Consider the following 57,671-nt stretch of genomic DNA (forward strand, 5'->3'; position numbering starts at 1 on the left):
ATGATGAGCATGAACACGGTATCAACAACGATGACCCTGTAGGCCCCGTTTACACAGGGGAGAAATTCAACAGCCTGTTAGGGCGCGCTCGGGCTTCGGAAATGTCTACAGTCGATGCCATGCCTGAACCAAGGAGCATCGACATGACCCGCCTTCCCACCTATTTCATCTCGCACGGCGGCGGCCCCTGGCCCTGGATGAGGAAGGAGATGGGCGGCACCTACGACCAGCTTGCCGCCGCCCTCGCCGACATGCCGCGCCAGATCGGCCGCACGCCCGCGGCCGTGCTCATGGTGTCGGCGCATTGGGAGGCGCCGGTCTTCATGGTGCAGGGCAACCCGCGCCCGCCGATGGTCTACGACTACGGCGGCTTCCCGGCCCACACCTACCAGGTGCGCTACGACGCGCCCGGTTCGCCCGCGCTCGCCGAGCGGGTCGCAGCGCTGCTCGGTGCGGCCGGGCTGCCCGTGGCCATCGACCCCCAGCGCGGCTTCGACCACGGCATGTTCTCGCCGATGGCCGCGATGATTCCCGACGCCAGCGTGCCTGTGGTGCAGCTGTCGCTGAAGCGCGGCCTCGATGCCGCCGAGCACCTCGCGCTCGGCCGCTCGATCGCGCCGCTGCGCGACGAGAACGTGCTCATCGTCGGCAGCGGCCTGAGCTATCACAACCTGCGCAACTTCGGGCCGCAGGCGCATGGCGTCTCGAAGGACTTCGGCGACTGGCTCGATCACACGGCCGTGGATTCGGCGCCCGCCGAACGCGTGCTGCGCCTGCACCAATGGGCCTCTGCGCCGTCGGCGCGCATGGCGCATCCGCGCGAGGAGCACCTGATCCCGCTGATGGTCGCGGTGGGCGCGGCCGAGCAGGAGCCCGGCGAGCGCATTTACCACGAGGAGGACTTCATGGGCGGGCTCGTGGTGTCGAGCTATCGCTTCGGCGCTGCGGCGGGCTGAGAAGCCGCGGACGAACGGGCAGCGCGCCTTGGCAAAATCGGGCGATGCCTTCTTCCCCGATTCCCGATCCTTCCGCCGAGCGCGCGGCCCGCGCCACCATCGACCGCATCGCCGCGCTTGGCACGCGGCATGACGTAGAGCACGGCGGCGTGCGCGTCTGCTGGCGCCGCTTCGGCGATGCCGCCGAAAGCGGCAAGCCGCCGCTCGTCTTGCTGCACGGCGGCCACGGCAGCTGGATGCACTGGCTGCGCAACGTCGAGGCGCTGTCGGCCGGCCGCACGCTGTGGCTGCCCGACATGCCGGGCTTCAACGATTCCGATGCGCCGTCACCCGCGGTGCCCGGCGGCGACCCGCTCGGTCCGCTGCTCGATGCGCTCGGCGGCTCGCTCGACCAGCTGATCGGCGCGGACACGCCCATCGATCTCGGCGGTTTCTCGTTCGGCGGCCTCACCGCCGCGCGCTTTGCGGTGCGGCGTGGTGCCATCCGGCGCCTGCTGCTCGTGGGCAGCGGCGGCCACGGGACGCTCCGGCGCATGGCCGTGCAAATGATCAACTGGCGCGTCGCGGCGGGCCGCGACGCGGAACGTGCCGCGCTGCTGCACAACCTCGGCGCGCTGATGCTGCACGACAACGCGGCCATCGATGCGCTCGCCTTCGAGATCCACGACATCGCCTGCCACGGCACGCGCTTTCGCAGCAAGGACGTGTCGCAAGCCGGCGGGCTGCAGGCCGCGCTCGACGCGATCGGCGGGCCGCAGCTGCTGCTCTGGGGTGAATACGACGTGACTGCCGATCCGCGGCCGCTCGTGGCGCAGCTGGTCGCCGGGCACGCCGAGCGCGAAGGGGCGGTGATCGATGGGGCGGGGCATTGGGCGCAGTACGAGCGCGCCGATGCGTTCAACCGACGCGTGCTCGACTTCCTGCGCTGAACCTCGTCATTGCTTCGCCAACCCCAGCCGCTTGATCGTCGCCCCCCACTGCACATACGTCGCGCGCGTCAGCTCGGCCAGTTGCTGCGGCGTCGACGACTCGGCCTCGTAGGCGCCCTGGCGGAAGAAGTCGCGCGTGGCGGGCATGGCGAGCACCTGCGCGAGCGCCGCGTTGAGCCTGGCGACCACGGGCGCGGGCATGCGCGCGGGGCCGTAGAAGCCGAGCCAGCTCGGCATGTCGACGCCGCTCACGCCTTGCTCGCCCATCGTCGGCACGCCAGGCAACAGCGGGCTGGACTGGGGCGCTGCGACGGCGAGCATGCGGACCTTGCCGGTGGCGGTGTTCTGGATCGCGTTGGGCGCGGCATCGAAGTAGAAGTGCACGCGGCCCGCGAGAAAATCCTTCGCGGCGTCGGCGCCGCCCTTGTAGGGCACATGCACCACGTCGAGTCCGGCCTGCTGGGCAAAGGCCTCGCCGTAGATGTGCGACGAGGTGCCGGTGCCGAACGAGGCGTAGGCGATCTTGCCGGGGTTGGCCTTGATGTAGGCGATGAGCTCCTGCACGTTGCGTGCGGGCACGCTCGCATGCACGGTGAGCACCAGCGGCCCGCGCGCGCCGAGCGAGATCGGCGCAAGGTCCTTGAACGGGTCGTAGCGCACCTGCGCGAGCGTCTGAGGGTTCTGCGCCACCACGGAAGAGGGCGCATACATCAGGGTGTAGCCGTCGGGCGCGGCGCGATCACCTCTTCGGTGGCGAGGATGAAGCTCGCGCCGGGCCGGTTCTCGACGATGACGGGCGTCTGCAGCACCTCGGCGAGCTTGATGGCGACGAAGCGCGCCTGCGCATCGGAAGCGCCGCCGGCCGCGAGGCCGAGCACGATGCGGACGGTGCGGCCCTTGTCGGGAAAGGCGGGCGCGTCGGCTGCGCGAACCGACATCGACGGCAGCGCAGCGAGCGGCAGCAGCGCGAGCGAAGCGGCGAGTCGGCGCCGGCGCGAAGAAGAATGCATGGTGCCGTCCGTCATTGCTTGGCCAGCCCGACCTGCTGGACCATCGCGCCCCAGCGCTCGTAGGTCGAGCGCGTGATGCCGGCGAATTCCTCGGGCGTCGAGCCGCCGGCCTCGTAGCCGCCGGTGCGGTAGAACGCCTGCACCTGCGGCATGGCGAGCACCTTGGCGAGTGCGGCGTTGAGCGTGGCGACCACGGCCGGCGGCATGCGCGCCGGTCCGTAGAAGCCGAGCCAGCTCGGCAGGTCGAGGCCGGCGTAGCCCTGCTCGGTGAAGGTCGGCACCTCGGGCAGCGCGGAAATGCGCGCGTTCGCGGCCACGGCGAGGATCTTCACCTTGCCCGTGGCCGAAGTGATGATGGCCGAGGAGGCGGAGTCGAACATGTACTGCACGCGCCCGCCGATCAGGTCCTTGGCCGCGTCGGAGCCGCCCTTGTACGGGATGTGCACCGCGTCGATGCCGGTCTTCTGCACGAAGGCCTCGCCGTAGATGTGCGACGAGGTGCCCGCACCGAACGAGGCGTAGCTCACCTGGCCCGGACGGCCCTTCACCCAGGCGACGAGTTCCTTCACGTTCGAGGCCGGCACCGTGGTGCTCACCGACAGCACCAGCGGCCCGCGCCCGCCCATCGAGATGGCGGTGAAGTCCTTGAACGGGTCGTAGGGCACCTGGGCGAAGGTGTGGGGGTTCTGCGCCATGGTGGACGAGGGCGCGTAGAGCAGCGTGTGGCCATCGGGCAGGGCGCGCGCCACCTCGCTGGCGGCAAGCATGGTGCTGGCGCCGGGGCGGTTGTCGACGATCACGCCGGTGCCGAGCACTTCGCCGAGCTTCTGCGCCACGATCCGCGCCTGCGCGTCGGTGCCGCCGCCGGCCGTGAAGCCGACCACGATCCGGATCGGCTTGCCGCGTGCGGGAAAGCCCTGCGCTTCCTGCGCGAAGGCGCGCGGCGCCAACCCCAGCAGGGCCGCGGCGCCCAGCGCCGAGCTGAACGCGCGGCGGGTGCCTGGAAGTTTGTTCATCTATGTCTCCGTTGGTTTTCGGCGCGTATATTGATCTTGAAAACCATAAAAAGCCATATTCACTAGGGAATACCCCGAACATACATCAATCAAGTTGACAAAATGGAAGTTGAAATCAAAATATGACGAAACCAGCTTAGCCGAGAACGCATTCATGAAAACTGTCGTCCGCACCGACGAGCGCATCCTGTCCTCCGACATCTTCGACCGCGACAGCCGTGTCAAGCGCCCTGACCATGGCAGCTGGGCCGAGCCCGGCAAGCAGATTCCGGTCTACCACCGCTGCGGCGTGCTGGTGGTCGGCGGCGGCCCGTCGGGCACGGCCGCGGCCGCGGCGGCCGCGCGCGCCGGCGCCGACGTGGCGCTGCTCGAGCGCTACAACCACCTGGGCGGCCTTTCCACCGGCGGGCTCGTGATCTGGATCGACCGCATGACCGACTGGGAGGGCCAGCTCGTGATCCGCGGCTTTGCGGAGGAGCTGTTCGACCGCCTGCCGGCCGAGGCCATCGCCGGCCCGGCGCGCGAGGATTGGGGCTCGCAGGACCCGGCCAAGGCCGCGCACTGGTCGCAGCGCACCGCCGCCTACCACGGCGTGGTCACCTGGTCGCCCACCATCGACCCCGAGCGGCTCAAGCTGCTGTCGCAGGAGATCGTGCTCGAGCGCCAGGTCAAGCTCATCTATCACTCGTGGGCCGCGATCCCGATCGTGCAGGACGGCGCCGTGAAGGGCGTGGTGTTCGAAAGCAAGGAAGGGCGCATGGCGATCATGGCCGACGTGGTGGTCGACGCCACCGGCGACGGCGACCTGTTCGCGCGCGCCGGCGCCGCCTTCGTCAACGACATCGAGGAAGCCGACGTGCACCATTGCATGAACACCTCGTGGCTCTTCGGCGGCGTGGACATGAACCGCTGGATCGCGTTCAAGGCCGGCCAGCCCGAGGCGTTCAGCGCTTTCATGGCGCTTGGACGCGAGCAGCTCGGCCTGTTCGAGCGCCCCTTCGTCTCCTGGCGCAACGACGTGGCGTTGTTCATGGGGCCGCGCCAGTCGGGCTACTCGGCGCTCGACGTCGACGACCTCACCGCGGTCGAGGTGCGCTCGCATCGCGCGATGGCCGCGCACCTCGACTATTTCCGTGCCCATGCGCCGGGCTTCGAGGACGCCTACCTGATGCTCAGCGCGCCGCAGATCGGCGTGCGCCATGCGCGGCGCCTCACGGGCGTGGGTGCGGTGCTGCGCAGCCAGTGGCCCGACGGCGTGGCGCTGGCCGACGAGATCGGCGTGACGCCCGCGGTGTCGCCGAAATTCCCGAACATCTCCATTCCCTACGGCGCGCTGGTGCCGCAGCAGCTCGACGGCCTGCTCGCCTGCGGCCGGCACATCTCGTGCGACCGGAATTCGCACGGCTTCATGCGCGAGATCCCGCAATGCTGGATCACCGGCCAGGCCGCGGGCGTGGCCGCCGCGCTGGCCTCGCAGGGCGGCATCGCGCCGCGCGCGGTCGGCATCGGCGCCTTGCAGTCGGCGCTGCTCGCGCAGGGCGTGTACCTGCGCGCCGGTGCGGGGCAGGGCGCGCAGGCGCCGGCAGCAGCGGCCGAAGCCTGAACCTCTACATTGCATGGTCCTGGGTCTTGCAACGGGTTTTCCCATGTCCACTGAAAAGAACGAAACCTCCTCACTTTCTGCATCGCCCGACGCCGCTGAGTCGCGTGCCGACCGCTCCGACACCGTGAGCGCGCTCGAGCGCGGCATCTCGGTGCTGCGCTGCTTCAGCGAAGAGCGGCCGGTGCTGGGCCATGCCGACATCGCGCGCATGACCGGCATCCCGCGCGCCACCGTCAACCGGCTGGTCGCGACGCTGCTCTCGCTCGGCATGCTCAAGAGCGCGCCCGCGGCCGACCGGCTCATGCTCGGCCCCGGCGTGGTGTCGCTCTCGCGCGTGTTCCTCGGCAGCCTCGACGTGCGCGCCGCCGCGCGGCCCAGCATGCAGGCCATGGCCGAGGAGGTCGGCGCCTCGGTCTACCTGGCGGTGCGCGACGGCATGGAGATGGTGCTGATCGAAGCCTGCCGGCCGCGCTCGTCGATGCTGTCGGCGCGGCTCGACGTGGGCTCGCGCGCGCCGCTGCCCAACTCGGCGCTCGGCCGCGCCTACCTGTCGGCGCTGCCCGAGGCCGCGCGCAACCAGCTCGTCGATTCGCTGCGCCTGCTGCGCGGCCCCGAATGGGACGGCATTGCGGCGCCCATGGCGCGTGCCATCGGCGAGGCGAAGCGGCTCGGCTACTGCCTGTCGCTCGGGGAGTTCCACCGCGAGATCAATTCGGTGTCGGTGCCGCTCGTCGGGCCCGACGGCGAGGTGATGGCGCTCAACGGCGGCGGCGCGGCCTTCGTGTTCACCGAGGAGCGGCTGCGCAACGAACTCGCGCCGCGGCTGCACGACATCGCACTCACCATCGCGCGCGACATCGGCGGCCACGTGCCGTCGCCCACATCGGGCTAGCGACCACCAGATTCCCCCCACGACGGAAAAGAAGAACGGAGACACAGGCCATGCACCTGAGCGATGAAGAAAAAGCCATGTACGACGGCCGCGACGGACCGGCCGTGCAGAAGGCCATGGACCTGCTGATGCGCTACGGCGAAGCGCTCGGCGCCGAGCGGCTGGTCGAGACGCGCAACGTCTGCGCATCGATCACCTCGACCACGCCGTTCCAGCGCGACTTCGCGCTCGCCAAGGGCGGCGGCATGGACGCGGTGTTCTCCGAATTCAGCCTCGACAGCCAGGAGACCGTCGAGATCCCGAAGTTCAAGGTCTTCACGAGCCACCTGCAGCTGGGCTTCGACCCCGGCCAGCCCGAGCGCATGGGCGTGAGCGAGGAGATCGTGCAGTTCTACGAGCGCAGCGAGCGCCACGCGGCCGGCCTCGGCGCGCAGATCATGAACACCTGCACGCCCTACCAGGTAGGCAACATCCCCACGCGCGGCGAGCACTGCGCGTGGATGGAATCGTCGGCGGTGGTGTATTGCAACTCGGTGCTCGGCGCGCGCACCAACACCGAGGGCCGCGAGAGCACCGGCGCGGCCATGCTCACCGGCCGCATTCCCTATTGGGGCTACCACCTCGACGAGAACCGCCATGCCACGCACGTGATCGAGCTCGACGCGGGCATCGAGGTCGAGTCGGTGCAGGACTGGGGCCTGCTGGGCTACTTCATGGGCGAGCACGTGCAGGAGCGCGTGCCGGTGGTGCACAGCCGGCGCGGCATCGCCCGGGTGCCGAACCTGCCGCGGCTCAAGCACTTCGGCGCGGCCGCGTCGTCGTCGGGCGGCGTGGAGATGTACCACATCGTCGGCATCACGCCCGAGGCGCTGACGCTCGAGCAGGCGCTCGGTGGGCGCAAGCCGCAGGCGGTGCTGCACTACGGCGAGGCCGAGCGCCGCGCCACCTACGAGAAGATCAACGCCACCGGCCGCGATGCCGACGTGCAGTACGTGATGCTCGGCTGCCCGCACTACACCATCGAGCAGATCTGGGAAGCCGCGCAGCTCATCGAGGGGCGCAAGGTGCATGACGGCTGCGAGCTCTGGATCTTCACGCCGCGGGCCATCAAGTCGCTTGCCGACCGGAACGGCTACACGAAGATCATCGAGGACGCGGGCGGCATCCTCATGACCGACAGCTGCTCGGCGATGAGCCGCGCCGTGCCCAAGGGCACGAAGACCGTCGCGCTCGATTCCGCCAAGCAGGCGCACTACCTGCCGGCGATCCTCGGGGTGCAGGCGTGGTTCGGCAGCACGGCGGAATGCATCGATGCGGCCTGCACGGGGCGGTGGAATGGGGGCATGCAATGAGCGCCGCGAGCCTGAGCGAAACCATGTTGATCATCCGCGGCCGCAAGGTCGTCGGCGGCGTCGCCGAGGGCGAGGCGCTCGTCACGCGCGACCGCATCTCGGGCTGGGGCGGCATAGACCCGCGCACCGGCAGCATTGTCGAGACGCGGCACGAACTGCGCGGCCAGAGCTTCGCGGGCAAGGTGCTGGTGTTTCCCGGCGCCAAGGGATCGTCGGGCTGGTCGGCCATGTTCCACATGACGCGGCTCATGAACGTCGCGCCCGCCGCATTCCTGTTCAACGAGATGACCACCAAGATGGCGCTCGGCGCCGTGGTCACCCACGCGCCCGCCATGACCGACTTCGAACGCGATCCGCTCGAATGCATCGCGACCGGCGACTGGGTGCGCGTGGACGCCGACCGCGGCGTGATCGAGATCACCAAGAAGAAGAACCTCTCCGGAGACCGCCCATGACCCGCCCCCTGCGCAGCAACTTCCCGCGTGGCTCCTACCTCTGGTCGGTGCGCAATGCGCATTGGCGCGCGCTCGGCATCCCGGAGGAAGACTGCGAGAAGCCCAAGATCGCCATCGTCAACAGCTCGTCCGAGCTGGCCGCTTGCTTCAGCCACCTCGACCAGGTGGCGGCTGAGATCAAGACCGCGATCCGCGCCGCGGGCGGCGTGCCGTTCGAGATCCGCACCGCCGCGCCGAGCGACTTCATCACCGGCGCCGGCGCACGCGGCGCCTACATGCTCGGCGCGCGCGACCTCGTCACCAACGACATCGAAGTGGCGGTCGAGGGCGCGCAGCTCGACGGCATGGTCTGCCTCACCTCGTGCGACAAGACCGTGCCGGGCCAACTCATGGCGGCGGCGCGGCTCAACATCCCGACCCTGCTCGTGCCCTGCGGCTACCAGCCCAGCGGCGAGTACCGCGGCCGGCACATGGACATCGAGGAGGTGTTCATCGGCGCGATGCATGCGGTGACGGGCAACCTGCCGGTCGAGGAACTCGTGGCCATGAGCCGCGAGGCGATCCGCGGCCCCGGCGTGTGCTCGGGCCTGGGCACGGCCAACTCGATGCACATCGTCTGCGAGGCGCTCGGCATGGCGTTGCCCGGCAGCGCGCCGGTCGCCGCACTGAGCCCGAAGATGATGGCCGACGTGCGCGCCGCCGGCGCACGCATCGTGCAGATGGTGTGGGACGACCTGAAGCCGCGCGACATCCTCTCGCCCGGCGCCTTCGCCAACGCGGTGCGTGCGGTGCTCGCCACCGGCGCGTCGCTCAACACGGCCAAGCACCTGCAGGCCGTGTCGACCGAAGGCGAATGCGGCGTCGACGTGTATGGCCTGTTCGAGCGCCTCGGCCCCGACACCCCGGTGCTGGCCGGCGTGCGCCCGATCGGCGAGCACAGCATCGAGGCCTTCGAGGCGGCCGGCGGCTGCCGCGCGCTCATGAAGCAGTTGGCGCCGCTGCTCGACACCGACGCTTTCACCGTCACCGGCGCCACCGTGGCCGAGAACCTGCGCGATGCGGCCGTGGCCGATGCCGAGGTGATCCGCCCCATCGACCGCCCGGTGGCACCGCTGCCCGCCATCGTGCTGCTGCGCGGCAACCTCGCGCCCGAATCGGGGCTGGTCAAGGCCGGCATCGCCGAGCGCAAGGTGCGCCGCTTCACCGGCCCGGCGGTGTGCTTCTGGACGTCCGATGCCGCCATCGCGGCGCTGAAAAAGGGCGAGATCGTGCCGGGCCAAGTGGTCGTGATGCGCGGCGCCGGTGCCTGCGGCGGCCCTGCGATGGGCGGCGGTGCCTCGCGTGTGGTGTTCGCGGTCGACGGCGCGGGCCTGGGCGACCAGGTCGCGATACTGACCGACGGCCACCTCTCGGGCCTGGTCTGCAAGGGCCTCGTGGTGGCCGAGGTCTCGCCCGAGGCCGCGCTCGGCGGGCCGCTCGGCCTGGTGCGAGACGGCGACCGGATCACCATCGACCTCGATGCGCGCCGGCTCGACGTCGACCTGAGCGACGCCGAGCTGCAGACGCGCCGCGCCGACTGGCAGGCGCCGCCGCCGATGCACGACACCGGATGGCTGCAGCAGTACCGGCGCAACGTGAGCCCTCTCTCGAAAGGCGCGGTGCTCGTGCGCACCGAGCAGTAAGTTTTTCTCGCACGGCTTTCGCAACCGGCGCGGACGCAGTTCCGCCCCCGGTGGCGCAGCCCTGCGCGCACCCGAGTTGTTGTTCAACCAAGAGAAGAAGCAGGAGACAAGACAGCCATGAAAAGACTATTGATGTGTTCGGCGCTGGGGCTGGCGGGCGGCGCAGTGCATGCGCAGTCGTCCGTCACCGTGTTCGGCGTGATGGACCTCGGCGTGCAGCACACGCGCAGCGGCGGCGGGGGCTCGGTCACCGCGCTGTCGAACGGCGGGCTCTCGACCAGCCGCCTCGGCTTTCGCGGCACCGAAGACCTGGGCGGCGGCCTGCGCGCGGGCTTCTGGCTCGAAGCCAGCCTGAACCCCGACACCGGCGGCGGCCGCGCCAGCAACACCAACAACCAGCCGAGCGGCGCGGGAACGGCGGGGCCGATCGCCTTCGACCGCATGTCCTTCGTGAGCCTTTCGCACCAGCGCTTCGGCGAAGTGCGCCTCGGCCGCGACTTCATTCCCACGCACTACAACAGCATCTACTTCGATCCCTTCAATGCCAACGGCGTGGCGCGCGCGGGCAACCTCACGTTCGCGGGAGCGGGCACGGGGCCGCTGCCCACGGGCATCACCGGCAGCAACACCGTGAGCTACTGGCTGCCGGCCGGGCTCGGCGGCTTCTACGGCATGGCCATGGCCGGCACCGGCGAGAACGACTCCACGGCGCCGAACCGCGACGACGGCAACTTCGCCGGCGCGCGCTTCGGCTTCGCCTCGGGCGCCTTCGACATCGCCGCGGCCGTGACGCGCACGCATTTCGACGCCACCGCGGCCATCGGCAACTACACGCACGCCAACGTCGGCGCAAGCTGGGACGCGGGCTTCGCGAAGTTCTTCGCGCTCTACAACCGCGTGACGGTGAAGCTCGCGGCCGGCACGGTGCGCAAAGGCACCACCGAGATCGGCGCGCACATCCCGGCGTTCGAGGTCGGCCGCATCCGCCTGAGCTACGCCTACCTCGACGACCGCAGCGACGACAGCCTGCGCCATGCCGACGGCATGCCGCGCAACCGCGACAACGCGCGGCAGTTCGGCATCGGCTACGTGCACAACCTCTCGAAGCGCACCGCGCTCTACGGCACCTATGCACGGCTCATGAACAGCGGCCAGGCGCGCTACGTCGTCAGCGGCGGCGTGGCGCCGGCGGGCGGACAGCGTTCGTCGGGCTGGGAGTTCGGCGTGCGGCACCTGTTCTGAAAGGAGCGACCCCATGCAACGCAGACACCTCAATCTCGCCGCACTTGCCGCGGCCACGCTGCCCGCCACAGCGGCGTGGAGCGCCGGCGGCGCCTTCCCCGACAAGCCGCTGCGGCTGATCGTCGGCTTCGCGCCCGGCGGCGGCGCCGACGTGCTCACGCGGATCATTGCGGAAGGGCTCTCGAAGCAGCTCGGCCAGCAGGTGATTGTCGAGAACCGACCCGGCGCCGACGGCGTGCTCGCGGCGCAGGCCACGTCGTCGGCCAAGCCCGACGGCTACACGCTGCTGATGGGCACCAACACCGCCATGGTGGCCGCGCCCACGCTGCGGCCGACGCCGCCCTACGACCCGTTCAAGGCCTTCACGCCGATCAGCTCGGCCGGCCAGTTCTCGATGTTCCTGGTGGTGCCGTCGAGCCTGCCGGCCAAGAGCGTGAACGAGCTGCTCGCGCTGGTGGCGGCCAAGCCGGGCGCCTACAACTCGGCCTCGAGCAACAGCGCCTCGGAGCTCGCGATGCTGCAGCTGCTGGGCGAGCGCAAGGTGGTCAACGCGCGCTACAAGGGCGACATGCAGGCCATGACCGACCTGCTCGGCGGCCAGATCCACATGATGTTCACCACCGGCACGCTGGCGCCGGGCTTCGTGAAGGAAGGGCGCATCCGCGCGCTGGTCACGCTGCTGCCGCAGCGCAGCGGCCTGCTGCCCGACGTGCCCACGGGCGGCGAGCTCGGGCTCGGCAAGCTCACCATCACGCCGTGGGCCGGCTTCTTCGGTCCGCCCGGGCTGCCGCAGGCCATCACCGAGCGGCTGTCGCAGGAGCTGCAGAACACGCTGAAGCGGCCCGAGGTGCATGCGCAGCTGGTGCAGCAGGGCTTCGAGGGCTACGGCATGAGCCCCGCGAAGTTCACCGAATTCTTCCGCACGCAGTACGAGGCCTTCGGCGCCACCGTGCGAGAGCACAACGTGAAGTTCGAGTAGCCGGCGCGATTCAGCGCTCGATGGCGGGCGCGTTGCTGCGCCAGAACGCGGCATCGGGAACGGGCCCCGCGCCCGCGGCGGCGTTGTCGGCCATGTGCTCGGGGCGACCGGTGCCCGGGATCGCGCAGGTCACGGCCGGATGGCCCAGCACGAACTTCAGCAGCACCTGCGCCCAGCTCGTGCAGCCGATCTCGCCCGCCCATGCGGGCAGTGGCCGGCCCTGCAGCCGGCGCAGCAGCCCGCCGCCGCCGAAGGGCATGTTGACGATCACCGCCACGCCCAGGTCGGCCGCAAGCGGCAGCAGCCGGTGCTCGGCGTCGCGCGCGTCGAGCGAGTAGTTGATCTGCAGGAAGTCGAGCTGCTTCTCGGCGCGCAGCACCGCCTCGACCTCGCCGTAGGCCGAGGCCGTGTAGTGCGTGATGCCGATGTAGCGCACGCGGCCCTGCTTCTTCCAGGCGCGCAGCGTGGCGAGATGGGTCTTCCAGTCGACGAGGTTGTGCACCTGCATCAGGTCGATGCGATTGGTGCGCAGGCGTGCGAACGACTGTTCCATCTGCGCGATGCCGGCCTTCCGGCCCGAAGTCCAGACCTTGGTCGCCAGGAAGGCCCGGTCGCGCTGCCTGGCGGCGGCCAGCAGTTCGCCCGTGGTTTCTTCCGAGCGGCCGTACATCGGCGAGCTGTCGATCACCTTGCCGCCGGCCGCGAACAGCGCGTCGAGCACGCCCGGCAGGCGCTGGTATTCGTCGCTGCCCGGCCGGCGGTCGAAGCCGATCCAGGTGCCGCAGCCGATCACCGGCAGCGCTTCGCGGGTCGACGGGATGGGGCGGGTGTTCATCTTGCTCGCGGGTTGTTGCGGCGCTGTTGCTGCATTCGCCATGGCGGCGGCGCCGAGCGGCAGTGCGGCGGCCAGCCGCAGGAATGCTGCGCGGGTCAGGCGTGCGCCGGGCCAATGCGCTGGCGAGGCATCGTGCGGGCCGAGGTCTTTCATGGGAAGGGCGGCGGTGTTTCCATTGCGGCGGGGCGAAAAACCGCGCTCACGATAGCACCGGGCGCGGCCCGACGCGCAGCTTCCTGTGCCGAGGGAGGTCCTCGAGAAAACGCTGTAGCCCCGCGCGCTTGCTTTTCGGCGGGCTGGCATGAACGCGTAACCAGGCGTACGATGGGATGTGAAATCTTCACATCCGAGGTCGTGATGAATGCCCTGATTACCCTGTAGCGCCCACCGTGAGCGGGCCTGCGCGAAGTGCGTTGAGGCGATGGCGGCTCGGGCCGCCGTTTTCGATCGGGCATGATATTCACCATGGGAATGCCACTCTCGCTGCTTCGCCTGTCATCGCTCGACCTGGTGCGGGGCTTCGTCGCGGTCGGCCGGCGCATGAGCATCTCGCTCGCCGCGCAGGACCTCTGCCTCACCCAGTCGGCGGTCAGCAAGCAGGTCCATGCCCTGGAGGAGCAGCTCGGCGTGAAGCTGCTGGTGCGCGGCCACCGGTCGATCTCGTTCACGGCCGAGGGCGAGCGGCTTTTTCGCAGCGCCGACGGCGCGGTGCAGCAACTGCAGGACGTGATGGGCGCGATCGGCCGGCGCGGCGAGCAGCGCCCGGTCACGCTCAGCGCCAGCATCGGCATGACCGGCCTCTGGCTGCTGCCCAGACTCAGCCGGGTGCAGCGCCTGCATCCGGGCGTGGACGTTCGCGTGTCGGCCAACAACCGCCTGGTCGACCTGCGCACCGAAGGCATCGACCTGGCGATCCGCTACACCACGCCGGCGCTTGCGCCGGCCGGTGCATTGCGGCTCTTCGGCGAAACGGTGGCGCCGGTGGCGCATCCGTCGCTTGGGCTCACCGCCCTCGATGGCGCTGCGGCCTTCACGGACCTGTGCCTGCTCGACTTCGACGATCCGCAGCATCCGTGGCTGCAGTGGCGCGGCTGGCTGGCCTCGGCCGGCTGGGCCGATGCCCGGCCGCAGGCCGCGCTGCATTTCAACCAGTACGACCAGCTGATCCAGGCCGCGCTGGCGGGGCAGGGCGTGGCGCTCGGGCGGCTCGAACTCATCGGGCCGCTGCTTGCCGACAAGCGGCTCGTGCGCGTGGCAACGCTCGCGCCGGTGCAGCCTTCGGGCCACGCTTACTGGCTGGTCCAGGCCGACGGCACGCCGCGCGAAGAGGTGCGTCATGTGGCTGCCTGGCTTCTGGAAGAGGCCGGGCGTTCAAGCGCGGCCGGGGCCGCCAGCGCCTGAGCAGTCCGCGCCGGGTGCGATGAAGTCCATCGCATCGTCGAGCCGGTCGTTGCCCCAGAACATCTCGTTGCCTGCAAAGAAGGTGGGCGCGCCGAAGATGCCTTCCTCTGCAGCGGTTTCCGTCTGTCGCCGCAGGGCCCCTTGTTCGCATCGGAAGCCGCTTCCTCGAGGATGCGGTGCGCGGGCAGGCCGAGCGCGGCCAGCACGTCGCGCATCGCATGCGGCGAATCGATGTCGCGGTCGTCCGCAAAGTTCATCGCCATCGTGCGGCGGCAGAACGCGCCGATCCACGGCTGCGATGCGCCCACCAGCGCAATGCGCAGCGGCAGCACGGCGGCTCTCGGAAACCGCGTGGGCTGCGTCCATGGCAGGTCGTACTTGCGGCACTGGCGGGCCATGTCCTTCCACATGTAGTCGCCCTTTTCCTTCTGCAGCACGAAGGGCGACGTGGCCCAGCCGAAGGAACGGAAGATCGGTCCCAGCAGAAAGGGCTGCCAGCGAATGTCGATGCCGCGCCGGGCCGCCTCTTCCTCGATGCGCATGGTGCTGAGATAGCTGTAATTGCTGCCGAAGTCGAACCAGAAGTCGAGCGCCGGGCGGGCTTGCGGCGACGTCATTCGAACACCACCAGGCAGCGCGCCTCGATGCTCTCGCGCAGCGGCGCGTCGGCCGGCGCGTCGGGGTGGTCGAAGGCCGCATGCGGCGTGAAGCGCGAGACGCCGCCGAGTTGCGCGTCGTACTGCTTGAAGACCAGTGCCTCGTGCCGGTCCATCGCCGAGAAATACGACCAGCGATGCGCCGGCGAATGCGTGGCCAGGTAGATCTCGCCGGTGCGGCGCGGGTAGCGCACCTCGGCGCTCACCAGGTCTGCGGCCATTACCGAACGCGCGTCGCAAACGGCCAGCGGCGTGTCGAGCACGGGCCCGCGGATCGAGCGCCACACGTTCACGATGCAGTAGCGCCGCACCGAAGCCGCCTCGGCGGTATCGCCGAGCACCAGCGCGAGCCGGCGCCGGCCCGACTCTTCGGTGTAGTCGTTGTGGATGCGGCCGTTGGCCGCGGCCCGGCCGTCGGCACCGCGCCGTCCGAAGCTCAACGCGGTGCGGTCGGCCTCGCGGCGGCGCACCAGGTGGTCGAACACATGGGCGCGGCTGCCGCCAGTGACCGCGAGCGCCAGTTCGGCCACCTCGCGGTGGTACACGGCCGCGACCTCGTTGTCGTCCAGGAAGTTCGAAACGGCGGTCGGCGCATCACGCAGTTCGAAGCCTTCGCGTTCGATGCGCGGCGGCTCGGTGGCCGTGCGCGCATCCGCGATCGGCACAGCGTGTAGTGCATAGCGGCCACTTTCCCAAGGCGTGCCGGGCGGCGGCGGGAAGGTGTAGCTGAAAGGTCGCAGCGCATCGGGCTGCAGGTAATTGAGGCCGGCGGTGATGGGGGTGCTGGGTGTCATTGCGGGGCTCCTTCGAAAGAGGCATTGGAGCGGAGCCTCGGTCGGCGTTCAAACGCTTTCTGGTCCGTGTGACATGAGTCATAGGAATGTGAGAAAGGCGTCCGAAAAGAAGGTTTCCGCCGCTTGCCAATGCGGCAAATACTGTATGAAAATACAGTTAAATCGCAATCACCATGGGTCTTCCTTCACTCGACTCCTTCTCCGCCGCCGCAGGCCGGGGCGTCTGGCATGCCGACGAGCTCGGCCTGGCCGACGCCCAGGTCGCCGCCACCGGCCATGCCGCGCTCGACGCCGAGCTGCCGGGCGGCGGCTGGCCCGTGGGCGCGATGACGGAGTTGCTGCAGGCGACGCCCGAGGCCCATGTCTGGCAGCTGCTGCTGCCTGCGCTGGCCCAGGCGGTGCAGGCGCGGGGCGGTCCCGTGGTGCTGATCGGCGCGCCCTTCGAGCCCTGCGGCGCCTCGCTCGCGGCCGGGGGCCTGCCACTCGAGGCGCTCATGTGCATCAAGAGCCATGCGCCGCCCGCGCGGCTCTGGGCCTGCGAGCAGGCGCTGCGCTGCGCCGAGGTGGCCGCGGTGCTGGCCTGGCTGCCGCAGGCCCGCGTCGGCGAACTGCGGCGGCTGCAGCTCGCGGCCGCCCAGCACGAGGTGCTGCTGTTCGTATGCCGGCCCGCTTCGGCCGCGCAGGGGGCATCGCCCGCGCGGCTGCGCATCCAGCTCGACACCGACCCGGCCGACACCTCGCAGATGGCGCTGCACATCCTCAAGCGGCGCGGCCCGCCGCTGGCTGCGCCCGTCGTGCTGCCCGCACGCAACGAGCGCATGAGTGCGTTGCTCGCGGCCGCGCGGGTGCGCCGCAAGCTGCGCCTGCAGCAGCAGGGCCGCATGCTGCCCGCCGACCCGGCCGCCGCAGCGCCGTCGTCGTCGGCCACGGTGGTGCGCATCGACGCGTGGAAAGGGGGACCCGATGCACTGGATCGCATTGCGGTGGTCGCTTGAGCCTCACGCGCCGGACACGCCCGACGCGCCGGATGCCGCCACGCTCCCCACGCCCGAGGCGCTGGGCTGGTGGGCGCTGCGCTACACGCCGCATGTCGCCTGGCAGGACGAGGCGCTGATGCTCGAAGTCTCGGCCTGCGAACGCCTGTGGGGCGGGCGCACGTCGCTGATGCGCCAGCTGGCCCACGAGAACCCCGCGCCCGGCGCCGTGATGCGCGGCGCGCAGGGCGCCACCAGCCTGGTCGCGCTCGCGCGGCTGCGCCTGTTCGAGCGCAACGAGCGCCGGCCTCGGGATTTGCCTGCGGGCCTGCCGCTCGACACCCTGAGCGCCGCGCGCGGCCACCTCGACCTGCTCGCGCGGCTGGGCTGCCGCACCTGGGGCGACGTGGCGGCGCTGCCGCGCGGCGGTTTCGTGCGCCGCTTCGGCACCGAGCTGCGCGATGCGCTCGACGCTGCCTGGGGCTTCTGCCCAGAAAGCCACCAGTGGCTCACGCTGCCCGACGTGTTCGAGCAGAAGCTCGAACTCCCCGCGCTGGCCGAAACGGCACCCGAGCTCATGTGGTCGGCCAACCGGCTGCTGTCGGCGCTGCAGATCTGGCTGCGCGCACGCCAGCGCGGCGCGCGCGCGCTCGAGCTGCAATGGACGCTCGACCTGCGGCGCTTCAACGGCGCCGACCTGCCGCCGTACCAGCAGGTCACCGTGCGCACGGCCGAGCCCACGCAGGACATGGCGCACCTGCGCCGCCTGCTGTCCGAAAAGCTCGCGCTGGCCACGCTCGCCGCGCCGGCCAGCTGGATTCGGCTGCGCACGCTCGAGACCGATCCGTGGGCCGGCGCCAGCACCAGCTTCCTGCCCGAGGACAACCGCAAGGGCGACAAGCTGCACGAGATGGTCGAGCGGCTCAGTGTGCGGCTCGGGCCCGAGCGGGTGGTGGTGCCCGCTGCGCAGGCCGACCACCGGCCCGAGCGCAAGCAGGCCTGGCGGCCAGCGCTGCAGGCGAACGCGAAACCCGAGGCACCGTCCGGCAAGGCGCGCAGGCAGCCGAAGGCCGAACAGGCGCAGCAGCAGCCCGACGCCATCTACCCCGCCTGGCTGCTGCCCGAACCCCTGCTGCTCGAGATGGACGGCGAACGCCCCTGCTACCGCGGACCGCTCGCCAGGCTCATCGGCCCGCAGCGCGTCGAGGCCGGCTGGTGGGGCGACAAGGAAGAGGGCGGCCAGCCCGCCATGCGCGACTACTACATCGCCGAAAGCCCCGAGGCCGGCCTGGTGTGGATCTTCCGCGAGCGGCCCTCGGCGCGGTTTTCGCCGTCGGGCGAAGTGCGCTGGTACCTGCAGGGTTTCTATGCCTGACCTGAGCGAGAAGCAGCTGCGCGGACGCAACACCGCCAAGGTGCATGCGCTGCCGCCAAAGGCACGCGCCGTGCCTGGCCTGCCCGACTATGCCGAGCTGCATTGCCTGACCAACTTCAGCTTCCAGCGCGGCGCCTCCACGCCCGAAGAAGTGGTCGAGCGCGCCTACCAGCTCGGCTACAAGGCCCTGGCCATCACCGACGAATGCTCGGTGGCGGGCATCGTGCGCGCGCATGTCTGCCTGCGCGAACTGCCGGCCAAGCTGGCGGAATACGAGCGCGAACACCCCGACGAACCGAAAATTCCGCGCAACCCCGATTTCCGGCTGCTGTTCGGCAGCGAGTTCCGCTTCGAGCGCTTTCGGCTCGTGGTGATCGCGAACGACACCGAGGGCTGGGGCAACCTCTGCGAGTTCATCACCGCCGCGCGCAACACCGAACTGCCCAAGGGCGAATACCGCGTGGGTTGGGACGAGAGCGACGTCGCCTCGCTGCAGCACTGCCAGGTGCTGTTCGTGCCGCACCGGCAGCCCGGCCAGGCGCCGGACACCGCCACGCTGCACGAAGACCTGCTGGCGGCCAAGGCGCTCTACGGCGAGAACCTCTGGCTCGCGCTCGGCCTCTTCAACGAGCTCGACGACGACCTCTGGTTCGTCTCGCTGGTGCAGGCCGGCGAACGGGCCGGCGTGCCGCTGGTGGCGGCAGGCGACGTGCACATGCATGCGCGTTCGGTCAAGCCGCTGCACGACGTGCTCACGGCCGTGCGCCAGGGCAAGGCGGTGGCCGAGTGCGGCTTCGCGCTGCAGTCGAATGCCGAGCGGCATCTGCGGCAGCGCGTGCGGCTGGCCGCGCTGTACATGCCCGAGATGCTCTCGAACACGCTCGTCGTGGCCGAGCGGTGCCGCTTCGATCCCGCCGTGATCCGCGAGAACTACAAATACCCGCTCGAAACCGTGGGCACCCACGAGACGCCCGTGCAAACGCTGTTGCGCAAGACCTGGGAGGGCGCGGCAGGGCGGTATCCGGCGGGCATTCCCGACCAGGTGCGCGCGCAGGTCGAGAAGGAACTCGCCCTCATCACCGAGATGAAGTACGAGATGTTCTTCCTCACGGTGGAAGACATCGTGCGCTTCGCACGTTCGCAGAACATCCTTTGCCAGGGCCGCGGGTCTTCCGCCAACTCGGCCGTCTGCTACTGCCTGGGCATCACCGCAGTCGATCCCGACAAGGGCCACCTGCTGTTCGAACGCTTCCTGAGCCGCCACCGCAACGAGCCGCCCGACATCGACGTCGACTTCGAGCACCAGCGCCGCGAAGAAGTCATTCAGTACATCTACCAGAAGTACGGCCGCGAGCGCGCCGCCATCGCCGCCGTCGTCATCTGCTATCGCGCGCGCAGCGCCCTGCGGGACGCGGGCAAGGCCATCGGCATCGACGAGCGGCTGATCGACGAGTTCGCGAAAGACCACTACTGGTTCGACGACACCGTGCTCGGCGAACAGCTGCAGAAGGCCGCCGAGCGCGTCGGCGTGCAGGAAGACGCGCTCAGGCTCGAACACTGGATCGAGATGACGCGGCGGCTCAAGGGCTTTCCGCGCCACCTGAGCCAGCACGTCGGCGGCTTCGTGCTCACGCACACCAAGCTCACGCGGCTGGTGCCGGTCGAGAAGGCATCGATGAAAGACCGCTCCGTCATCCAGTGGGAAAAAGACGACCTCGAGGCCATGGGCATGCTCAAGGTCGACGTGCTCGCGCTCGGCATGCTCAGCGCCATCCGGCGCGGCCTCGACCACATGAACCGCTGGCGCGGCACGACGATGGAGATGCACCAGGTGCCGCACGACGACCCGAACGTGTTTGAAATGATCTGCGATGCCGACACCGTGGGCGTGTTCCAGATCGAGAGCCGCGCGCAGATGTCGATGCTGCCGCGCCTCAAGCCGCGCTGCTACGAAGACCTGGTGATCGAGGTCGCGATCGTGCGGCCCGGCCCGATCCAGGGCGGCATGGTGCATCCGTACCTCAAGCAGCGCGAGCGTGTCGCCAAGGGCCTGCCGATCCACTACGAGAAAGAGGAACTCCGCGAGGCCCTCGGGCGCACGCTCGGCGTGCCCATCTTCCAGGAGCAGGTGATGCAGATCGCGATGATCGCGGCCGGCTTCAGCGCCGACGAGGCCGACCAGCTGCGCCGCGCCATGGCCGCCTGGAAGCGCAAGGGCGGACTCGAGAAGTTCCACCAGAAGCTCGTCGACGGCATGGTTGCGAGAGACTACAAGCGCGAGTTCGCCGAAGCCATCTTCAAGCAGATCCTCGGCTTTGGCGACTACGGCTTTCCCGAAAGCCATGCCGCGAGCTTTGCCAAGCTGGTCACCGTGAGCAGCTGGCTCAAGTGCCACGAGCCCGCCTGCTTCCTGGCCGCGCTGCTCGATTCGCAGCCGATGGGCTTCTACAGCCCTTCGCAACTGGTGCAGGACGCGCGTCGGCATGGCGTCGAGGTGCGGCCGGTCGATGTCGCGTGCAGCGAGATCGACACCACGCTCGAGGCCCGCGCGCCCGATGCGCCGTGCATGCCGCCCGGCACCGACCAACGCCATGCCGATCGCCTCGGCAACCCCAACCAGCCCGCGGTGCGGCTTGGCCTCAACCGCATCTCGGGGCTCGGCGAGGAAGGCGCCCAGCGCCTGCTCGCGGCCCGCGCCCAGGCGCCCTTCAACAGCACCGAAGACCTTGCGCTGCGCGCCGAGCTCGACGCCAGAGACATGGCCGCGCTTGCCGCCGCCGATGCGCTGATGTCGCTGTCGGGCCATCGGCGCCAGCAGGTCTGGGACGCCACCGCGACGCGCGACACGGGCAGCCGCGGCGCCACTTTGCTGCGCGGTGTGCCCGTCAACGAAGAGGCCTTGCAATTGCCCGCCGCGCCCGAGGGCGAAGAGATCGTCGGCGACTACGCCGCGCTCGGCCTCACGCTGCGGCGCCATCCGCTCGCGCTGCTGCGCCCGCGCCTCGCGCGCATGAAGCTCATGAGTGCCGAGCAGCTTCGGCAGGTGCCCACCGGACAGACCGTGCGCGCCTGCGGCATCGTCAAGGGCCGCCAGCGGCCCGGCACCGCCAACGGCACCATCTTCGTCACGCTCGAGGACGAGACCGGCAACGTCAATGTCATCGTCTGGAACCACGTCATCGACGCCTGGCGCGAGCCGCTGCTCAAGTCGCACCTGCTCGCGGTGCAGGGCACCTGGCAGCGCGACGACGACAACCAAGGCAAGGTGCAGCACCTCATTGCCACCGGCTTCAAGGACCTGACCCCGCTCATGGGCCGACTGGCCGAGAGCAACACCAGCCGCGATTTCCATTGAAGCCGGCCCGCATGCCCATGAAGACCCCCATGCAACCGATCGTTCCATGGCTCGCGCCCGACGCTCGTTTTCGCTAACCTGTAGCCCATGTCCGCACTCGTCCTTGACCTTCCCGTGGCCGGGCCCATCGGTCCGCCGCCGCCCGCGCCCGACGTGCCGGTTCCCATGCCGCCGCCGCCTCCGCCACCCGAAGGCGATCCACCGCCCGTCGTGCCGCCAATCGAAGACCCCGGCTTTCCGCCGCCCGTGGGCGACCCGCCGCCGCCCATGCAGCGCGCCGAGGTGCCGTTCGGCAAGCACCATGCGCGGCGGCTGCGCGAGATCTACCGTTCGGCCGGCTGGCCCTGCTGCGACGCCATCGAGGTCGAGCTGCTCGCGGGCGGCTTTCTGGAGCGCGTGCGCACCGCACACGGCCACGAGACCTTGCGCGTCACCGATGCCGGCATTGCACGCATCGCCACCACGCTCACCCTCAACCGCGCGGCGCTCTCGCCGCACGAGGCGCTGGTCGAGCGCGTGGCGCGCGAGATGACCCGCGGCGGCCGCATCGCCTGGCGCGGCCTGGGTCTGCGGGCGCGCCTGCCCGCGCTCGAAGAGGGCGGCAAGCCGCGCTGGTGCATGGCCCGGCCCGACGTGTTCTCGATCCGGAACACCAGCGTCGAGGCCTATGCGCACCCCATCGTGCACGAGGTCAAGGTCAGCCGCGCCGACCTGCTCGGCGACCTGCGCAAGTCCGACAAGCGCGCGGCCTACCTCGACCTGGGCGGCGAGTGCTGGTACGTGCTGGGCAACGATGCGCGCGGCCGCTGCATCGCGTCACCCGACGAGATACCGGCCGAATGCGGCGTGCTCTTGCTCGACGGCGAGCGGCTCGTCGTCGCGCGCGCCGCCGTGCACCGCGCCTTCGAACGCATTCCCTTCGGCGTGTGGATGGCGCTCGCGAAGGCGCAGCCCATTGCGGGCTTCGACGACGATGCGCAGGACATGCTGGGCGAACTCGCGGCCGCGGCCGGATAGCTTGGCCGGGTAACGCGGCGCCTTTCTCGAAAGAAAAGAAGCACAACGCCAACCCGCTCAGCCGGCCTTCGACCCCCAATACACCGCGGTCGTGCGGATGACGCGTGCCGCCTGAACGCGGATGTCGGCGCCTTCGCGAAGCTTGGCAGGGTGCGCGTCGATCGCCACCCGGAACGGCCAGGTCGACAGCCGCGCTGCCGCATGCGCCCGCGGCAGCTGGCGCAGCAGCGGCGAGAAAAACAGGACCCGCGCAGAGGGGGAAGAGGGTGCCGGCGGGCGGGCGGTGGTCATGGTGTCGCCTCGAATGTTGCTCTTGGAGACGATCGATTCTAGAGGGTGAACTGTATGGATGTACAGTTATTTTGCCGGCGCGGGAGACGGCCCGCAACGCACCTCAAGGACTGACGCTCCGGTCGCGGCTGCGATAGTCAGGGCTGATCAGCGAGTGCCACGGCTGAGCGTTGCGAATGCTGAGGTCGAGCAGGTCCAGCAGTGTCCAGTCGAGGATGTCGCTTTGAAAGCGCCTCGCCGAAAGATCGGCGCGCGTCGATGCGCTGACGGCCCCGGATGTCCAGAGCAGCATCGGCACCTCGTAGCCGGCCCGGTTCTCGGCGTGCCCCGCATGGTTGCGTGTGTGGCCGACATCCTGGCCGTGGTCCGAGGTGTAGAGGAAGGCGCTGGGCTGGTTCGTCTTGTGCTGCATGAAGCCATCGAGAAGGCTGGAGACCACGTGGTCGTGATAGCGCAGTGCGTTGTCGTATTCATTGCGTTGGGCCACGATCCAGGGCATGCGGCCAGCCTTGCGCATTTGCGCCGTCACGCTGTCGGCAACGCCATTGAATACCTTGAATTCATCCGGGCGTCGCTGGTCGTAGTGAGGATGCGCACCGAGCAGGTGAACGATGATGAGCTTCCTCGGTGCCGGGTCCTTCAGTGCGGCCGCCCACGCAGGCAGAAGGCGTTCATCCAGGCTTCGATCGCCGCGCCTTCCGCCCGGATTGGGAAGGAACCTGACGTCGGCCTCCTCGGCAAAGCGGTTGTTGATGTAGCGGTCGTGCTGGTTCGAGATCCAGAACGTCTTGTAGCCTGCCTCGCGCGCCATCAAGGTCACGCTCGGTACGGCTTCGTCGTCGACCTCGTTCTCCAGGTCCCTCGCCGTCAGCATGTGCTGGAACGCACCGACCGTGTGGCTGCTCGCCGACAGCACGTCCTTGAACACCACGAGTTGGCCCTGTCGTGCATCGAGCCGGGGTGATGTCGCGCGCGCATAGCCGTAGAGGCTCCAGTTGTTGCGGTTGATGCTCTCTCCGACGACGAATGCAACGGTATTGCGCTCCGGCCCCGTGTAGGCGACGTCCAGTGCATCGAGCTTGTCCTCGGTCGCAGCTCGCTTGAGCGCCAGCATGCGGATGCCCGCCTGGTACTCGACGTAGCTGGACGCTTGCCCTGGCCAGTACAGGAACGGATTCGATCCCCGTGCCGTTGCATTGACCTGCACGCCGAGAAAGAGCGCAACGCACACGATGCCGGCGGCGGGATGCGAACGCGCCCGCCTGCGCCGATGCCACGACCAAATGAGCAGCAACGACGCCGCGCCGGCCGCAGCCAGGTGCAGCGCCAGGTCGACGGCATGGTGCCGGGCGAACTCCATCGACTCCGCAGCCGAGGTGTTCCCGACCGCATCGAGCACGAGCGCCGCGTCGGGATGGGTCCGGTAGACGGCCATGAGAAAGGAGCGCAGCAGCAGGTCCCCCGCGAACCCGAGGCGCCATGCCACCTCGAGAACGGCGCGCAGCCCCGCCAGGGGAGGCACCGCACGCAGTGCGCAGGCACCGAGGCAGAAGACCAGTGCCGCTTTCGCCGAGTCGCGCCACCCGATGTCGAAAGCCAGGTACATGGCGCACAGCAGCGCTGCGGCCAGCACAGGCTCCAGCCCCCCGGGAAGCGCTCGCGGCGATCGATGTACCCGCATCAGCGCAGGATGAGAACCGGCGCCACACTCGTGCGCAGCAGCGTCGTGGTGGTGCTTCCCACGATCAGTTGCCGGATGCGCGAGTGGCCATAGGCGCCCATCACCAGAAGCGCCGGCGCCTGGCCCGCAACCAGCGCGGGCAGCACATCCTCGGGGTCGCCGGCGGCCAGCACCGTTTCCACCGCGAAGCCTGCGTCCGCGAGCACGCGCCGTGCATCCTCGAGCTGGCGCCGGGCTTCCGGTGTCTCGGAACCGGCCATCGCCAGAAGTGCCGGAAGACCGGCCAGCATCGGGCTGCGCGCCACGGTCTCGACCATCTTGCGCGCCGTCGGGCTGCCGTCGAAGGCAATGACGAACCGTGCAGGGGCCGCGAAGCCGTCGCTCGTGGCGACCAGAACCGGGCGCTTGACCGAGCGGATGACGCGCTCGACGTGGTGGTCGAGATGAACCCTGCCGTGCGACGCCTCTGCGCGCCGATGCTCGCCGAGCACGAACAGGCGCGCCTCGGTCTCGACCTCGAGCACGCTGTCGACCAGCTCGCCATGGCGAAGCCGCGCATCGTGGCGCCCGACGCCTGCGGCCTCGGCGCGTTCGCGCGCGGCAGCCAGCAGGCGGCGGCCGCTTTCGGTGGCCAGCTTGCTGCGCTTCTCATCGAGTTCGCTCAGTTCCTGCAGCAACGACTCCTGGGCGCCGAGCCCGATCGCGCCGCTGTAGTCGCCGGCCGACGCGCGGCCCGGATGCCGTTCCAGCACATGCAGGAATTCCAGTGGCACATCCAGCCGCTGCGCCGACCAGGCGGACCAGTCGATCACCGCGGCAGTATTGCCGAGCCCGTCGATACAGGCGTAGACCTTGTTCATGGCGAGTCTCCTTCAGTGCATGAGTTTTTCGACGGCGCCCGGCTTGTCGTGGAGCGCGAAGCGGTCCACCAGCGTCGCGCTGGCCTCGTCGAGGCCGATGACTTCGACATCCGTGCCTTCGCGCTTGAACTTGAGCACGACCTTGTCCAGCGCGCTGACGGCGGTGATGTCCCAGAAGTGGGCACGGCTCACGTCGATCCGGACCTTCTCGACCACTTCCTTGAAGTCGAAGGCACCGACGAACGCTTCGGAAGAGGCAAAGAACACCTGCCCAACCACCGCGTAGTTGCGCATGCGGCCCTCGGCGTCGCTGCTGCGGTCGATGCGCAGCACGCGGCCGACCTTGTGCGCGAAGAAGATGCCCGAGAGCAGCACGCCGACGAAGACGCCCTTGGCCAGGTCGTGCGTGGAAACCGTCACGGCCACCGTGGCGATCATCACCAGCGATGAACTCGGCGGGTGCTCGCGCAGCTTGCGAACCGAGTCCCAGCTGAAGGTGCCGATGCTGACCATGATCATCACGGCGACCAGGGCCGCCATCGGAATCATCTTGACCCAGGGCCCGAGAAAAACGATCAGGATCAGCAGGAACAAGCCGGCGCAGAAGGTGGAAAGCCGCCCGCGGCCGCCCGACTTCACGTTGATGACCGACTGGCCGATCATCGCGCAGCCCGCCATGCCGCCGATGAACCCGGTGGCGATGTTGGCCACGCCCTGGCCCATGCATTCGCGGTTCTTGTTGCTGGTGGTGTCCGTCAGGTCGTCCACGATGGACGCGGTCATCATGGATTCGAGCAGGCCGACGACGGTCAGCGTCAGTGCATACGGCAGGATGATCCTCAGGGTCTCGAGGTTCAGCGGTACGTCCGGCAGCAGGAACACCGGAAGGCTGTCGGGCAGCTGGCCCATGTCGCCCACGGCGCGGATGTCGAGCTTCAGCACCACGGCGACGATGGTCAGCACGACGATGCACACCAGCGGCGAGGGGATCGCACGGCTGATGTACGGAAAGCCGTAGATGATCGCGAGGCCGGCGGCCGTCATCGCGTAGACGACCCAGGTGACGTTCGTGAGTTCGGGCAACTGTGCGAGGAAGATCAGGATGGCCAGCGCGTTGACGAAGCCCGTGACGACCGAGCGGGACACGAAGCGCATCAGCGAGCCCAGCTTGAGCAGGCCGGCCACGATCTGAAGCAGGCCCGTCAACACGGTGGCCGCAAGGAGGTACTGCAGCCCGTGCTCCTTGACGAGGAGCACCATCACCAGCGCCATGGCGCCGGTGGCGGCGGAGATCATGCCCGGCCGCCCGCCGGCGATGGCGATGACGACGGCCATGCTGAACGAGGCGTACAGACCGACCTGGGGATCGACGCCGGCAATGATCGAGAAGGCGATGGCTTCCGGGATGAGGGCAAGTGCCACGACGAGGCCGGCCAGGAGATCGCCGCGCACGTTGGACAGCCAATCTTTGCGAATGGATGAAAGGAGCATGAAAAAAGAAGGGCCGCGCCGGGCAAGAAGCCGGCGGCCACAGGTATTCAGAAGAGATCAAGCGCAAGCCGAGGCTTGCGAAGAGGCGTGCGCGAATCAGCGCAGCGGAATCGGCGGGACCTCAGGGCGGGGTCACCGTGCAGAAGTAGCCGCGCGGAAGCCCGCTGCCAGGAAAGCCTGGGCGGTGCGTCATGGCGGTGCGGCACTTGTGCATCGCATCATTTTAGACCGCGCCGCAGTCCACCATCAAGCAGCCTGCCGCTCCGGCTTTGCCGACCGCGGCGCTTCGCTTCGCGCGAGCCACAGCCCGCTTGCGACGATCAGCGCCGCGCCGCCCAGCGTCCATGCGTCGGGCGTGGCCCGCCAGAACAGCCAGTCGAGCACCAGCGCCCAGGCCAGGGCGCTGTATTCGAAGGGCGCGATGGCCGCGGCCTGGCCGTGGCGAAACGCCTCGGCAATGCACATCTGGCCCAGGAAGCCGCTGACGGCCAGGCCCCCGAGCACCCACAGCTGCGCGGACTGGATCGGCACCCATTGCGGCGCCGCCAACAGGCTGCCGCCCACGGCCATGCCCGCCGTGGTCCAGAAGACCAGCGCGGCGCTCGATTCGGTGCGGCTGATGAGCCGGCCCAGCATGTTCGACAGCGCATAGCAGACCGCGGCCGCGAGCACTGCGATCGCGCCCATCGACAGGAACGAACTCCGCTCGGGGCGCAGCGCGATCACCACGCCGACGAACCCCAGGCCGATCGCGACCCAGTGCCGCGGCTGGACCGACTCACCGAGCAGCGGCACCGCGATGAGCACCATCAAGAGCGGCGCGATGAAGCTCAGCGTGTAGGCCTGGGCCAGGCCGAGGGTCTTCAAGCCATAGACGAACAGCACCAGCATCGTCATGTTCAACGTGGCGCGCAGCAGGTGCAGGCGCCAGCGCAGCCGCCGGTTGAACACGCCCGCAGCCTCGCGCCGCCAGGCGATGTAGACGCACACCAGCGGCAACGCGGTCAGACCGCGCAGCGCCATCACCTGCACCGGCGGGTAGTGCCCCGAAAGGTTCTTGAGCAGTGCGTCCATGCAGGCGAAGAAGGCGCAGGCCAGCAGCATTGCGGCGATGCCGCGCAGGGTTCCGGTGGGGTGCAAGGTGGGGGGTGTCTCGCGGCAATGGGCCGGGGGAGGGGCCTCGTTCTGGAGAGCGAAGCATAGCTTTTGCGGGGAGATTTCGCCCGCTGACGGAAACCTGGACCCAGCTTCTCAACGCCTCGGTCGCCTGTCCGTGAAGACCGCACGTTGGGCATCGAACGCGCGCCGGTACGCCGGACGCGCCTCGGCGCGAGCGACGTAGGCCTCGAGGCTCGGGTATTCGGCGAGGATGCCGGTTCCTTCCAGCCGGCGCAGCACCAGCACCATCGTCAGGTCTCCGGCGCTGAACGCGCCGTCGAGCCACTCGGCGTCGCCGAGCCGGCGTGAAAGCTGATCCAGCCGGACCCGGACCCGGTCCTCGATGAGCGGCAGGCGCTCCGCGTACCAGTGCTTGTCGGCTTCGGCATAGGGCACCTGCTCACGTTCCACGATCGGCGGTTCGACGGTGTTGAGCGCTGCGAACATCCAGGCAATGGCGCGTGCACGGGCATCGACATCGTCCGGCAGCAGGCCGGCGTGCCGCTGCGCGATGTGGAGGATGATCGCGCCCGACTCGAACAGCACGAGATCGCCTTCTTCGTACGTCGGGATCTGCCCGAACGGATGCAGCGCGAGGTGCGGCGCCTGCTTCATCGCCTCGAACGAAACCAGGCGCACGGCGTAGGGCTGGCCCACTTCCTCGAAGGCCCAGCGCACGCGCATGTCGCGCGCCAGCCCCTGGCCCTCGTCGGGCGACGCTTCGAAGGCGGTGATGACGGGGATGGCCGGAGGGCGTCCGGCTGTCGGAGTGGTGGCGGGTTGGCTCATGCGCGGCTCCATGGCGAAGAGGGGGACAGGCATTCTCCCCCTCAGCGATGCCCGCAACGCTCATGACCTGCCTGATTCGCCACTCAGTGCCGCTCCGCCCCCGCCAGTGGATGCGCAGCCAGTTGCTGCGCCGCCAACTGCAGCAGCACCGGATCGATCACCGGTTCGCTCTTCGCCACCGCCCCCGGCGCACAGCGCCCGTAGGTGTCGTCGAAGCGCACGATGTCGTCCTCGCCGAGGTAGCCGCCGGTCTGTACCTCGATCACCTCGAGCATGGTCATGCCGGGGTTCTCCAGGCGGTGGATGGCGCCGAGCGGCAGGTAGATCGATTCGTTCTCGCGCACCAGGCTGACCTGGCCGTCGCAGGTGGCCTTGGCGGTGCCCTGCACCACGATCCAGTGCTCGGCGCGGTGGTGGTGCATCTGCAACGAGAGCTTGCAGCCCGGCTTCACGGTGATGCGCTTGACCTGGAAGCGCTCGCCCATGTCGAGCCGGTCGTAGGCGCCCCACGGTCGGACGACGCGGCGGTGTTCGGTGGCCTCGGCCTGGCCGTCGAGCGCGAGCATCTTCACCACTTCGCCCACGCGCTCGGCGCAATCGGCACTGGCCACGAGCACGGCGTCGGGGGTGTCGACGATGATGAGGTTCTCGGTGCCGAGCGCCACCACGGGGCGGTGCGGCGCATGGATGAAGGTGTCGCGCGAACCGATAGCGGTGGCCCGGCCGCTCAGGCGGTTGCCGGTGGCGCTGTCGGCCTCGTGCAGCTTGGCCACGGCGTTCCAACTGCCGACGTCGCTCCAGTTGCCGTTGAACTTGACGACGGCGATGTCGCGGTGCTTCTCCATCACGGCGTAGTCGATGCTCTCGCTGCGGCAGGCGGCGAAGGCCTGCGGGTCGAGCCGCTGGAAGCTGCCGTCGACCGAAACGGCGGCGGTCGCGCGCTCGCAGGCCTCGACGATGTCGGGCGCATGCGTGCGCAGTGCACCGAGCAGCGTGCCGGCGCGCGCCAGGAAGATGCCGGCGTTCCACCAATAGCCGCCATGCAGGATGAGCGACTCGGCCACGTCGGCCGAAGGCTTCTCCATGAAGCGCATCACGGCGCGGCCACAGCCATCGGGCAGTTCGGGGCCGGCCTCGATGTAGCCGTAGGCCGTGCTCGCAAAGCTCGGCGCAATGCCGAAGGTGACGATGCGGCCCGCGAGCGCGGCGCCGATGCCGCTGCGCACGGTGTCGGCGAAGAGCGCGCTGTCGGGAATGTGGTGGTCCGACGGCGCGAACAGCAGCAGGTCGTCGTCGTGCTCGGCGAGCAGCGCGGCAGCGGCGATGGCGGCCGCGGTGTTGCGCGCCACGGGCTCGAGGATCTGGCGGCCGGTGATGCCGGCGTTCTCGACGGCCTCGCGCACCAGGTAGCGGTGCTCCTCCGACGCGATGCAGGTGATGTTGCGATTGAGCCGGCCGAGCCGCTCGAGCGTGAGCTGCAACAGGCTCTTGCTGCCGATGAGCGGCGCAAACTGCTTGGGCAGCGCCTTGCGCGACAGCGGCCACAGGCGCGTGCCGTTGCCGCCGCACAGCACGACGGGGTGGATGACGGGATCCCCCGCGTTGTCGCTGAAGTGGAGGATGTCGGTGTTCATGTTCATGGAAATGTTCCTTGGAATGGCGCTCGTTCTCAGAGCTGGCCGGTGTGGGTGGCAAGGCTCACGGCCTGGGCGCGCGAATGCACGTGCAGCTTCTTGTAGATGTTCTTGATGTGGGCGTTGACGGTCTGCCCCGAGATGCCGAGTCGCAGGCTGATCTCCTTCGACACGCAGCCGCGCGCCACGCAGCGCAGCACCTCGCGTTCGCGCGCGGTCAGGGTGACTTCGCGCGTCGGCGTCTCGGGCGCGGGCGGCTCCTCGGTGCCTTGCAGGTTCATGCGCGACAGCAGGCGGCGCGTGAGCTTGGGCGTGATGACGGCGCCGCCGTTCACCACGTGCAGCACAGCCTGCGCGAAGCTCTGGAGCCAGGCGTGCTTGAGCAGGTAGCCGGTGGCGCCGAGCTCGAACGAATGGATCACGTGGGCATCGTCCTCGAGCGCCGAGATAACGATGATCTCGCAGTGCCGGTTGAGCTTGCGCGCTTCGCGGATCAGGTCGAAGCCAGAGCCGTCGCCGAGCCGCAGGTCGACCATGAGCACGTCGAACTGGTGGGTGGCGAGCAGCCGCCGCCCGTCGCGCACGCTGCCGGCCTGGGCTTCGAGCTGGATGCGCAGGTCCGAGAGCAGCTCCTGGGCGATCACGCGGCGCATGAATTCGTCGTCGTCGACCAGCAGCACGCGCACGGGCGCATCTTCCTGGCCCGTGAGGAAGTGCGGCCACAGCGGCTCGGGTGGTGGCACGACGCCACCCGGGTACATGGGCCGGCGCTCCTGCGCTCGGCTACCGTCGGGGCTGTCGGAAGAAAGAGGCACGGTATCGGGCATGTGATTTCCCTGTGGGATGGCGGTTGTACGGGTCGATCAGTCGGATCAGTCGGCGACGCAGCGCAGCAGCTCCTGCTCGAGCCGCAGCAGGATGGCGTTTCGGTCCAGCTCGGTTTCCGCGAACGCGCGCGCGGCGGCGCCCATGGCCTCGCGTTGCGGGCGCGACACCGCGAGCCGTGCAATGGCGTCGGCCAGCGCGTCGGCGTCGCCGGGCGGCACCACGAGGCCGCGGCCCGCGACCACGCGGCTCAGTTCGGTGCCTTCATGCGCGGTGACGATCACGGGCTTGCCGCTCGCGAGCATGCCCGCGAGCTTCGAGGGCATCACGAGGTCGGCGGCATCGGCGCGCTGCGGCAGCACGTGGATGTCGGCCATGCCGAGCAGTTCGTTGAGCCGATCGGCGGGCTGGAGATCGAGAAAATGAACGCGCGCCAGGTCGGCGCAGGCGGCCTTGAGCGGCTCACGGCTCGGCCCGTTGCCGCACAGCACGAAGTGGATGTGTGCCGCCGCCACCAGCCGGTGCGCCGCGTCGGCCAGCAGCTCGATGCCCTGCTTGTTGCCGAGGCTGCCCGCATAGAGCACGACGACGTCGTCGGCTGCGATGCCGAGCGCGGCGCGGTAGCCGTTCGGCGCCGGGACGCCATCGGCCGCCGAAGCGGCGGGCTGCGGAAAGATCGTGCGCACGTCCACCCAGTTGGGCAACAGCACGAGGCGGGTCTCGTCGATGCCCTTGCCGCGCGCCTTGTCGAGCATGGCGGCCGAGATGGTCGACACGCGATGGAAGCGCCCGAGCAGCCAGCGCTCGGCCGACAGCGCCAGGCGCCGCACGCGCGCGCCGCGCACCAGGCCCAGGTCGAAAGCGGCATCGACCTCGTAGTCCTGGATGTGCAGCCACGACTTGATGCCGAGCATGCGCGAGAAGAAAAGCACCGCCGGCGCGCACATGAGCGGCGGCTCCACGACGAAGACGATGTCGGGCTTCCAGCGGATCTGCCCGAACAGCAGCGGCACGCTCGACACCATGAACGACAGCAGATGCGCCAGCCTGGCCAGTGCGCGCGGCCGTGCGGGCACCCAGGTGGGCGCGCGCCACACGGTGATGCCGCCGCACTCGGTCTTGCTGTAGGCCCAGGCCCGATGCCCTTCGAATGGCACCCAGTGCGGAAAGAAGGGCGGCGACGCGATCACGCGCACCTCATGGCCCTTGGCGTGCAGCCACTGGGCCATCTCGCCCGAGTACTTGCCGATGCCGACGAGCTCGGGCGTGAAGTTCATCGAATACAGAAGGATTTTCACGGGGTCGATCTTTCGGGGGAGCCGCGGACCAGCCGCACGAACGGATAGAAGCCGAACTGCCGGCGCATGCGCACTTCATAGAGAACGAAGTCGGTCAGGCAGGCAATGAAGAACACGTAGTGCGGCTTGGTGGGGTAGAGCGGCACCACCACCGCGTACGACGCCAGCCGCAGCAGCACCTCGAGCAAGGCCCAGCGCCCGAGCGCGCCCATCGGCGTCTTCAGCGCGAGCTGCATCTCGTGGTGGATGGTGTAGGTGCGCAGCAGGAAGTAGGGCGCAATGCAGAGGAAGATCTCGAGCGCCTCGCCACCCATCTTCAGGAGCGGCGCGGCCAGCGTGATGACCACGGCGAGCCCGGCAAAGAGCACCGCACCGAGCAGCAGCGACTGCTTCGCGAGCTGCAGCGTCGAAGCCTCGTGGCTGCCACCCTCGACGCCCAGCATGGCGCGCGTGCGGGTGTACAGAAAGGCCTGTACGAACTGCGAGGGCGCCTCGGCCAGCAGGAACGCGATTTTGAACGCGCCCACATAGCCGAGCGGCATGAAGAACGCGACCACCAGCAGGTCGGACTTGCGCAGCAGGAACATCAGCAGCGAATAGCCGGTGGCGCGCGCCTGCGCAGGCAGCGCAAGCGCCGCGGGCCCGGCGGGCGGCCCCTCGGCCCAACCGGTGCGCAGGCTGGCCGCGCCCACGAGCAGCAGCGCCACCAGGTTGACGAGCAGTAGGTGCGATGCGCTGATGCCCACGCCCAGTGCCGCGAGCGCGGCGACGCCGATCAGCAGCACGGTCGCGCGGATGCCGGCTTCGAGGTTCAGCAACCCCGCATAGCCCATGCCCCGGCTGAACGACAGCCGCAGGCTGATGACCGAGAACAGCGCGAGCGTGACGGCCAGCAATGCGAAGGGCGCGCCCATCACCGGCAGGTGCTGCAGCGCGAGGATGCCCGCGACCAGCAGGATGCCCGCCGGCAGCCCGATCGCGAGCGTGCGCCCGATGTCGCCGCTCTGCACACCGGGCGGCACGTGTGCGGCTTCGCGCGAGAACAGCAGCGAGCTGCCGAGCGTGGCCATGACCATCGCCACCTCGAGCACCGACTGGTAGATCGAGTAGGCGCCGAACTCCGCCGGCGGCACATAGGCCGCCATGGCGAACAGCGCGACGAAGCCCGCGAGGTACACGTACAGCCGCGAAGCCAGCGCGCCCAGCCCGCGAAGCCCGGCACCGGGCGCGGCACCGAAGCCGGCCAGTCCGATCGCGCGGTGCAGGAGCGGGCTCGTCATTTCGACACGCGGGCGTCGGCCAGGAGGCCGGCGTCCACAGCGCGCCGCGAGCGCAGACCGAAGACGAAGGCGAAGTTCTTGGCGCGGCGCGCGAAATGCAGCGCATAGGTCAGCAGCGCCACCATGCCGGTGCGGCCTTCGAGCGCATGCGCCATCGCCATCTTGGCGCTGCCCTGAAAGTGCAGCGCCAGCACGTCGATCATTTCGCCAGTGGGCTTGACCACGCGCGGCAGCCCGTCGATGTGCACGATGCGCTTGGCCCCGCCGCGCACCTCGAATTCGTTCGGATGCAGGTTGTGGCCGCCATTGATGTTGTGATCGATCACGCGCCCACCGAACACGCGATTGATGGGCTCGAAGTTTCCGCTTGCCTGCGCCCACAGATGCAGCAGCGTCATGTCCGAGACGCCGCCGCGCACACCGCGCGCGCCGAAGCGCGCCGCGATCGCGCGCAGCTTGCGGCGCCCCGAGGGCGTGGCGTAGGTGTTGAGCACGAAGGCCAGAAAGCGGCGCAGGCCGATGGCCGTCCAGTAGCTCACATGCGGCGAGACCTGGCAGGGGTCCCAGCCGGCCGGTGGGCGCATGTACGAGCCCGAGAAATCGGCCTTGCCAGCCACGCGGCGGATGTGCGCACCGATGCCGCGGAACAGCAGCACGTCGCTGTCGATCAGCACGAACTCGCGGCAGTCGGGGTTGGCGTCGAGAAAATTGGCCAGCAGGAAATAGCGCCGAAAGCAGATCTTCTCGAACTCTGGCGGGTTGCTCGACAAGTGGACGTAGCTGCTGCACAGGCGCTCGTAGGCGGGCCCGGCGTCGGTGCCCGAAAGCACCACAAGCGGCTCTTGCGCCCGCGCGGCGGATTCGCGGCACAGTTGCAGCGTCTTGTTCTGGCGGTCTTCCACCACGACGAAGACCAGGGGCGTGTTGTTCATGTTCATGGAATGGGTCGATCGGAGTTGGCTGGTTTCAGGGCCGGGTGGGTGCGGTCGCGCTGCGCACCAGGGCGACGTGCGCGGGCAACAGGCGCAGTCCGTTGTCGAGCGGCAGGTCGAGCGTGAAGAGGCCACCGCGCGCCCGAGCGTCGGCGATCCAGCCGCGCAGCTGGTCGGCCGAGAAGCGCGGCGCGGTGGTCTGGCCCCACGAGGCGCCCAGCGGCGTGAGCAGGTGGAAGACCAGGTTCGAGGGCCGTTCGGCCAGGGTTGCCGACAGCGACGTCGGCGGGGGCGGCTGCATGAACTCGCCCGCCATCAGGTTCTGGCACGGTGCGGCGCGTGCGCTGAAGCGCGCCGGGCCCTCGCCCGCATTGAAAGCCAGCCAACGGTTCGCGCCGCCGCCGCTCTTTGCCGCGGCGCAGAGCGCGTTCCAGCTTTCGGGCGACATGCCCTGCGTGTTGTAGGTGCCGTCGAACCACCAGCCGCGGGCAAGCGGCCCGTAGTGTTCCGACCAGTAGCGGATCACCGCACTCCAGGCGGCCGTGAAGCGCGCGGGCGGCGGCTGCTGCTCCGACACGTCGCCCAGGCACGCCATCAGGTACGGGTCGGCTTGCGGCGCGCGGAACGGCAAGTAAAGCACCAGCCCGATGCCGCGGCGTTCGAGCGCGCGGCCGATCTCGAGCGGCAGGTCGCGCGGCGGGCGGTGCCGCGCGCTCTCGGGGCAGAGCGCCTCGAGTGCGGCATTGGGGGCGATGAACTGGCCGTTGTTCTGGCCGAGCGTGAGCACCAGGTACGAGGCGCGCATGCCCGCAAGCGCGGCGGCCAGCGCCTCGACGTCGAAGCGCGCGACGTCGGCCACGGTCTGCTTGTCGGGCAGGTAGTGAATCATCACGCCGAAGCCGGGCACGGGTGCCTCCTGCGGCTGGGCGATGGCGAGTGCCGGCGCGGCGCCGAGCAGCGCCGTCGCCGCGAGCCGCCGGACCGCGCGCAGGGCTTGTTTCTTCTTCATCATCTTCATGGCAGCGCTCCCGCGAGCACAGCCGGCTCGCGTTGCTTGAGCGTGAGGTAGCGCCCCGCCACCGCGCCCGGCGTGCAGGCCTCGGCCAGCGACCAGGGCCGCTTCGTCGCCCGGTGTGTGGCCAGGTAGTGGCCGAGCGCATTGAGGTCGCAGGCTTCGTCGTCGACGAGGAACGCGTAGCCGCCGAACAGCTCGCGGTGCACCGGTATGTTCGACAGAACCAACGGCACGCCAAGCGTCGCGGCCTCGGCAGCTGACAGGTTGAAGCCCTCGAAGGTCGACAGCGAGATGAACGCCGCCGCCCCGCCATACAGGCGGATCAGTTCGTCGCGCGAGACCAGGCCGCGGTGCCGGATGCAGGCGCGGAGGGCCGGATCGAGGCCCGCCACCATGCGCTTCACCTCGGCCGCGCCGTTGCCGGTGATGTCGAGGAAATCGACCATGCCTTCGCGCTTCATGCGCGTGAACAACGCCAGCGTGCCGCTGAAGTTCTTGTGCGGGTAGTAGTGATAGGCGGCGATCAGGTAACGCTCGCCGGGCGCGGCCCCGGCCGCGGCATCCGGTGCGGGTGCCTGCACCGCGTCCACGGGATTGAAGATCACCGTGGCATGCCGGCAGCGCGGAAAGTGGCGCTCGAAATCCTCCTGGCTGCTCTGGCTGATGAAGACCACGTGGGCCTGGCTGCGCGCCGCGCGGCGCAGGCTCCAGTCGAGCCACAGCCGCTTGGCGGCGCTGAAATACTGCGGGTACGACTTGTACTGCAGGTCGTGCACGATCACGATCGAATCGCGGTGCCGCCCGAACGGCGAAAACGGAAGGAAGTAGTTCGGGAACAGCGAGAGCATCCGCTCGCCCGTGGCCAGCATGCGCAGGCGGTGGTAGTTGTAGATCAGCGTCTCGAGCAGGAAGCGGCTGAACCCGACGCGCCGCGCCGCGGCAAAGAGCCGCGGATGCCGCTCGCTGACGGGCACGATGCGGTCGCCTTCGGAAAGCTGCATGCCGCGCAGCAGCAGGTCCGACACGTTCAGCACGCCGCCCGCGCCACGGTTCAGGCGGATGGTGTCGTAGAAGAGGTAGCTCGCCATGGCGGTATCAGGCCGTGCCGGCCGGCGCCAGCGTTGCGATGCGGCGATGCCGCCCGGCAGCGGCGCGCGCGCTCAGCACGCCCGCGAGCACCGCGGCGATCACGCCCGAGGCAGCGAACGGACCCCAGCCGAGGATCGGCCCACGCAAGAACGGCACGTACGCCGCGATCAGCACCAGCGCCACCAGGTAGCTGCCCGTCACCGCGACCGGCCGGTCGACGAGCCTGTCGGCCACGCGAGCAGCGGCCGAGATAGCAAGCCCGAGCAGCACCGGCCCCAGCAAACCGAAGTCGAAGTACGCCGTCGTGAAGGGCGGCAGCGAGAGATTGGCCTGCGAGAAGTTGTTCAGGATCGACGGCCAGCCCAGCGGATCGAAGTCGGGGAACATCTTCAGGTCGCGCGGCAGGAAGAACGAGAACGCCGACAGCAGGTAGCGTCCCATGCCGAGGTCGGGCGAGGGCGCGCGCTCGATGATGCCGGCCACGATGAACATCGCGTCGAAGTCGGGGCTGAACGGAAAGGCCGTGAGCGCCTCGTCCCAATAGCTGCCGCGCGAGATGAAATTCAGCACCGGGCCCAGGCCCGCGATGGTGCCGAAGACGAGCACCGGCAGCACCCAGCGCCGCCGCTGGCTGAAGACATGGATGGCGAGCGGCAGCAGCCCGATGAGCAAAATCTGCCGCGGCGTGTTGACGGGGTTGGCCGCCAGCGCCGCCAGCGCGAAGGCCACGCCTGCGGTGCTCCAGGCCCAGACCGTGCGGCGTTGCAGGGCATGCATCGCGAGTGCCACGAAGCACATCGCCACCATGAGCTTCGGCACCGTCGAAAAGACGATGTAGTCGACCGGCTGGTTGATCTCTACGGGGATGATGCCGCGCGCGACGAAGTTGAGGTCGGGCCGGACGAACAGCGCCGCGAACGCCGCGAGCGCGCCGCCCAGCAGCAGCACGATGGGCGTTGCCGAGCGCAGCGGCTGCAGCCCCGCCGCGGGCACCGGTCGCGCCGGTCGTGCGGGCGGGGCCGGCATGCCGAGGCGCGCCGCCTCGATGCCTGCCATGTAGAGCAACAGCAGCAGCAGCGCCTGGCGGTGCGCTTCGGTGCCGAGGAGCCCGGTGTCCCAGAATGCCACGTCGGCGGCGATCTGCAGCGCCGGCGCGAGCGAGAAGTAGGTGAGCACCGTGGTGTAGTGGATCAGCAGGAACATGCTCGCGCCGGGCGCGGCAAGCATCGCGATCTGCACCAGCGCCAGTGCGCAGATGGCCGCATAGCCCCAGGCCGGGTCTGCCCAGCCGCAGACGAAGGCCGCGGCAATGCCGAACCAGAAGCAGAGTGTTCTCATATGAGCCTCTTCGAAACGTGTCGGTGGTGTCCGCGGATCAGGCGTGCGCCACTTCCTCGATGGGGCGCAGCGCGCGCTGGTAGTCGATGTAGGTGCGGCGCAGGCCCTCGGCCAGCGGCACCGTGGCGCGCCAGCCGAGCGAGGCGGCGCACGCCACGTCGAGCAGCTTGCGCGGGGCGCCGTCGGGCTGCGACGTGTCGAAGCGGATGCGGCCGCGGTAGCCCACCACCTCGCCGATCAGCGCCGCGAGATCGGCGATGGTCAGGTCCTCGCCGGTGCCGAGGTTGATGTGCGCGCACGTCGGGGTCGTGTGCTGCGCATAGGTCTCGCGCGAAAGCCCCATCACCGTGATGCAACCCTCGGCCATGTCGTCGACGAAGAGGAACTCGCGTCGTGCCCGGCCCGTGCCCCAGATCAGCACCTCGGGCGCGTTGGTGGTCTTGGCCAGGTGGAAGCGACGGATCAGCGCGGGCACCACATGGCTGTTCTCGATGTGGTAGTTGTCGCCCGGGCCGTAGAGATTGGTGGGCATCACGCTGCGGTAGTCGATGCCGTGCGAGGCGCCGTACTGCCGGTTGTAGCTTTCACACAGCTTGATGCCCGCGATCTTGGCGATCGCATAGGGCTCGTTCGTCGGCTCGAGCTTTCCGCCTAGCAGCGCGTTCTCGTGGATGGGCTGGTCGGCAAGCCTCGGGTAGATGCAGCTCGAGCCGAGGAACAGGAGACGCCTGACGTTCGCAAGGAACGCCTGGTGCGTGACATTGGCGGCGATCAGCAGGTTCTGGTAGATGAACTCCGCCGGGTAGGTCATGTTGGCGTGGATGCCGCCGACCTTCGCCGCCGCGAGGTAGACCTGGTCGATGCGTTCCGTGGCGAAAAACCGCCGCACGGCGTCCTGGTCGAGGAGATCGAGCTCCTCGTGGCTGCGCGTGACGAGCTCATGCCCGAGATCCAGCAGGCGCTTCACGAGCGCCTGTCCCACCATGCCGCGATGACCAGCAACGTAGATACGCATATGCACTTTCGGTTGAGGTTGGTTGAAAGAGGAGACGAATAAAACAAGAAAGGGCGGGATGGCGCGTCAGCGCGACCCCTGCGCGCCGGCCACCACCGCGAAGGTCTTCAGCAGGATCGCGATGTCCTGGCGCACCGACAGCGTCGCGACGTAGTCGGCGTCCATGGCCGCGCGGCGCCGGTAGCTGACCTCGTTGCGCCCGCTGACCTGCCAGAGCCCCGTGATGCCGGGCCGCACCGCGCAGTAGCTGCTCCAGTAGCTGCCGTAGAGCACCTTCTGCGCGAACATGCAGGGCCTGGGGCCGACCATGCTCATGTCGCCCTTGAGCACGTTCCAGAACTGCGGCAGCTCGTCGAGGCTGTACTTGCGCAGGAAGGCGCCGAAGCGCGTGATGCGCGGATCGGGATCGAGCTTCTGGTACTTGTCCCATTGCCGGCGCGCCTCTTGGTTCTCGCGCAGGTGCCGCGCCAGCACCGCGTCGGCATCCGGCGCCATCGAGCGGAACTTGTAGAAGCTGAAGATCCGGCCGTCGCGGCCGTAGCGCGGCTGCTTGTAGATCCCGGGCCGGCCCGAGGTCAGCAGCACGCCGAGCCAGATCAGCGCATAGGCCCACCCGAGCACGAGGAAGAAGGTGCTGGCCAGCACGATGTCCATGCCGCGCTTGGTGGCCAGGAGCAGCCGCGAGCTGCCCGCGGGACGCGCCCGCGCGGTCGAGCGCAGGGTGTTCACGCGGCACCTCCCGAGGTGGCGGGAGGCGGCAGCTCGGGGGCGACGCCCGGATAGGTGTGTGTGCGCTGCCGGTAGGCGCCGTAGCGGTAGGCCAGGCTGCCGTAGTAGCGCCGGCGCGTGTCGAGCGCGTTCAGCACCACGCCCTGGAAGTGTGCGCCGGCGTGGCGCAGCTGCTTGGCAGTTTCGGTCAGGTCGCCGATCTCGTTGTCGCCGGCGCGCGCCACCAGCAGGAGCGTGCCCATGCAGGTGGCCATCTCGGCCGACTCCGACGCGAGCAGCGCAGGCGGCGTGTCGACGATCACCACGTCGTAGTTCGCCGACGCCTTCTCGAGCACGCGCGAGAAGGCATCGCTCGTGAGCAGGCCCGTCGGGTCGGCGGGCAGCGCGCCGGTGGTCATCACGTCCAGGTGCGGCAGGACGCCCTTGTGGACCGCATGGTCGAGATCGAGGCTGCCCTGGATCAGCTCCGACAGGCCGCCCTTGCGCTTGAGCCCGAAGCGTGGTGCGAGGCTGCTGCGCCGCAGGTCGGCGTCGATCAGCAGCACGCGTCGGCCGGTCGACGCTAGCAGCGCCGCGAGGTTGGCCGACACGAAGGTCTTGCCCGCGCCCGGCGTGGGGCTCGAGATCATGATGCGGTTGTTGGGTGCGCGCGGCACCGCGAACTTGAGCGCGGTCCGCAGCCGCCGCAGCCCCTCGAGCGCGGGGTCGTCGGGGTGCTGCAGCGCGAGCAGGTGAACGCCGGCCTTGCCGTGGCGAATGTCGCTGTCGATCTGGCGCTGCCGCGTGCTCAGCGGCACGGTGCTGTAGACGTCGAGGCCGGTGTGCGCCTCGATCTCGGCCGGGCTCGCGATGGTCGTGCGCCACGATCTGCGCAGGAAGGTGGCCGCGGCGCCGGCGAAAAGGCCCGCGAGCAGCGCGAGCGCCATGGTGATCGCGGCCTTGGGCCGGATCTGCTTCTCGGGCAGCAGTGCCTGGTCGAGCACGCGCACGTTGCCGATGCGGCCTTCCTTGGCGAGCCGCATCTGCAGTGCGCTGTTCAGGAGCGACACGTAGAGGTCGGTGTTGACCTTGATGTCGCGCTGCATGCGCAGCGAATCCTGCTGCAACTGCGGCATGCGGCGGATGCGCTGCTCCACCCCGCCGAGCGCACGACGCAGCGTGTTGATCTGCGCGTCGAGGGTCACCACGGTCGGATCTCGGAAGGTGAAGCGCTCGGTCAGCTCATGCCGCTTCTGCGTGGCTTCGAGCAGTCGGGTCTGCAGGTCGGCGTTCTGCGCCAGCGCATTGCGCGCCTCGTCGTCGAGGCTGACCGTGCCGTTCTGGTTGCGGTAGCGGTTGTACGCCTCTTCGGATTCCTCGAGCTGCTGCTTCAGCTTGGGCAGCTCGGTGCCGAGGAAGTTGAGTGCGCGCTGCGCCTGGGCGGTCTTCTGGTCGATGTTGACGCGTACGTAGAGCCGCGCCACCTCGTTGAGGAGGTTGGTGAGCTGTGCCGGGTTGCCGCTCTGCCAGCTCACGTCCATGATCGAGGACTGCTTGCCCCGCTCGACCACGCGCAGGTCCTTCTGCAACTCGAGCAGCGTGAGCTGCGCCGACTCGCGCACCAGCTTGAACTCGGCCCCGGGCTGTGCCGAGATGGAGCCCACGAGAAGGCGCACCCGTCCGAGCGGGGTCTCGGCGTCGAGCGGTGTGCCGACCTTGCCGGCGAGCGGCTCGGCCAGCTTGGGGTGGCGCAGCGTGTAGGCGCCGTCGGCGTCCGCGGTCAGCGCAAAGCGGCTGCCTTCGAGATCGGCCGGCACGTCCATCTGCGCGACCACGATGCGCTCGTTGCCGCTGACATAGCCCGACATGCCCAGGAAGCCCGGCTCCGACAGCGACCTGGCGCGCCGCGCGAGCCACTGGCCGACCACCGGCACGTAGAGCGGCTCGGCCTCGATGTAGAGCTTGGTGTTTTCGATCGCCTGGCCCAGCACCAGCCGCGACTTGAGGATCTCGGCTTCGCCCGCGGTCGGCGTCTTGGCATTGAGCGCGCTGCTCGCAGAATCGCCGACCAGCGTGCCGCCGGAACGCTCGGGGTCCTCGACCTGGATCAGCACGTTCGATTCGTAAACGCGCGGACCGAACATGGTGTAGGCCGCGCCGAGCAGCAGCGCGACCAGCGTGATCTTCGCGATCTTCCAGCGGTTGTCGATCAGGAGGTCGACATGCTCCCGGAGCCGCGAGGGTGGCTGCTCGGCAGCGGCTGCCGCGGCCGCCGTCATCGCCGCATCGGGGGGAACGGGAACCAGGGGTTGCCAGTGCGCATTCATGGAGGTCACCTTTTTGTGTTGCCTTGACGGGGGAAGGGGCGGAGGGTGGCGCTTCAGCGCCGGCTGGCGGTGCCGCCGAGGTTCACGACCTGCGCAGCAGGAAGGATCAGGCTGATCACCCGGTTCCAGCGCACCAGCGGCACGGGGTCGATGTAGACCACGTCGCGCGCGCGCAGCTCGAAACGGTCGGCCAGCGCCAGCGCGATCGGGTTCTTGGCGTCGAGGTGATAGACCTCTGGCACGTCGGAGTTCGAGTTGCGCACCACGTAGATCTGGCCCGGCGAGGCGGTCAGCGCCTCGGGGCCGCCGGCATCGCCGAGCGCCTCGTTGAGGCTCAGGCGCCCGTTGCGCATCAAGAGCGCCGAGGGGTTGCGGATCTCGCCCATGACGTAGACGCGGCTGTCCTCGCGTGTGCCGACGTTCACGATGTCGCCGTTCTGCAGCGGGATGCGGCTCGCGTCGTAGCCGTAGCGTTGCAGCATCGGCAGGTCGATCACCATGGTGCGGTCGCCGCGCTTGAGCGTGACGCGCGAGCGGTCGCCGGTCGGCGTGGTGCTGCCGGCGCGGTTGATCGCCTCGGCCAGCGTCATCGGAATGTCGGTGAAGATCTGCAGGCCCGGCTGGCGGACCTCGCCCTCGACGTAGACGCGCCGGCCGCGGAACGACTGGATGCGCACGCTGACCAGCGGATCCTTCACGTACGGCGCGATGCGCTTCGTGATGAACTCGGCCGCGGTGCGCTCGGTCATGCCCGCGATCCTGGTGCGGCCGATGTAGGGAAAGCTGATCTCCCCCTCGCCGTCGACGATGAAGCCCGGCGCCACGCTCACGCCGGTCGGGTCCGACTGCTGCGAGATCACCGCACCAGCGTTGGGCATCAGCTCGGGGTGGCGGTACACCACGATGCCGATCACGTCGCCTGGGGCGATGGTGTAGCCCGGCGCCTTGCCGAACAGCTGCTGTACGTCGGCCGGCACGGCCTGCGGGTTCAGCGCGGCCTGGGCGCGCACCACGTCGGGCGTGATGGTGACGATCTTCGGCGCCACCAGCTGGCCGCTGCCGTCGCTGCGCGTCGTGGTCCAGCTGCCGCTGTCGGGCGAGCCGAAGCCCGGCGCGCCGCAGCCCGCCAGGGCCAGCGGCAGCAGGAGCACGGCGAGCGGTGCGAGCCGGCGCCGGATGCGCGCCGGCGCGGTTTCCCCGAAGGGGGCGGAGGCGGCGCATGCGCCGTGCGGGGAACGGGCGAGTTCGAGGTGTGCCATGGGGATGTCCTTGCTCCTGGTGTGGGGGTCACTGCGGGACGTAGGCGCCGTGCAGCGCAGGCCCGGCGGCCGGTGAGACAGCTTGCGGCGGCGGCCGGCGCTCGGCCCCGGCGGTACCCGCGCAGGCGCAGGCGCAGACCCAGTCGCCGACCGACTTCAGGAACAGCTGCTGTCCCCTGGCCGTGGCGAAGGTGTGGTCGACCTCGCGCATGAATTCGTACTGCAGCGACTGGGCGAACGGCTCGCGCGCAAACGCGCCGAGCTGGTCACGGTCGTGGTCGCTGACGTGCAGCGAGCCCGAATAGAGCAGCTGCACCGCCACGTGCCGCTCGACCAGGCGGCGCATGTTGGCGCCGAACCAGGCGGCGCTCTCCGCCATCGGCTGCTTCTCGGTGAAGAAGCCCGGCAGCGGCGTGGCAGCATGGCTGCGCAGCACGCGGCGCAGCAGCCAGCGCTTGGCCTTGCCGGGGAATGAGGGATGCACCGGCGCGGCGAGCGCGCGGCGCAGCGTGCGCTCCCAGCGGGCACGGCGTTCGGGAAACGCGAAGCCGTCGAACAGCGTGAGCGCCACCACGCGCGAATCTGTCACGCCCGCGGCCACCGCATGCTCGACGCCCGAGCACATGGCCACGATCGCGAACTGCCGGATGCCGAGCCGGCTTTCGACCAGGTCCATGGCGGCGCGCAGGTCGCCGAGCGCGCGGCCCTGCACGTCGTGCGAGGTGCCCGAGGCGTCGCTGTCGCCGATGCCGCCGAGATCGAAGCGCAGGCTGCTCACGCCGCGCGCCGCCAGCAGGTGGGCGAGCTTGACGTTGATGCGGCGCGGGCCGACCCGGTGGTTGGCGCCCATGTTGAACATCAGGCAGGCCACGTTGGCGGATCCCTGTTGCCGCGGCGTGGTCAGCATCCCCACGAGCGCGTCGTCGGTGCCGAAGCGGATCGGTGTCTGCGACATGGTGTCATTCATGAAGGGCTCCCTGAAGACGGTTGAGCGCATCGGCCGGAACCATCGCGCTGTTGGGGTACGGGTCGGACGTCCAGTCGAGGCGGTGCTGCAGGTAGGCGAGCCGAACCGGCATGTGGCGCGACTGCTGCTCGGCCGCCCAGCGCGCGGTGGGTTCGTCGTCGGGACCGGTGAGCACCAGCGTCTCGTGCAGCGCCGTGAGCGGCAGCGAGGCCGGCGCCAGCGTCTCGAGCTGCGCGCGCAGGGCGGGCGAGAACACGGTGCCGAGCGCCTCCTCGGGCATGGCGTCGGGCTCGCGCGAGAGGCCGCGGCGCCAGGCCAGGTCGGGAATGCAGAAGGTGGCGTCGATCGCGGCCACGTGCTGCTCGCGCAGGTGGCGCGCATAGCGCTGGCCGTCGATCACCGGCTCCCAGAGCACCAGCCGAGAGGGGTCGCTGCGGCCGCTGCGCGCGGCCAGCACCGCGAGCGTGGCACCGAGCCGCGCCCCGATCCAGACGATGCGCGCATGCGGGTTGCGCTGCCGCAGTTCCTCGTGCGCGGTGCACAGGTCGCGGCGCCAGCCGTCGAGGTCGCCGTCAGCCTCGTCGCCTGGCGAATCGCCTGCACCGTGGAAGTCGAAGCGCAGCGTGGCCGTGCCGGTGCGCGCCAGCCGCTCGGCCAGCACCTTGAAGAAGCGGTGGGTGCGCAGGCCTTCCTGGCCGAAGGGCGGGCACAGCAGTGCCGCGCTGCGCAGCGTGAGGTGCGCTTCACGCGTCTCGCGCACCTCGGCGGCCGGGTGGTACACGCCGAACAACTGGCGCGAGGCCGGGCCGAACATGAACGGCAAGGCGCTCATTGGGTCAGCTCCCCGTGGCGCCGGGCACCGGGCGCGGCCCGGTGCCGCATGAAGGCGTCCACCGCAGAAGCGGCCGGCTGGCTTGCACGCACGCGGGTCTGCCGCCATTCCGCGATCGAGCCGACGCTGTCGATGCGCAGCGGCGCAGGCTGCAGCACCAGCCACAGGATGCGGCCGGCCACCGGCACCTCGACGCTGCGGCAGTCGGCTTCGATGCCGACCTCGAAGCGATCGGGCGGCACGATCAGCCCGAGGCCGATGGCCTTGAGGCAGGCCTCCTTGCGCGTCCAGCAGACCAGGAACGCATGCTCGCGCTCGGCCTGGGGCAGCGCCGCGAGGGCGGCATGCTCGGACGGCGTGAAGTGGCGCTCGGCCATTTCGAGCGCGTCGGGCACCGGGCGCAGCACCTCGACATCGGCGCCCAGCGGTCCGCGCCGGCCGATGGTTATCAGGCCCAAAGCATGGCTGTGGCTCAGCGAGAAATGCACGCGCGGCCCGTCCGCGAGCGACGGCTTGCCGAAGGCGCTGCGCGTGAAGCACAGCGCCTCGGGGCGCTGGCCGGTCTGCTCGGCCAACGCGCGCCTCAGCGCCGCGTGGGCGGTCACGAAACGCCGGCGATCGGCCGGAAAGCGGAACTGCGCGGCGCGGGCGCGCTCCTCGTCGCACAGCACCAGCTCGGCGTCGCCGCTGGCGCGGTCGTCGAGTTCGAGGTACCGGCAGACCGGCGCCTCGACCGCGGAAAGGGAAAAGTCAGCGTAGCCCATGGTTCACTCCCTGCGCAGCCAGCCGCCGAATGCGCGGCTCAGCAAGCCTTCGCTGCGCGCGGCGCTCTTGAGTTGTGCGAGCGGCACGCGCAGCGTCTCGGCGCTGTCGGCTTCGTCGAGTCCCGCATGCGCCGTGGCCGCGATCTGGCCCAGGTTCTCGAACAGGTAGCGGCGCGAGGCCACGTGGTAGCCGAGCGTGCGCTCGGCCTGCTCGATGGCGCGCAGCACCAGCAGCGAGTCGCCGCCGAGATCGAAGAAGTTGTCGGTGGGCCGGATGTCGTTCACGTCGATGCCGATCACCGAGGCCCAGATCTGCGCGAGCTTGGCGTGCTCGGGGTTCAGCAGGATCTCCTCGACCTTGGTACCGGGCGCGGCGCCCTCGGACACCAGCGTCTTCGTCGGTTCGGCAGCCGCGAGCCGGCGCAGGTACAGCGCGCTGGGCGAGCCTTCTTCGGCCGCCAACGTGGCGAGCGTCGCCGCGGGCTGTTCGACCACGCGGTGCAGCACCTCGAGGTAGCGGTCGCGCAGCTGCGCACCGGTCTCGCGCAGGTAGATGTCTGCGTTGTAGATCAGCGCGCCCTCGAGCCCGTGCGGCTTGTCCATGAGCCACACGCCGATGTCGTCGGTGGCACCGCGCTGCATAAGGTGCAGCTGCCGGGTCTGCAGGCTGCCGAGCCGGCGTGCGCGGTCGCGTGCATCCTGGAACGAGAACATTGCCTGGTAGGGGCCGACCGAGCGGATGCGGCTGGCGAGCACGGGCTCGGCCATGAGGCGCTCGAAGGGCACCTGCTGGTAGTTCATCAGCGCCAGCAGCTCGCCCTTCACGTAGCGCATGAACTCGGGCAATGAAGCCGCTGCATCGACCGTGAGCGACACCGGCAGCACGTTGTTGAAGAAGCCCATCACATCCTCGGTCTCGGGCTGCTGGCGGCCGCGCACCGGGTTGGCGATGACGACGGTCTCCGAGCCGATGACGCGGCTCATGGTGAGCGCGTAGATGCCGAACGTCAGCATGCTGAGCGTCACGTCCATGTCGCGCGCTATCTTGCGCAGCTGCTGCGTGACCGCGAGGTCGACGCGGATCCACTGTGCACCGCCCTGGCCGCTCTTGCCCGCGCGGCGCGGCATGTCGGTGCGCGGCAGGCGCGGCATCGGTGCCTTGGCGAAGCGATCGAGCCAGAAGTCGAGCTGCGGCTGGAAGGCCGGCTCCTTCATCCAGCCGGCGAGCCACTCGGCATAGTCGCCGTGCGTGGTGGCGAGCGCGGGCAGGGTGTGCGTGCGCCCGCGTTCGGCCGCGTCGTAGATCGCCGACAACTCGCGCTGCAGCAGGTCGAAGGACCAGCCGTCCCAGACCAGGTGGTGCGGCACGAACAGGAACACGTGCTCGTGCTCGTCGAGCTGGAACACCGCCGCATGCATCATCGGCGCGCGGTGGATGTCGATCGGCTCGTCGGCGATCTCCTGCATGAGCTCGGCGAGTTCGGCCTCGCGCTGGTCGGCCGGCAGCTTGCGCAGGTCGATCACGGGCAGCGTGAAGTCGACCGATTCGGCGATCAGCTGCACCGGCCGGCCGGTGTCCGGATCGGTGCCCATGCGCGTGCGCAGCGCGGGCTGGCGGCGGATGATCTCCTTGAAGGCGGCGTCGAAGCGCGCGGCATCGAAGTTGCCGGTCAGGCGCTGTGCCGAGGGCGCGTTGTAGAGCGAGCGGCCCGGGTGCAGGTCTTCCATGAAGAGGATGCGCTCCTGCGCCGCCGTCAGCGGCGCCGTGGCGCGCTCGGGCCGGCAGGGCAGTGGCGCCTGGGTGCCGGCACCGGCGCGCTGCAGCCCGGCGATCACCACGGCCAGCCGTTCGGCCGTGGGCGCCTCGAACAGCGCGCGCAGCGGCAGCGTGACCTGGAACTCGCGGCCCAGCAGCGTCGTCAGGCGCGACGCCAGCAGCGAATGGCCGCCCATGGTGAAGAAGTCGTCCTGCATGTCGAGGCCGGGCAGGCTCAGCACCTTCTCCATCGTCTCGAGCACCTTGCGCTCGCAGTCGTTGCGCGGGCCGGCGCCGCGCCGCACCTCTTCGCGCGCAGCCGCCTGCGGCGCCGGCAGCGCCACGCGGTCGACCTTGCCGTTGGGCAGCGTGGGCAGCGACTTGAGCGCCACCACGTGCTGCGGCAGCATGAAGGCCGGCAGGTTTTCACGCAGGTTCAGCATCAGCGCGTCGAGGCCGAAGTCGACGCCCGGCGTGAGCGCCAGGTAGGCCACCAGCCGCACATCGCCGGGGCTGTCCTCGCGCGCCACCACCACCGCGCGCGAGACGCCCGGCACCTCGACGCAGCGCGCCTCGATCTCGCCCGGCTCGATGCGGTAGCCGCGCACCTTGAGCTGGAAGTCGAGCCGGCCGAGGTGTTCGATCAGCCCGTCGTTGCGCCAGCGGCCGCGGTCGCCGCTGCGGTACACCGTCTTGGCATGGCCGAGGATGCGCACGTTCACGAAGCGTTCGGCCGTGAGTTCGGGGCGCTCGATGTAGCCATGAGCCAGGCCGTCGCCCGCGATGCAGATCTCGCCCGGCACGCCGATCGGGCAGGGCTGCATCGCTTCGTCGAGGATCCAGATTTCGGTGTTGTCCACCGGAAGGCCGATCGAGACGCCGCGCGCCGCGACCACCTCGGGATCCACGCGCCAGGCGGTGGAGTAGACCGTGGTCTCGGTCGGGCCGTAGCCGTTCCAGAGCTCGTCGATCCGCTCGCAGAGCGCGAGCGCAAAACTCGGCCGCAGGGCCTCGCCGCCCATCCAGCCGCGGAAGCCGGGCGCGCCGGGCCACTGCGCATCGACCAGCAGCTGCCACATGCCGGGCGTCGCCTGCAGGAAGGTGATGCCTTCGTCCTGCAGCAACCTGGACAGGCGCACGCCGTCCATCGCGAGCTCGCGCTGCACCATCACGATCTCGGCGCCAGCCGCGAGCGGCAGCAGCAGGTCGGGCACCGCCATGTCGAACGACAGCGTGGTCACCGCCGCGATGCGGTCGGCGCTCGACAAGGCCGAGCGGCGATGCATCCACTGCAGCAGCACGGCGACCGACAAGTGCCGGGCGCTCACGCCCTTGGGCAGGCCGGTGGAACCCGAGGTGTAGATCACGTAGACGCCATCGTCGGGGCCGGCGTCCTGGTCGCTGGGTTCGAGCGGCGCGCCGGATTCCTGCTGCCAGGCGTCGTCGCGGTCGAACTCGAACACCGGGGCGCCCGAACCGCGCGGTGCCATGGGCAGGTCAGACGTGGTCAGCAGCAAGCAGAGGCCTGCGTCCTGCGCATAGTGGTCGAGCCGCGCCTGCGGAAAGGCGGGATCGAGCGGCACGTAGGCAGCACCGGCCTTGAGCACGGCCACCAGAGCGATCATCATCTCGAGGCTGCGCTCGACGCACAGGCCCACGCGCCGGCCGCGGCCGACGCCGCGCGCACGCAGCGCGCGGGCGAGCCGGTTCGACTGCGCATCGAGTTCGGCATAGCTGCAGACGCGCGCACCGTCGCGCACGGCCGGGCTGTGGGGCTGCTGCGGCACGCGCGCGAGAAAGCCCGCGAGCGCATGCGGTGGAAGTGCCAGTTCGACGGGCAAGGGCTGCAGCGCGAGCAGCGCCTGGGTCGCTTCGGGCGACAGCACATCGAGCCGGCCGATGGTTTCGGCGGGGTTGCACACGGCCGAGCGCAGCAGGCACTCGTACATGTCGAGCCAGCGCGCGATGCTGGCATCGTCGAACAGGTCGGCGTTGTACTGAGCCTCGACCATCAGCCCGCCGTCGATCGGGCGCAGGTTGAGGAACAGCTCGAAGTTCTCGTAGCGGCGCGCGATGGTGTCCTGCACGACCTCGAGATCCTGGAAGGCCTGGGTGCCGCCCGCCACGTCGGGGTCGACGTTGAAGGCCACGCTCACCAGCGGCAAGCGGCTGGCATCGCGCTGCAGCGACAGCTTGCCGAGCAGCGCGCCATAGGTGAGCGCCTGGTGGTCGAAGGCGTCGAGCACGGTGGTGCTGCAGTCGCCCACGAGCGCATCGAAGCGCAACTGCCCGTGGGCGCTGAGCCTGAGCGGCAGCAGGTTGACGCAGTGGCCCACCAGCCCCGGCATATCGCGTGCCACCTGGCCCGAGGCCGGGATGCCGATCACGAGGTCGTCTTGCGCGGTGAGGCGGTACAGCGTCGCCGCGAAGCCGCCGAGCAGGCCGGCGAACAGGCTCGCACCGGCCTTCGCGCTCATCGAGCGCACGCCCGCGACCAGCTTGCGGTCGAGCAGGCGTTCGGCGCGCCGCGACGCAAAGGTGCGCACGGCGGGACGCGGGCGGTCGACCGGCAGTTCGAGCACCGGCAGCGTGCTGCCAGAGAAGCGCTCGAGCCAGTAGTCCACGTGCGGCTGCATGTCGGGGTGCGCGGCCTCGGCGGCTTCACGGGCGGCGAAATCGGAATAGCTCGGCGCGGCCTTGAGCGGCGGGCCGTTGCCAGTCTGCTCGGCATAGAGCTGGCCGAGCTGCTCGGCGATGACCATCCACGACCAGCCGTCGCAGACGACGTGGTGCGCCGACATGACGAGCTCATGCTCGGTCTCGCCGAGCCGGTACAGCGCGGCGCGGAACAGCGGACCTTGCTCGAGCAGGAAGGGCGTGCAGACGGCTTCCTCGTGTGCGGCCTGCAGCGCTTCGGTGCGGGCCTCGGGCGGCAGGCCGCTCAGGTCGTGCCGGACGAGCCAGGTCTCGCCGCGCTGGCCCACGAGCATGCAGCTGCCGTCGGGCGAGATGGTGGCGCGCAGCGATTGATGGCGCTCGACCAGGCGTTCGATCGCGCAGGCCATGGCGTCGCCGTCGAGCGCGCCGCGAAGGCGCAGCAGCACCGATTCGTTGTAGGCGAGCGAGGCTTCGGTGCTCATGGTGGCACCGAGCCAGACTTCGCGCTGCGATTCCGTCGTGGGAATCACGCATTCGACGAAGCTGCTGGCGGCGGTGGGACGGAGAACGGCATTCATGCTGCGGCCTTTCCATGGAGGAGGGAGTTGCTGCCGGCGCCGGCGGCGTCGGGCACATACCAGAAGGGCTGACCATCGACGTCGCGGGCCAGGACGGAACCGTCTTCGTCTTGCGCCTTGCGGTAGTCGAAGCCCGTCACGACGCTGGCGCGGCGCGGCAGGAAGCCGGACTCCTGCATCTCGGCCACCGATTCCTTGAAGGCGCGCTGGATCAGCGCGATGTCCTCGGCGCTGTGCGCGCTGGTGAGGAAGCACGGGAAGTTGTCGAGGATGTGCACGCCGCGGCTGCGCATCATGGCGAAGAGCAGGTCCTGCAGCGGATGCTCCTCGAGCCAGCTCACGCGCCAGAGCGACGCGAAATGCCGCAGCGCGATGGGCGCGCCCACCTCGGCGCACCAGGCGGTGAGCTCGTCGGCCATGGCGGCGGTGTTGGTGGTCAGCGCGGATTGCAGCGCGGGGCCGCATTCCTTCAGGTGCAGCAGCGCGGCCTTGGAGGCGGCGAGTGCGAGCGGGTGCCGCACGAAGGTGCCGGCGAAGTAGGTCACGCCCACGCCGGGGATCGAGTCGTCGCCGTACGCCCAGGCCCCGCCGTCGAGCGCGTCCATGAAGCTGCGCTTGCCCGCGATCACGCCCACCGGCATGCCGCCGCCGATGACCTTGCCGTAGGTCGCAAGGTCGGCGCGCACGCCGAACAGTTCCTGCGCGCCACCCAGGCCAACGCGAAAGCCGGTGATGACCTCGTCGAAGATCAGGCAGGCGCCGTGCTGCGCGGTGATGGCGCGCACCTGCTGCAGGAACTCGCGTGGCTGGAAGTCGGGCCGGCGGCTCTGCACCGGCTCGACCAGCACCGCGGCAAGGTCGTCGGCGTTCTCGCGGATGAAGGCCAGCGCCTCGTCGGAGCCGTAGTCGAGCACGCGGACGTCGCCGAACATGCCGCTCATCACGCCGGGTGCGGCCGACAGACCCTTGTGGCCCTTGCCGGCGCGCACCAGCACTTCGTCGAAGGTGCCGTGGTACGAGCCGGTGAACACGACCACGCTGCTGCGCCCGGTGACGGTGCGCGCGATGCGCAGCGCCGCCATCACCGCCTCGGAGCCGGTGTTGCAGAGCGCGGCGCGGTCATTGCCCGTGAGTTCGCAGACGAGCGCCGTGACCTCGGCCGCAAGCGGATGCTGCGGCCCGATCTCGTAGCCGGCGTCGAGCTGGCGGCGCACCGCCTCGAGCACGAAGTCGGGCTGCCAGCCGAACATGTTCATGCCGAAGCCGTTGAGCACGTCGACGTATTCGTTGCCGTCGATGTCCCAGAGCTTCGAGCCCTTGGAGCGCTCGACCACGATCTGGTAGGTGATCTCCTTGGTCATCGGGCGGAAGCCGTTGACCACGCGCGGATCGGCCATGTGGGGGCGGTGGGTCTCGGTGAACGCCTTGCTCTTCTGCGTGCGCGCCACGTAGCGCCGCACGAAGGCCGCGAGCCGCGCCTTCTGGCGGCCGCTCGGCTCGGCGGTGCGCTGCGTGTGGATGCGCGCGATGGCGCCGAAGGCCTTGGCGACGTCGTAGCGCTGCGCTTCCTTCGGGGGCGCGGACGGGGCTTCGTCGGCGGCGGCTGGCGCGTGCGCTTGCGCGGCTTCGACCGGCATGGCCGCGGCGGCCACGGCCGACACCGCACCTGCGCCCGACAGCAGCGCGAGCTGCTGGCGCATCAGTTCCATCTGCTGCGCGACCAGTTGCGCGATCGGCGAGCCGGCCGCCAGGTCGATCGCCTGGGCTGGCGGCGTGGCCGGCGGCAGGGGCGCGGCGAGCGCAGAGGCCGCGGCCGGGGCGGGGGCAGCCACCACGGGCACGGCCTCGACCGGCAGGCTCTGGCGCAGGAACGCGGCGAGCGTGTCGAAGCTGCGGTAGTTCTCCATGAGCTGGCGAAAACTCACGCCGACCTTGAAGTGCTTCTTGATCTGCGTCGCGACCTGGGTCAGCGTCAGCGAGTCGAGGCCGAGTTCACCAAAGGCAGCCTGGCCTTCGGCCTGGGCCATGTCGACGCCCGAGATGTCTTCGAACAGCGCGCGCAGGCGCGCATCGATGGATGCGGCGAGCGCCTGCGAGGGCGCTGAGGCAGGGGTGATGGGTGGCGGGGACGCAGCAGCGGTCACGTTCGGCTCCTGGAACAAGGTGGGTGGGGCGGAGGAAAAGAGGGGGGAGGCAAGCGCAGGCGGTGCAGCGGCCGGCGCGGCCACCGCATTCGCTGCGGTGGTTGCGATGTCGACCCAGAAACGCTTGCGTTCGAAGGGATAGGTGGGAAGGCGCACGCGCTGTGCGCCGGCGCGCACGGCGAGCCGCGACACTTCGAGCTCGGTGCCGCAGGTCCACAGCCGCGCCAGCGCGAGCCGCAGCGTGCGGCACTCGTCGGCCGGCTCGCCGTGCAGCAGCGACATCGCCTCGCGGGCGCCGTGCTGGCGCGCCAGCGTGGCGAGCGTGTTGCGCGGGCCGACCTCGATGAAGAGCGGCCGCGCCGCATCGGCCATGGCGCTCTGCACCGCGGGCGAGAACTGCACGGTGCCGCGCAGGTGGCGTGCCCAGTAGGCGGGGCTGGTGGCCTCGGCGTCTTCGAGGCGGCGGCCCGTGAGCGTCGAGTAGATCGGGAGCGTGGGCGGTTGCAGCGCCACGTCGCGCACCAGCGCCTCGAACGGGGCCACGGCGGCGTCCATCATCGATGAATGGAAGGCGTGAGAGGTTTGCAGCAGGCGGCTCCCGATGTCTTCTTCCTGCAGCGAGAGGCGCAGCGTCTCGATGGCCTCGGAAGGCCCGGCCGCGACGCAGGCCGTCGGTCCGTTGACCGCCGCGAGCGAAAGCACGGGGCCGAGCCGGCGCGTGAGTTCGGCGGCGCCCAGGCGCACCGAGAGCATCGCGCCCGGGGGCTGCGCCTGCATCAGCGCGCCGCGGCGGGCCACGAGCCGTGCCGCATCTTCGAGCCGCATCACGCCGGCGATCACGGCGGCGACGAACTCGCCCACGCTGTGGCCGATCAACGCATGCGGCCGTGCGCCCAGCGAGAGCAGGCGGCGCGCCAGCGCGTACTCGATGGCGAAGAGGGCGGGCTGCGTGACCGACGTCGGCCGCAGCGCATCGGCATCGCCGCAGAAGATGCGCTCGCGCAGGTCGACGTCGAGCACGCCGGCGAAGGCCTTCAGGCAGGTGTCGAAGGCGGCGGCGAACACCGGGTCGTTCGCATGCAGCACGCGGCCCATGCCGACGTACTGCGCGCCCTGGCCCGGGAACAGCAGCACCGGCTGCGGCGCGCGCGCGTCAACCCGGCCGCTGGCCCGCCAGGGGCTGCCGTCGGCGCGCAGCGCGGCGATGGCCTCGGTCGTGTCGTGCGCGACGACTGCACGGCGAAAGGCATGGGCCTTGCGGCCGACGCCGAGCGTGTAGGCCACGTCGGCCAGCGGCAAGCCGGGCGTGGCCTCGAGGTGCGCCGCGAGCTGCTCGGTGGCCACGGCGAGCGCGGCTTCCGAGCGCGCCGAGAGCGGCAGAACCTGGGCACCGCGCGCGGCGCCCGAGGCGGGGCGCGGGGGTGCTTCCTCGACGACGACGTGCGCATTGGTGCCGCCCACGCCGAAGGCGCTGACGCCGGCGCGCCGCGGCTGGCCCGCCGTGCGCGGCCAGCGCTGCAGGCTCGGCGTGACGTGGAACGGCGTGCGCGCGAAGTCGATGGCCGGGTTGGGTTCGCTGTAGTGCGCGGTCGGCGGTATCAGCTCGTGGTGCAGCGCGAGCGCGGTCTTGATCAGGCCGGCGGCGCCCGCGGCCGTGACCATGTGGCCGACGTTGCTCTTGAGCGAGCCGAGCGTGCAGTAGCCGAGCGCATCGGTGTGCTCGGCATAGGCGCAGGTGAGCGCCTCGACCTCGACCGGGTCGCCCATCGGCGTGGCGGTGCCGTGCGCCTCGACGTACGAGATGCTGCGCGCGTCGACCTCGGCCGCCGCGAGCGCGGCGCGGATCACCGCCGCCTGCCCGTCGACGCTGGGCGCGGTGAAGCTGGCCTTGGCGCCGCCGTCGTTGTTGACGCAGGCGCTGCGCAGCACCGCATAGACCGTGTCGCCGTCGGCTTGCGCATCGGCCAGGCGCTTGAGCAGCACCACCGCGGCGCCGTCGCTGAAGACGGTGCCCTGCGCCTTCGCGTCGAAGCTGCGCGTGTGGCCGTCGGGCGAGAGCATCGAGCCCTCGTTGTAGAGGTAGCCGCTGCGCGGCGGGCAGGTGACCGACGCGCCGCCCGCGAGCGCCATGTAGCACTGGCCGGTGCGCAGCGCCTGGAAGGCCTGCGCCACCGCCACCAGCGAGGTGGAGCACGCGGTGTGGATGCTGACCGCCGGGCCGGTGAGGTTGAGCCGGTTGGCGACCCGCGTGGTGATGTAGTCCTTCTCGTTGGCCAGCATCACCTGGAACTCGCCGACCGCCTCGACCAGGTCGGGCCGGGTGGCGACGTGGCGCTGGAAGTAGCTGGCGTTGTACATGCCCGCGTACACACCCACCGGGCCGGGCGCGTCGTCGGGCACATAGCCTGCGCGCTCGAGGCATTCCCAGCAGATCTCGAGGAACACGCGCTGCTGCGGGTCCATCAGCGCGGCTTCCTTCGGGCCGATGCCGAAGAAGGCGGCGTCGAAGTTCTCGATGCCCTCGATCACGCCGCGCGCCCGCACATAGGCCGGGTCGCGCCGCAGCGCCTCGCTCACGCCCGCATCGAGCGTCTCGTCGTCGAAGAAGCTGATGGTGTCGCGGCCCGCGACGAGGTTGTCCCAGAACTGCTCGACGTCCGCCGCACCGGGAAAGCGGCCGGCGGTGCCGATGAGTGCGATGGCGTCGGTCATCCCGGCGGGGGCTGCGGCCGGGGCTGGCGTGGCGGGTACCAGGGCCTGCGCCTCGGCCGCTGGAGCCTCGAGCTCGGCCGCGATCGCGCCCGGCGTGGGATGGCGGAAGAAAAGGTTGGTCGACAGCCTGAGCCCGCCTTCGCGCTGCAGCTCGGCCAACACCTGCAGCACCCGCACCGAGTCGCCGCCGAGGTCGAAGAAGTTGTCGTTGCGGCCGACCTTGTCGATGTGCAGGGCATGCGCGAAGGCATCGCACACGCGCTGCTCGGCGGCGCTGCGCGCTTCTTCGAAGGGCTGCGCGAGTTCGGGCCGCTCGACCGCGGGTTCGGGCAGCGCCTTGCGGTCCAGCTTGCCGTTGGGCGTGACCGGCAGCTGCGCGAGCCAGACCTGGGCCGAGGGCAGCAGCGCCGCCGGCAGGCGTGCAGCGAGGTGGGCTCGCAGTGCCTCCCACGACAGCCGCTGCGAGCGCGCGACCAGGTAGGCCACGAGGCGCAGCTGACCTTGGGCATCGGGCCGCGCGACGACCGCGCAGCTCTGGATGGCGGGATGCGAGAGGATCGCCGTCTCGACCTCACCGAGCTCGATGCGGTGGCCGTGGATCTTGACCTGCCCGTCGCGCCGGCCGATGAATTCGAGCGTGCCGTCGGGCAGCCAGCGCGCGAGGTCGCCGGTGCGGTAGAGGCGCTCGCCGGGCGCGCCGAATGGGTCGGGCACGAAGCGCTCCTGCGTCAGCGCGGGCTGCCCGAGGTAGCCGCGCGCCAGGCCGTGGCCGCCGATGCAGAGCTCGCCCACGAAGCCGGCCGGTAGCAGCGCCATCGACGGGCTCAGCACGCGCAGCACCGTGTCGGTGATCGGGCGGCCGAGCGGCACCGAGCGAAGGTCGCTCGGCAGCGCCGCCGGAATGCGGTGCGTGGCCGCGAAGGTGGTGCATTCGGTGGGCCCGTAGCCGTTGCTGAGCACCAGGCCCGGGAGCGCCGCGAGCGCGCGCCGCACATGCGGCACCGACAGCGCTTCGCCGCCCGTGAGCAGGTGCGAGAGGCCCGCGAGATGCGCCGGGTCTTCGTCGATCACCGCGTTGAAGAGCGCCGCCGTCAGCCAGGCGGTGTGGATGCCGTGTGCCGCGATGGTCTGCGCGAGGCCGGCACCCGTGGGCACGCGCTCGCCGTGCACCACGCAGCAGCCGCCGTTGAGCAGCGGGCCCCAGATCTCGAAGGTGGCCGCATCGAAGGCGAGCGGCGCGGCATGCAGAACCGCGCGGCCCGGCGCCAGCTCGGCATAGTCCGCACCGACGACCAGGCGCAGGATAGCGCGGTGGCCGATCTCGGTGCCCTTGGGCGTGCCGGTGGAGCCCGAGGTGTACATGACGTAGGCGATCGATTCGCCGTCGATCGCGGGCGTCTTCCACGGGGCGAGGCCTTCGGCGGCGTCGGTGCCCTCGCTGCCGTCGAAGGTCAGCACGGCGTTGGTGGCGGGCACCAGGTGGCGCCAGTCCGGCGCTCCGATCAGCACCAGCCGCGCGCCGGCCTCGTCGAGCATGTGCGCGATGCGTTCGAGCGGGAAGTCCGGCGAGACCGGCACGTAGGCCGCGCCGGCCTTGAGGATGCCGAGCTGCGCCACCACCGCCGCGATCGAGCGGTCGAGCAGCAGCCCGACGCTGTCGCCCGCCTGCACGCCCAGGTGCTGCAGGCGATGTGCGAGCCGGTCCGAGCGCCGGGCGAGTTCGGCATAGCTCATGCGCTCGTCGCCC

General features: G+C 69.9%; 40 protein-coding genes and 2 pseudogenes (1 of these 42 running past the window's edge). 14 read left to right on the forward strand and 28 right to left on the reverse strand.

Annotated elements, in window-relative coordinates; all coding sequences use genetic code 11:
* The first annotated feature begins 143 nt into the window (after positions 1-143).
* Positions 144-956 carry a DODA-type extradiol aromatic ring-opening family dioxygenase gene (locus AC3A6R_RS09830; RefSeq protein ID WP_487861577.1) on the forward strand — a complete coding sequence of 271 codons (813 nt, stop codon included), beginning with the start codon at positions 144-146 and terminating at the stop codon, positions 954-956.
* Between the two features lie 44 nt (positions 957-1,000).
* A complete protein-coding gene (locus tag AC3A6R_RS09835) occupies positions 1,001-1,885 on the forward strand; it encodes an alpha/beta fold hydrolase (protein WP_487861576.1) in 885 nt (294 codons plus the stop codon).
* Positions 1,886-1,891: 6 nt separating this feature from the next.
* On the opposite strand, the pseudogene AC3A6R_RS09840 reads toward AC3A6R_RS09835, so the two are convergent.
* Together AC3A6R_RS09840 and AC3A6R_RS09845 are read right to left on the reverse strand one after the other, a co-directional pair.
* A pseudogene (locus tag AC3A6R_RS09840) lies at positions 1,892-2,895 on the reverse strand (Bug family tripartite tricarboxylate transporter substrate binding protein).
* Between the two features lie 11 nt (positions 2,896-2,906).
* Entirely contained in the window at positions 2,907-3,911 is a 1,005-nt protein-coding gene (locus AC3A6R_RS09845; RefSeq protein WP_487861575.1) for a Bug family tripartite tricarboxylate transporter substrate binding protein, read from the reverse strand.
* A 154-nt stretch (positions 3,912-4,065) separates the two neighbouring features.
* On the opposite strand from AC3A6R_RS09845, the gene AC3A6R_RS09850 reads away from it, so the two are divergent.
* The 7 genes from AC3A6R_RS09850 to AC3A6R_RS09880 all read left to right on the forward strand — a co-directional run bounded on the left by AC3A6R_RS09850 (position 4,066) and on the right by AC3A6R_RS09880 (position 12,116).
* Positions 4,066-5,514, forward strand: coding sequence for an FAD-dependent oxidoreductase (locus tag AC3A6R_RS09850; RefSeq protein WP_487861574.1), 1,449 nt, complete (start codon positions 4,066-4,068; stop codon positions 5,512-5,514).
* A 43-nt stretch (positions 5,515-5,557) separates the two neighbouring features.
* Positions 5,558-6,406 carry an IclR family transcriptional regulator gene (locus AC3A6R_RS09855; RefSeq protein WP_487861573.1) on the forward strand — a complete coding sequence of 283 codons (849 nt, stop codon included), beginning with the start codon at positions 5,558-5,560 and terminating at the stop codon, positions 6,404-6,406.
* Between the two features lie 50 nt (positions 6,407-6,456).
* Positions 6,457-7,758, forward strand: coding sequence for an aconitase X (locus tag AC3A6R_RS09860; RefSeq protein ID WP_487861572.1), 1,302 nt, complete (start codon positions 6,457-6,459; stop codon positions 7,756-7,758).
* Positions 7,759-7,781: 23 nt separating this feature from the next.
* Positions 7,782-8,213, forward strand: coding sequence for an aconitase X swivel domain-containing protein (locus tag AC3A6R_RS09865; RefSeq protein WP_487861571.1), 432 nt, complete (start codon positions 7,782-7,784; stop codon positions 8,211-8,213).
* On the forward strand, positions 8,210-9,895 hold the full coding sequence (gene ilvD, locus AC3A6R_RS09870; RefSeq protein WP_487861570.1) for a dihydroxy-acid dehydratase: 1,686 nt from the start codon (positions 8,210-8,212) through the stop codon (positions 9,893-9,895). The genes AC3A6R_RS09865 and ilvD overlap by 4 nt, the downstream gene beginning before the upstream one ends.
* A 117-nt stretch (positions 9,896-10,012) precedes the next feature.
* Positions 10,013-11,137, forward strand: coding sequence for a porin (locus AC3A6R_RS09875; protein WP_487861569.1), 1,125 nt, complete (start codon positions 10,013-10,015; stop codon positions 11,135-11,137).
* Between the two features lie 13 nt (positions 11,138-11,150).
* Positions 11,151-12,116: a Bug family tripartite tricarboxylate transporter substrate binding protein gene (locus AC3A6R_RS09880; protein ID WP_487861568.1), complete on the forward strand. Its 966-nt coding sequence runs from the start codon at positions 11,151-11,153 to the stop codon at positions 12,114-12,116.
* Between the two features lie 10 nt (positions 12,117-12,126).
* On the opposite strand, the gene AC3A6R_RS09885 is transcribed toward AC3A6R_RS09880, so the two are convergent.
* A complete protein-coding gene (locus AC3A6R_RS09885) occupies positions 12,127-13,104 on the reverse strand; it encodes an aldo/keto reductase (protein WP_487861567.1) in 978 nt (325 codons plus the stop codon).
* A gap of 318 nt (positions 13,105-13,422) precedes the next feature.
* Between AC3A6R_RS09885 and AC3A6R_RS09890 the strand changes: the two genes are divergently transcribed.
* Positions 13,423-14,352 (forward strand): LysR substrate-binding domain-containing protein, encoded by a 930-nt coding sequence (locus AC3A6R_RS09890; protein ID WP_487861659.1) that lies wholly within the window; start codon positions 13,423-13,425, stop codon positions 14,350-14,352.
* Here the strand turns inward: AC3A6R_RS09890 and AC3A6R_RS09895 are convergent.
* Positions 14,323-14,969: pseudogene (locus AC3A6R_RS09895) on the reverse strand (DsbA family protein). The gene AC3A6R_RS09890 and the pseudogene AC3A6R_RS09895 overlap by 30 nt on opposite strands.
* On the reverse strand, positions 14,966-15,802 hold the full coding sequence (locus AC3A6R_RS09900; protein WP_487861566.1) for a CmcJ/NvfI family oxidoreductase: 837 nt from the start codon (positions 15,800-15,802) through the stop codon (positions 14,966-14,968). The pseudogene AC3A6R_RS09895 and the gene AC3A6R_RS09900 overlap by 4 nt, the downstream one beginning before the upstream one ends.
* A 173-nt stretch (positions 15,803-15,975) precedes the next feature.
* On the opposite strand from AC3A6R_RS09900, the gene imuA reads away from it, so the two are divergent.
* The 4 genes from imuA (at position 15,976) to AC3A6R_RS09920 (ending at position 22,523) form a co-directional block, all read left to right on the forward strand.
* Positions 15,976-16,797, forward strand: coding sequence for a translesion DNA synthesis-associated protein ImuA (gene imuA / locus AC3A6R_RS09905; RefSeq protein ID WP_487861565.1), 822 nt, complete (start codon positions 15,976-15,978; stop codon positions 16,795-16,797).
* A complete protein-coding gene (locus AC3A6R_RS09910; protein WP_487861564.1) occupies positions 16,766-18,151 on the forward strand; it encodes a Y-family DNA polymerase in 1,386 nt (461 codons plus the stop codon). Before imuA ends, AC3A6R_RS09910 begins: the two co-directional genes overlap by 32 nt.
* Complete coding sequence (locus tag AC3A6R_RS09915) at positions 18,144-21,506, forward strand: error-prone DNA polymerase (protein WP_487861563.1); 3,363 nt, start codon at positions 18,144-18,146, stop codon at positions 21,504-21,506. Before AC3A6R_RS09910 ends, AC3A6R_RS09915 begins: the two co-directional genes overlap by 8 nt.
* Positions 21,507-21,593: 87 nt before the next feature.
* Positions 21,594-22,523, forward strand: coding sequence for a hypothetical protein (locus tag AC3A6R_RS09920; RefSeq protein WP_487861562.1), 930 nt, complete (start codon positions 21,594-21,596; stop codon positions 22,521-22,523).
* A gap of 57 nt (positions 22,524-22,580) precedes the next feature.
* Here AC3A6R_RS09920 and AC3A6R_RS09925 read toward each other — a convergent pair whose 3' ends face one another.
* The 23 genes from AC3A6R_RS09925 to AC3A6R_RS10035 all read right to left on the reverse strand — a co-directional run.
* Positions 22,581-22,814, reverse strand: coding sequence for a hypothetical protein (locus AC3A6R_RS09925; RefSeq protein ID WP_487861561.1), 234 nt, complete (start codon positions 22,812-22,814; stop codon positions 22,581-22,583).
* 103 nt (positions 22,815-22,917) lie between these two features.
* Positions 22,918-24,447: a phosphoethanolamine transferase gene (locus AC3A6R_RS09930; protein ID WP_487861560.1), complete on the reverse strand. Its 1,530-nt coding sequence runs from the start codon at positions 24,445-24,447 to the stop codon at positions 22,918-22,920.
* 47 nt (positions 24,448-24,494) lie between these two features.
* Positions 24,495-25,355 (reverse strand): universal stress protein, encoded by an 861-nt coding sequence (locus AC3A6R_RS09935; RefSeq protein ID WP_487864387.1) that lies wholly within the window; start codon positions 25,353-25,355, stop codon positions 24,495-24,497.
* Between the two features lie 12 nt (positions 25,356-25,367).
* On the reverse strand, positions 25,368-26,846 hold the full coding sequence (locus AC3A6R_RS09940; RefSeq protein WP_487861558.1) for a SulP family inorganic anion transporter: 1,479 nt from the start codon (positions 26,844-26,846) through the stop codon (positions 25,368-25,370).
* A gap of 246 nt (positions 26,847-27,092) precedes the next feature.
* Positions 27,093-27,986, reverse strand: coding sequence for a DMT family transporter (locus AC3A6R_RS09945; protein ID WP_487861557.1), 894 nt, complete (start codon positions 27,984-27,986; stop codon positions 27,093-27,095).
* A gap of 111 nt (positions 27,987-28,097) precedes the next feature.
* On the reverse strand, positions 28,098-28,793 hold the full coding sequence (locus AC3A6R_RS09950; RefSeq protein ID WP_487861556.1) for a glutathione S-transferase family protein: 696 nt from the start codon (positions 28,791-28,793) through the stop codon (positions 28,098-28,100).
* An 83-nt stretch (positions 28,794-28,876) separates the two neighbouring features.
* Positions 28,877-30,433, reverse strand: coding sequence for a mannose-1-phosphate guanylyltransferase/mannose-6-phosphate isomerase (locus tag AC3A6R_RS09955; RefSeq protein WP_487861555.1), 1,557 nt, complete (start codon positions 30,431-30,433; stop codon positions 28,877-28,879).
* A gap of 29 nt (positions 30,434-30,462) precedes the next feature.
* Positions 30,463-31,254 (reverse strand): LuxR C-terminal-related transcriptional regulator, encoded by a 792-nt coding sequence (locus tag AC3A6R_RS09960; protein WP_487861554.1) that lies wholly within the window; start codon positions 31,252-31,254, stop codon positions 30,463-30,465.
* 45 nt (positions 31,255-31,299) lie between these two features.
* The gene (locus AC3A6R_RS09965) at positions 31,300-32,550 is read right to left on the reverse strand and encodes a WcaI family glycosyltransferase (RefSeq protein ID WP_487861553.1); all 1,251 of its coding nucleotides are present in this window, start codon (positions 32,548-32,550) and stop codon (positions 31,300-31,302) included.
* The gene (locus tag AC3A6R_RS09970; RefSeq protein ID WP_487861552.1) at positions 32,547-33,830 is read right to left on the reverse strand and encodes a lipopolysaccharide biosynthesis protein; all 1,284 of its coding nucleotides are present in this window, start codon (positions 33,828-33,830) and stop codon (positions 32,547-32,549) included. The genes AC3A6R_RS09965 and AC3A6R_RS09970 overlap by 4 nt, the downstream gene beginning before the upstream one ends.
* Positions 33,827-34,762: a hypothetical protein gene (locus AC3A6R_RS09975; RefSeq protein ID WP_487861551.1), complete on the reverse strand. Its 936-nt coding sequence runs from the start codon at positions 34,760-34,762 to the stop codon at positions 33,827-33,829. The genes AC3A6R_RS09970 and AC3A6R_RS09975 overlap by 4 nt, the downstream gene beginning before the upstream one ends.
* 34 nt (positions 34,763-34,796) lie before the next feature.
* Positions 34,797-35,780: a hypothetical protein gene (locus AC3A6R_RS09980; RefSeq protein ID WP_487861550.1), complete on the reverse strand. Its 984-nt coding sequence runs from the start codon at positions 35,778-35,780 to the stop codon at positions 34,797-34,799.
* On the reverse strand, positions 35,777-36,865 hold the full coding sequence (locus AC3A6R_RS09985; protein WP_487861549.1) for a glycosyltransferase: 1,089 nt from the start codon (positions 36,863-36,865) through the stop codon (positions 35,777-35,779). The genes AC3A6R_RS09980 and AC3A6R_RS09985 overlap by 4 nt, the downstream gene beginning before the upstream one ends.
* Positions 36,866-36,872: 7 nt before the next feature.
* Positions 36,873-38,204, reverse strand: a complete 1,332-nt coding sequence (locus tag AC3A6R_RS09990) for a hypothetical protein (protein ID WP_487861548.1) — start codon at positions 38,202-38,204, stop codon at positions 36,873-36,875.
* A 37-nt stretch (positions 38,205-38,241) separates the two neighbouring features.
* The gene (locus AC3A6R_RS09995) at positions 38,242-39,219 is read right to left on the reverse strand and encodes a GDP-L-fucose synthase family protein (protein ID WP_487861547.1); all 978 of its coding nucleotides are present in this window, start codon (positions 39,217-39,219) and stop codon (positions 38,242-38,244) included.
* Between the two features lie 66 nt (positions 39,220-39,285).
* Entirely contained in the window at positions 39,286-39,948 is a 663-nt protein-coding gene (locus AC3A6R_RS10000) for a sugar transferase (RefSeq protein ID WP_487861546.1), read from the reverse strand.
* A complete protein-coding gene (locus AC3A6R_RS10005) occupies positions 39,945-42,254 on the reverse strand; it encodes a polysaccharide biosynthesis tyrosine autokinase (RefSeq protein ID WP_487861545.1) in 2,310 nt (769 codons plus the stop codon). Before AC3A6R_RS10005 ends, AC3A6R_RS10000 begins: the two co-directional genes overlap by 4 nt.
* A 53-nt stretch (positions 42,255-42,307) precedes the next feature.
* Positions 42,308-43,513: a polysaccharide biosynthesis/export family protein gene (locus tag AC3A6R_RS10010; RefSeq protein WP_487861544.1), complete on the reverse strand. Its 1,206-nt coding sequence runs from the start codon at positions 43,511-43,513 to the stop codon at positions 42,308-42,310.
* 28 nt (positions 43,514-43,541) lie between these two features.
* Positions 43,542-44,480: an alpha/beta hydrolase family protein gene (locus AC3A6R_RS10015; protein ID WP_487861543.1), complete on the reverse strand. Its 939-nt coding sequence runs from the start codon at positions 44,478-44,480 to the stop codon at positions 43,542-43,544.
* Positions 44,473-45,312, reverse strand: a complete 840-nt coding sequence (locus tag AC3A6R_RS10020; RefSeq protein ID WP_487861542.1) for a serine aminopeptidase domain-containing protein — start codon at positions 45,310-45,312, stop codon at positions 44,473-44,475. Before AC3A6R_RS10020 ends, AC3A6R_RS10015 begins: the two co-directional genes overlap by 8 nt.
* Positions 45,309-46,076, reverse strand: a complete 768-nt coding sequence (locus tag AC3A6R_RS10025; protein WP_487861541.1) for a 4'-phosphopantetheinyl transferase family protein — start codon at positions 46,074-46,076, stop codon at positions 45,309-45,311. Before AC3A6R_RS10025 ends, AC3A6R_RS10020 begins: the two co-directional genes overlap by 4 nt.
* Positions 46,077-46,079: 3 nt before the next feature.
* Positions 46,080-51,068, reverse strand: a complete 4,989-nt coding sequence (locus AC3A6R_RS10030; protein ID WP_487861540.1) for an amino acid adenylation domain-containing protein — start codon at positions 51,066-51,068, stop codon at positions 46,080-46,082.
* Positions 51,065-57,671 carry the 3' portion of a hybrid non-ribosomal peptide synthetase/type I polyketide synthase gene (locus AC3A6R_RS10035; protein WP_487864388.1) on the reverse strand. 749 nt of this gene lie beyond the right edge of the window, so only the last 6,607 of its 7,356 coding nucleotides appear in the window; the start codon falls outside the window, past its right edge; the stop codon is at positions 51,065-51,067. Before AC3A6R_RS10035 ends, AC3A6R_RS10030 begins: the two co-directional genes overlap by 4 nt.

This window comes from Variovorax sp. Soil_C_19, from assembly GCF_057657255.1.

Coding starts and splice junctions, on each gene's coding strand:
- AC3A6R_RS09830 (WP_487861577.1), top strand. CDS start 144: ATGACCCGCCTTCCCACCTATTTCATCTCGCACGGCGGCGGCCCCTGG.
- AC3A6R_RS09835 (WP_487861576.1), top strand. CDS start 1,001: ATGCCTTCTTCCCCGATTCCCGATCCTTCCGCCGAGCGCGCGGCCCGC.
- AC3A6R_RS09845 (WP_487861575.1), bottom strand. CDS start 3,911: ATGAACAAACTTCCAGGCACCCGCCGCGCGTTCAGCTCGGCGCTGGGC.
- AC3A6R_RS09850 (WP_487861574.1), top strand. CDS start 4,066: ATGAAAACTGTCGTCCGCACCGACGAGCGCATCCTGTCCTCCGACATC.
- AC3A6R_RS09855 (WP_487861573.1), top strand. CDS start 5,558: ATGTCCACTGAAAAGAACGAAACCTCCTCACTTTCTGCATCGCCCGAC.
- AC3A6R_RS09860 (WP_487861572.1), top strand. CDS start 6,457: ATGCACCTGAGCGATGAAGAAAAAGCCATGTACGACGGCCGCGACGGA.
- AC3A6R_RS09865 (WP_487861571.1), top strand. CDS start 7,782: ATGTTGATCATCCGCGGCCGCAAGGTCGTCGGCGGCGTCGCCGAGGGC.
- ilvD (WP_487861570.1), top strand. CDS start 8,210: ATGACCCGCCCCCTGCGCAGCAACTTCCCGCGTGGCTCCTACCTCTGG.
- AC3A6R_RS09875 (WP_487861569.1), top strand. CDS start 10,013: ATGAAAAGACTATTGATGTGTTCGGCGCTGGGGCTGGCGGGCGGCGCA.
- AC3A6R_RS09880 (WP_487861568.1), top strand. CDS start 11,151: ATGCAACGCAGACACCTCAATCTCGCCGCACTTGCCGCGGCCACGCTG.
- AC3A6R_RS09885 (WP_487861567.1), bottom strand. CDS start 13,104: ATGAAAGACCTCGGCCCGCACGATGCCTCGCCAGCGCATTGGCCCGGC.
- AC3A6R_RS09890 (WP_487861659.1), top strand. CDS start 13,423: ATGCCACTCTCGCTGCTTCGCCTGTCATCGCTCGACCTGGTGCGGGGC.
- AC3A6R_RS09900 (WP_487861566.1), bottom strand. CDS start 15,802: ATGACACCCAGCACCCCCATCACCGCCGGCCTCAATTACCTGCAGCCC.
- imuA (WP_487861565.1), top strand. CDS start 15,976: ATGGGTCTTCCTTCACTCGACTCCTTCTCCGCCGCCGCAGGCCGGGGC.
- AC3A6R_RS09910 (WP_487861564.1), top strand. CDS start 16,766: ATGCACTGGATCGCATTGCGGTGGTCGCTTGAGCCTCACGCGCCGGAC.
- AC3A6R_RS09915 (WP_487861563.1), top strand. CDS start 18,144: ATGCCTGACCTGAGCGAGAAGCAGCTGCGCGGACGCAACACCGCCAAG.
- AC3A6R_RS09920 (WP_487861562.1), top strand. CDS start 21,594: ATGTCCGCACTCGTCCTTGACCTTCCCGTGGCCGGGCCCATCGGTCCG.
- AC3A6R_RS09925 (WP_487861561.1), bottom strand. CDS start 22,814: ATGACCACCGCCCGCCCGCCGGCACCCTCTTCCCCCTCTGCGCGGGTC.
- AC3A6R_RS09935 (WP_487864387.1), bottom strand. CDS start 25,355: ATGAACAAGGTCTACGCCTGTATCGACGGGCTCGGCAATACTGCCGCG.
- AC3A6R_RS09940 (WP_487861558.1), bottom strand. CDS start 26,846: ATGCTCCTTTCATCCATTCGCAAAGATTGGCTGTCCAACGTGCGCGGC.
- AC3A6R_RS09950 (WP_487861556.1), bottom strand. CDS start 28,793: ATGAGCCAACCCGCCACCACTCCGACAGCCGGACGCCCTCCGGCCATC.
- AC3A6R_RS09955 (WP_487861555.1), bottom strand. CDS start 30,433: ATGAACATGAACACCGACATCCTCCACTTCAGCGACAACGCGGGGGAT.
- AC3A6R_RS09960 (WP_487861554.1), bottom strand. CDS start 31,254: ATGCCCGATACCGTGCCTCTTTCTTCCGACAGCCCCGACGGTAGCCGA.
- AC3A6R_RS09970 (WP_487861552.1), bottom strand. CDS start 33,830: ATGACGAGCCCGCTCCTGCACCGCGCGATCGGACTGGCCGGCTTCGGT.
- AC3A6R_RS09975 (WP_487861551.1), bottom strand. CDS start 34,762: ATGAACAACACGCCCCTGGTCTTCGTCGTGGTGGAAGACCGCCAGAAC.
- AC3A6R_RS09980 (WP_487861550.1), bottom strand. CDS start 35,780: ATGAAGATGATGAAGAAGAAACAAGCCCTGCGCGCGGTCCGGCGGCTC.
- AC3A6R_RS09985 (WP_487861549.1), bottom strand. CDS start 36,865: ATGGCGAGCTACCTCTTCTACGACACCATCCGCCTGAACCGTGGCGCG.
- AC3A6R_RS09990 (WP_487861548.1), bottom strand. CDS start 38,204: ATGAGAACACTCTGCTTCTGGTTCGGCATTGCCGCGGCCTTCGTCTGC.
- AC3A6R_RS09995 (WP_487861547.1), bottom strand. CDS start 39,219: ATGCGTATCTACGTTGCTGGTCATCGCGGCATGGTGGGACAGGCGCTC.
- AC3A6R_RS10005 (WP_487861545.1), bottom strand. CDS start 42,254: ATGAATGCGCACTGGCAACCCCTGGTTCCCGTTCCCCCCGATGCGGCG.
- AC3A6R_RS10010 (WP_487861544.1), bottom strand. CDS start 43,513: ATGGCACACCTCGAACTCGCCCGTTCCCCGCACGGCGCATGCGCCGCC.
- AC3A6R_RS10015 (WP_487861543.1), bottom strand. CDS start 44,480: ATGAATGACACCATGTCGCAGACACCGATCCGCTTCGGCACCGACGAC.
- AC3A6R_RS10020 (WP_487861542.1), bottom strand. CDS start 45,312: ATGAGCGCCTTGCCGTTCATGTTCGGCCCGGCCTCGCGCCAGTTGTTC.
- AC3A6R_RS10025 (WP_487861541.1), bottom strand. CDS start 46,076: ATGGGCTACGCTGACTTTTCCCTTTCCGCGGTCGAGGCGCCGGTCTGC.
- AC3A6R_RS10030 (WP_487861540.1), bottom strand. CDS start 51,068: ATGAATGCCGTTCTCCGTCCCACCGCCGCCAGCAGCTTCGTCGAATGC.